Genomic DNA, 57671 nt, shown 5'->3' with positions numbered 1-57671 from the left:
TTTGCAACCGCTTTTGTCACTTGTATCAGTTGGAGGTTATCGGTCTTCCATCCTGCTGGAAGTTCCAAATCTTCTCTGACAATCAGGTGAAGGATTGTCCCTTCCGTTTTTAATGCCTCCTCAACGAGATGGAAGCCTTCAACGACAAACTCTTCCGATTTATCCCGGTCTTTCTTAGAAGTGACAAGCTTTTTCCAATGTTTTACGAGCGCATTTTGTGTTGATTCAATTCTTTTCATGTATTGTGCGACATCCTTTTTCTACAAGTGTACCAAATGTCCGTATAGTTGGCGATCAATGTGTCCAAAATGATGTCAGGAGGATGATATGATGGATTTCCAAATTCGTGACGCCATTACCGCTAATATGACGAATAACTCGGCGACCGATATTCGTAACGTCGTTGAGGACGCATTACAGCGAGGCGAAGAACATTTATTGCCAGGTCTAGGTGTCTTTTTTGAAAAGTTGTGGGTCAATGCCGATGAACAGGAAAAGTCCAAAATTAGCGGCGAACTAGCGCAAGCATTTTCTGCAGGTTAATAGTGAAACGTTAAAAGCCACCCTTTTAAGTGGCTTTTAACGTGGATGCGCATAAAAGATTACAGCAATGCAGCCAATACCGCCTTCTGTGCATGTAGCCGATTTTCCGCCTGTTGGAATACATACGAATTCGGTCCGTCAATGACGGAAGTGGCAACCTCTTCTTCGCGGTGGGCCGGCAAGCAATGCAGGAACATATAATCTTTCTTTGCATTCGCCACAAGCGCATCGTTGATTTGGAACCCTTTGAACGCTTCGAGACGTGCTGCAGTCTCTTCCTCCTGCCCCATGCTCGCCCAGACGTCCGTATAGACGATATCTGCATTTTCCACTGCTTCTACAGGATCGGATGTCTGCATGAGGGATCCGCCATTCTCCGCGGCAATTTTTTGGGCTTTTACAAAAAGATCCGGATTGAACTCGAACCCTTCAGGAGTTGCAACCGCAATATGCATACCCATGTGCGCAGCTCCGATGGCCAATGAATGGGCCACATTATTTCCGTCACCAACATATGCAAGTCTTTTGCCTTTAACTGCCCCTTTCACTTCGATGATCGTCAGTAAATCAGCAAGCGCCTGGCATGGATGGAACATATCTGTCAATCCATTGATGACAGGGATGGATGAATGCTTCGCCAGCTCTTCCACCATTTCATGTGAATTCGCACGGATCATGACTGCATCCAAGTACCCAGATAACACATTTCCAGTGTCATATATAGATTCCCCGCGTCCAATCTGCAAATCATTAGCGTTCATGTACATCGCATGACCACCAAGCTGGACCATTCCAACTTCGAAGGAAATTCTCGTACGCGTGGAATGCTTTTCAAAAATCATGCCCAACGTCTTTCCTTGCAGTATGGGGGGACATTTCCCTTCAATTGCATCCTTTTTCATCACCAACGCTTTTTGCAATAAATAATCGATTTCTTCGCTTGTATAGTCGAGTAACGTTAACAGATCGCGTCCTTTTAACTGACCTTCAATTTTTTTTGCTGTCTTTAATGTGGATATATGCATTTTCACCAAAATGATCATCTCCATCCTGAATATGGTTGTATAATTCATTATAATTACGCATATTTATAAAGTCAAATGAATTATTATAAGTAAATGAAAAATACTTAGTTAGTCAGGAGTATGCTTTTATTATAGTTTTTTATTCAATTTCCATGAAAACACCAATATGCATTTATACATAATTCATTGCATAAAAAAAAGACCGTACCTATACCAGGCACGATCCTTCCATTCATTATTCAAAAATGATTTTATCAACTGTTTCGCGATTTAGTTTTTTGATCACTTCTACAATCAGTTTCACTGCATTTTCGTAATCATCCCGGTGCAGCATTGCCGCATGGGAATGGATATAGCGAGTTGCAATACAAATTGCGAGGGACGGCACGCCGTTTCCACTTACATGGATGGAACCTGCGTCAGTTCCTCCGCCTGGAATCGCTTCGAATTGGTAAGGGATTCCATGTTCTTCCGCCGTATCGACGACTAGGTCACGCAATCCTTTATGGGAGACCATCGATGCGTCGTAGAGCAGGATTTGTGGCCCGTCGCCCATTTTGCTGGTCGATTCTTTTGAAGTTATGCCAGGTGTATCTCCTGCAATACCTACGTCAACAGCAAATCCGATATCCGGTTTCACTTTTGCGGCAGCCGTTTTCGCACCGCGCAGTCCGATTTCCTCTTGCACTGCACCGACGCCGAATACGATGTTCGGGTGCTTTTCATCTTTCAATGCTTTCATGACGTCGATTGCGATGGCGCAGCCGATACGGTTATCCCATGCTTTTGCAAGCAAATATTTGTCGTTGTTCATGACCGTGAATTCGAAATATGGAACGATCATATCTCCAGGGAGAACGCCCCATTCCATCGCTTCCTCCTTCGAAGTTGCACCGATATCGATGAACATGTCTTTAATATCCACCGGCTTTTTCCGCGCTTCAGGTGAAAGGATGTGCGGCGGCTTCGACCCGATGACCCCCGTCACGGTATCCCCTTTGCGCGTAACGATCGTCACACGCTGAGCGAGCATGACTTGAGACCACCATCCGCCAACCGGTTGGAAGGAAATGAACCCTTTGTCATCAATTTTCGTTACCATGAAGCCGACTTCATCCAGGTGGCCAGCTACCATTACTTTTGGTCCGTTTGCATCGCCGCTCTTTTTAGCAATCAATGATCCAAGTCCATCGTATTCGATTTCATCAGCGAACGGCTCAATATATTTCTTCATGACTTCCCGCGGCTCACGCTCATTTCCGGGAATTCCTTTCGCGTCTGTCAAATCCTTTAACATGGTCAATGTTTCATCCATCTTCGACATATATTTCGACCTCCTAAATAAATTTACTAGTTCAGTATAGATGAAAAATGGTAGCAATGGAAGTGCTTTCACACTCAGAGAATTTCTTTTCGAAGTTGCGCTGCACTTTTCGGGGAAAGCAGTCCCGGTGCGACGTCAAATACAGTCTTCGCGCCCATGTCCCCTTTTTTATTCAACCTGTGAGCTGCCCGCGCATAAGCGACGAGGACACTCGATGTGAATTCCGGATTGCTATCCAATTTCAACGAGAATTCCATTACTTGATTATTCGCTTCACCAGTTTTCCCGCTGCGGATGACAAAACCGCCATGAGGCATCGCACTATGCTCTTCTTTCAATTGCTCCTCGGTTATGAAATGAACTGTCGTATCATAATCTGTAAAGTAGTTCGGCATCGTTACGATAGCGCGTTCCACTTCAGCTTCGTCCGCACCTTCCTCAAGCAAGACAAAGCACTCTCGTGTATGTTTTTCACGTGTCGTCAGCTCAGGCTGAGATCCGTCGCGCACCTTTTCGACAGCCGACTCGACGGGGATTGTATATTGGACAGCGCCTTTTACTCCTTCAATTCTTCTAACGGCATCCGAATGGCCCTGACTTAACCCTTTCCCCCAGAACGTATACGTTGCCCCTTCCGGAAGGATTGACTCCCCGTAAAGCCGATTGATAGAAAACAGTCCTGGATCCCATCCAACGGAAATAATGGCCGTTTTTCCATTCGGTCGGGCCGATTCATCCACCGCTTCGAAGTATTCAGGAATCTTCGCATGCGTATCAAAGCTATCGACTGTATTGAACAGCTTCGAAAGTGCAGGTCCTTGTTCGGGAAGATCGTCTTTCGAGCCTCCACATAATATTAAAACATCGAAATCATCTACGTATTTTTCAATTTCATTCAAATGTAAAACAGGCGTATCGCTATTCACTCTCAACTCACTTGGCTTTCTCCTTGTGAAGACCCCTTTAAGTACAAGATCATCATTTTGAGCAATTGACGATTCGACCCCTTTGCCCAAATTGCCGTATCCTACGATACCAATTCTGATTTTTTCATCCATCATGACCAGCCCTCTCTATGAAAGTATTCTCCCATTTTATCGTTTCGCCACAATTTTGGCTATTTATTCTTTTGTTCACAAGCTGTCCTTTTGCCTATTTCTGCATCCATGGTAAAGTAGAATATGATTCAACTTAATTGAAATGAGGATTACACATGCGCGCTTTCGTTTATATCATTGTCTTTTTTTCCTTCTTTGACTTATTCTCACAACTGCCAATTATGAGCCCTTTTGCACTGTCTTTAGGCGCTTCTTCCTTCATGACAGGGTTGGCTGTCGGAATGTATTCATTTTCCAATACCATCGGGAATGTCATTTCCGGTTTCATGACGGATCGTAGAGGACCGTTCGTCATTTTACTTATCGGCCTGTTCGCATCAGGTATTTCACTTCTTTTCTATTCGTTTGCATCTGGACCGGCTTCCCTTCTCGGAATCCGTTTCATCCATGGGTTCATGGAAGGGCTTATCGTCCCTGCGGCATTTACATTCCTCGCAAACCGTGCCGAAGAGTCCAAAAGAGGCAGAAGCGTAGCCATTTCAGGAGCATTTGTAGGGATGGCTGCAATCATCGGACCTGCCTATAGTGGAATTGTCGCGGCAAAAACGGGAGCTCCGTTCATCATGACAGTGAATGGATTCATCATGTTCATCCTTGCCATTGCTGCATTTTTTGTATTGCGCTCTTTTTCATTCACGAAGAAGCAAAAGATACAAAGCGGGAAACATTTCAGGGTTCGGTATTTGTTCAAGCACCCCGGGATGATCCGTGCATTTGCAGGCGCCTTTTTCCTCATGTTTTCCCAAGGCGTATTGGCTTTGGTCCTGCCTTTAAAAGTTGAGGCGCTCGGATTTGATACGAAAGCGACGGGGATGTTACTCAGTACATTCGGCATCGTCGCCATCCTAATTTTCTTGCTTCCGATCAACCGTATTTTCGATAAAGTACGTCCGATGATTACATTGGCTTTCGGCATTTCGATGATGGGGGCAAGTATGCTGTTTCTTAGTCAAGTAACAGAGCTGCTATTCCTTTACTTCGCTATGGCACTGTACGGAATAGGTTTTGCTTTCCTTTTCCCTTCTATCAACTCGTTGCTCATCGACTCATCGTCTCCCGAATTTCGTGGGAAGGCATATGGCTATTTCTATGCATTCTTTTCAATCGGCGTCGTTGCCGGCTCCAGTCTGATCGGCTATTTGGATCTGACCTTCAAGGGCGGATTCATGCTCACAGGCATCATCCTATTATGCGTCGCCGTCTTTACGATATTCGGGATGAAGAAAAGTCTTGTGTTGACAGAAAAATAATGATAAGAATTTGAACAGATACTTTGGAGAAGGGGCTGTCCAGAAAGTCAGTGAAAACTGACTTTCTGTGATGGCCCCGTTTTCTGTCGAAGAATATATGGAAGTATCCTTGAAACGTTGCTTTCCGTTCCAGGCGCACGCTTTCCAGGGGGCGGGCGGTGAGCCTCCTCGTTCGCTTCGCTCCCTGCGGGGTCTCACCTGTCCCGCTTATCCCCAGGAGTCGGCGCCTTTCACTTCAAGCAACTAATAATCACAGGCTATAAATATCCAAAAAAATCGTCCAATCTAGTAAAATGGAAGTAACCAAACCCCCATCTCAGAAAGGACGATTCTTATGTGCAATCCGAAGATTACTATGAACAACAATTATACCACAGAACTACCTTTAGGAATAAAGGAAATTTCATATGGAACTCAACTCGTTTGAAAATGATTTGATTTCATCCATGAATGCTTCTCCGTACCTTTCCAACTTTGCCGCCCCCACACCATTCACTTCCAAAAAAGCGTCTTCCGTAACCGGCATTTTTGCTGCCATATCACGCAATGACTTATCCGAAAAGACGACGAATGGCGGGACGCCCGCTTCTTGGGCCAGCTTCATGCGCAGGGCCCGCAACTGGTTGAATAGCGGATCGTCTTTCGCGATCTGCTTCGTTTCGACGGTCCCTTTCCGATAAACCTGTATTTTACCGGTCAATACGTCCTTGCCTTGTTCGGTGACATAAATAATCGGGAATTGACCATTTTCCACCCCGAGGTAATTTTCGGAAATGATGAACTCGATGAAATCGGAAACGTCTTTTGCGTTCCGTTCTTTCATCAGGCCATATGTCGTCAATTTATCGAAACCGAATTCCAGCACTTTTTTATTCCGCGAGCCTGTGAGCACTTGTGCGATCATCGTTTTGCCAAAACGCTGCCCCATTCGTATGACGCAAGATAGAACCTTCTGCACGTCAACTGTAACCTCAAAGCTTTCACGGGTGTCTGTACAGTTCGCGCATCTTCCGCAATCCTGCACATCCGTCTCCCCAAAATACGAAATAATGAATTTTTGAAGACATGATTCGGTATGGCAATAGTCGATCATCGACTGCAGTTTCTCCAGTTCTGCGGGGATCCGGTTTTGATCCTGTGATTGATCAATGAGGAACCGCTGCGTGATCACGTCCTGCGAAGAAAATAAAAGGGTGCATTCACTATCAAGCCCGTCCCTTCCCGCACGGCCTGCCTCCTGATAATAACTCTCCATATTTTTCGGCATTTGATAATGGATGACATATCTAATATTGCTTTTATCGATCCCCATCCCAAACGCATTCGTCGCCACCATGACAGTCGCCTCATCCATAAGAAATCGTTCCTGTTCAGATTGACGGAAAACATCCGATAGGCCTGCATGGTATTTTGCAACCGCGACTCCGCTCCGCTCAAGCGTTGCATGGATCTGGTCGACCGCTTTACGTGTGGCAGCGTAGATAATACCCGCTTCCCCTTCATTCTTTTTGACATATTCTTTGACGAACTTATCCCTGTCCTGCCCTTTGATGACAGAAAAGGTGAGATTACTTCTTTCAAAGCCCGTCATGACTGTATTGTCATGTTCGATATGCAATTGGTCGCAAATATCTTCCCTCACCGCAGGCGTTGCGGTTGCTGTCAATGCCAAAACAACCGGTTTTCGTTCGAAGGAAGAAATAACTTTGTTCATCATACGGTAACTTGGTCTGAAATCATGTCCCCATTGCGAAATACAGTGCGCCTCATCAATTGCGATCATCGGAATATCCATTCTGCTGATTTGCTGAATGAACGAAGGAGATTCAAATCGTTCAGGAGCTACGTAGAGCAGACGATACATTCCCTCCAATGCGTTTTCAACCGTCCCAAAGTATTCTTCCGTCGACAATGTACTATTGATGTACGCTGCAGGTATGCCGATTTGATGAAGGGCATCCACTTGGTCCTTCATCAATGAAATCAACGGTGATACGACTAATACCGTGCCTTCCATGACCAGCGCCGGGACTTGATAGCAGATGGATTTACCGCCGCCAGTAGGCATGACGCAAAGCGTATCTTTTCCATCAAGCACATTACGGATAGCTTGGTCTTGGCCTGTACGGAAGGAAGAAAACCCGAAGTAGGAAGATAAGACAGAATTCATTTTTTCGATCGGAATCACCTCTTTCTATCAGTCAAAGAAAAAAGCACCTACGTTCGGCGCTTTTTCCACCTTTTTCACTCTAGCAATAACCGTTCTTCATCGCGGCTATGTATTTCATTAACAACTACTAATGCATAAAATTTCTGTAAAATAGTAGGGCTGAGTTTTTCCGTCTCGCGAAGTGTTTCAATATCTTCCACGATAATCCTGAGCAGATCATGATCTCTCGTCAATTGGGTAATTGCCTCGCCCAGTTCGGGGTTTTCTTTTTTGATTTCCAGATAGAGCCCTTCTTCTTCGGCGTCGGCATGGCTGATCACCCTTGACTTCCAATAATCAATCAGTTCATCAGCAGCGCGATCAGCCGATTTCATATCGCCTTCCTGCAGAAACTCAATTAGCAATTCCGTCTTGCTGACAGCTCCCGACAACCCGCCTTCGTGGATGGCACGGTGGGCTTGCAGTTGTTTCAACGCTGGACCTGACATATGACTCATCCTTTCAATTAAATGCTTTCTTCTAGAATAACAGACATTTGTACAAGTCACCAATTGAATGACATAAAAAAAGCCCTCCCTACGAAAATATCGCATGTGAGAGCTTTCGATCATAATGCAAACGGAGATGAGAGGATTTGAGCCCCCGCGGCGCGTGAACGCCCTAGCTGATTTCGAGTCAGCCCCCCTGCAGCCAATCGAACCACGAAGAGTTCGATTTGCCTTAATTTCTGTGTATTTTGCAGAAATTAAGGCATCCCTCGTGAACACTTTTAACATTATATTTTTGCGATACGGATGTTGCTTATCATAGCAATACCAAGAACAACCATGAGAATGACGAAAAACGGCGGTCCGATATAAGGACTCAAAAAGTATGATAATGTCAGCAGAACACCAGCTGCCGTAATCGGCACACCATAAAAGGAACCGTCAAACTCCTTAACATTGTAACGAGCAAGACGTATTGCTCCTGCGGCGATATAAAAGACAGTCGCTGCGATGCCGACCCATAGCATTGAGGATAAATCAGTCATGTAGATCAGAAGCGCAGGAGCTATTCCGAATGATACAATGTCACTTAGCGAGTCCAGCTCTTTGCCAAATAGCGACTCAGAATGAAAATACCGCGCAGCCATGCCGTCGAACCTGTCGAGAAGGGCTGCAAGAAAAATGAAAACAAGACTCATATGCGCAAGCTCCCGGGCGATAAGAATAATTGCGATGATGCCAAAACTCAAGTTTGTAATTGTGATTGTATTCGCCACTTGGCCTTTTATTTTCGTATAATCTAAGTATCTAGACGAGAACATGATGATACCTCCAGTATTATTATCTTGCATGCTAGGTAACTATTTAAGAGCATTGGAGATTTAGACATGAAAAAAAATTTATTTAACCGCTTTGTGGAACTGAGCGGACATCCCTTCTCTTCCGCCTTATTAAAAGCAGTTACAAGATCCCGCCTAAGCAGGAAGCTTATCAAGCCTTTTGCAAGGACGTACCGCATTAACGAAGAGGAAGCAGAATTCCCAATCGAACAGTATAACAGCCTTCAAGCTTATTTTACGCGTAATCTAAAAAAGGGTTCACGCACGATTAATATGGGTCCGAATACCTTGATTTCACCGGTTGACGGCGTTGTTACGGAGGCAGGTGAAATTAACAAAGATCAAACATTCATGATTAAGGACCATCTATATAGTATAAAGCAGATTTTGGGAGATGAAAAGATAGCAATTCCATTTAAAGGAGGTTACTTTTATATATTTTATCTCTCACCTAGCCATTATCACCATTTCCACTATCCATACGATGGAGAAATTGTATCAAGATATGCTTTGGGGACCATATCCTCCCCTGTAAACAATCTCGGCTTGCAACTCGGCAATCAGCCTTTCGCAACTAATTATCGAATCATATCTGAACTTTCAACAATTCATGGCAGAATGGCAATGATTAAAGTCGGGGCTCTGAACGTGAACAGCATCCATATTTTGGATTCCTCCACTACCTGCAAAAAAGGAGAAGAGTGCGGTTACTTCTCATTTGGGTCGACTGTCATTTTATTAGTTGAGAAGAACGAATCTTTCCAATCAACAATTGCTGTTAATTCGGAAGTGAAAATGGGACAGGCAGTTGGGGAATGGGTGGCCCACTCACAATAAACCTTCAATAATCGGCCACCTCCTAGAATTTCAGATACTTCCCCCTCTTCAGTTAAATATAATCAAAATTATGCAATATGAATTATCTCTCAATAATCATTATAATTTACTGTGGATTTTACGGAATGCATGTGCTATATTGAAAAGGAAGCATAGCAGACTATTAATTCAAGGGGGCATTATCAATGACAAACAATGATAATCATTCTCAAAGGAAACTGACAACCGCAGCGGGCGCTCCTGTAGTGGACAACCAAAACTCGATGACTGCGGGTCCAAGGGGTCCAGTCCTTTTACAGGATGTCTGGTTGATTGAAAAGCTGGCACATTTCGACCGCGAAGTCATCCCTGAACGCCGGATGCATGCGAAAGGATCAGGTGCTTACGGAACATTCACGGTAACGAATGATATTACCCAATATACGAGAGCGAAACTTTTCTCCGAGGTCGGAAAGAAGACGGATATGTTCGCCCGCTTTTCAACAGTTGCAGGAGAACGTGGTGCAGCTGATGCTGAACGCGACATTCGTGGATTTGCACTTAAATTTTATACAGAAGAAGGTAACTGGGACCTTGTCGGAAACAACACACCCGTCTTCTTTTTCAGGGATCCTCTCCAATTCCCTGACTTGAACCATGCTGTCAAAAGAGATCCGCGCACGAATATGAGGAGCGCGACAAACAACTGGGATTTTTGGACTTCCCTACCTGAAGCATTGCACCAAGTGACCATTGTCATGAGTGAACGCGGCATTCCGAAGACATATCGTCATATGCACGGCTTCGGCAGCCACACGTATAGCATGATCAATGCAAACAATGAACGCGTTTGGGTCAAATTCCATTTCCGTTCCCAACAAGGGATTGAGAATTTGACGGACGAGCAGGCGACTGAATTGATCGGCACGGACCGCGAAACACACCAACGGGATCTATTGGAAAGCATCGATAACGGAAACTTCCCTAAATGGAAGATGTATATCCAAGTAATGACGGAAGAACAGGCACTGAACATGCCTTACAACCCGTTCGATTTGACGAAAGTCTGGTATAAAGGCGACTTCCCACTTATCGAAGTTGGAGAATTCGAATTGAACCGTAACCCGGATAACTATTTTGCCGAAGTAGAGCAAGCCGCTTTCACTCCTGCGGCGATCGTTCCCGGGATCGGCTTCTCCCCAGATAAGATGTTGCAGGCAAGACTATTCTCTTATGGCGATGCACAGCGCTACCGTCTTGGCGTCAACCATCACCAAATTCCGGTCAATGCACCGAAATGTCCGTTCCATAGTTTCCATCGCGATGGCGCGATGAGGGTGGATGGCAACCATGGAAGCAGAACTTCCTATGAACCGAACAGCTTCGGTGAATGGAAAGAACAGCCTGATTTCAAAGAGCCGCCACTTAAAATCTATGACGATGCAGCGCACTGGGATTTCCGTGAAGATGATGATGATTATTTCACACAGCCAGGCAAACTGTTCAATTTGATGAATGACGAGCAAAAAGCATTATTATTCGGAAATACCGCCCGCAATCTTGGCGATGCCCCGAATGAAATCAAATACCGTCATATCCGCCATTGCTACCAAGCGGATCCTGCCTATGGCGAAGGTGTTGCTGCGGCACTTGGCTTCTCGATGGATGACGTATTGGTTAAACAGGAAGTTACTAGTAAATAAGAATGAAAAAATGCCACCGAAAGAAATTTTCTTTCGGTGGCATTTTTCTTGCCGAAAAACAATATTCATCTATGACGGGAAATCTTCTGACATCGCATTGAATAAATTATCCGTCCCCTCCATATCCTAGTGTTACTTATCTTAGGAGTGATATATATGGAGACGGCCAATGCCCTGCCAATTTCCAAAGACCATTTATTGAATACATGCTTTCTATTATTTTGCCTATGCATGCTCGATGCAATCTTCACGGATCTCGGCATCCGCTACGGTCATATCGAAGAAGCGAATCCATTCGTTCGTTCCCTATATGATATGAATGTCATTGCATTCTATTTGTTGAAGGCAAGTCTTCCAATTCTGTTATTCATGCTTATGCATTACATGAAACCATCACTTTTAATAAGAAATCTACTTGTAGTTGCACTAATTGTCTATACATTCATCATCTTCATCCACGTATCATGGATTATCATCGTCATCGCATTCATTTAGCGGATGGGTCCGCCGTATTAAACATATTTGCAACAATCAAACCCGTGATAAGGGCAATGACGCTCATCACAAATGGCGTCCCGCTTTCCGGGATACCCGGATAAATGACGAATACTGAACCGAGGATCAAGCCGATAATGATGGCGAACATGGCATGAGTGAACTTATCCAATAAAAAATGGATTGCCCTGCTGCTAACAATGAATCCGACAATTACCCCTGCCCCGATGACAATGATGATTGGGATGTTCAATGTTGATAGTGCATTAATCGCCGTTGTATAAACGCCCAATAAAAGTAAAACAAACGAGCCGCTCACGCCCGGCAACAACATTGCCATGCTTCCTGCCCACCCTGCCAAAAACAAGCCTATCGTATTTTGCATGGTTAACGATGTAATGACGCCAGTTTCTGCGGGTTTAATGAATGCTGTAGAGGCCAACGCAGCGCCGACTGCAAGCAAAAGGATGAAATGCCAGATTTTGAAGTTCTTTCTGACGCCCGCCTGCCTTGATATGAATGGTACGACACCAATAATCAACCCTAAAAAGAAAAATTGTGTCGGTTGCGGGTAGTCCTTCAATAAGAAGTCAATGACCCTGCTGAAAAGCAACAATGTCAAGCCGATCCCTACGCCTAACGGCAATAAAAAGCCGATATGTTTTTTCCATTCACGGCTGAAAAAGCCGCTGATTGCAAGTAATAATCGATCATATATGCCAAGAATGAACGCGATTGTTCCCCCGCTCACTCCCGGAATTAAGTCGCTGATCCCCATCAGGAATCCACGATAAATATTCTTCCATTCCATACTGTAGTTCCTCCAATATCTCTTCAATGATAGTAGTATACCATTTAGCCAATGATGACAACCATTTTAAATGCAATAGGACTATTTTTATTTTTCTTACATATGTATAGTTGACTTTACAATTTGTATAGTATACCATACACATAAGTAAGAAGTGATCTGTGCAAGGAGGAGTCGGTTTGATTAAAAACCGCGTCAAAGAACTGCGTGCACGTTTTGATTACACACAAGGTGAGCTGGCTGACATAGTAGGTGTCACAAGGCAGACAATCGTTGCGTTAGAAAAAGGGAGCTACACCCCTTCCCTGCTTTTAGCTATGAACCTTGCTGAAGTTTTCAAACTGCCGATCGAGGAAATATTTACGAAGGAGGAAAGTTAAAAATTGAAAATGAATATCGCTGTTTTTTTAAGGATTATGTTGTTCATTTCACTATCTGTAATGGTTTACGATTATTTAAAGTTAGAGCAAAGTTTCATTCAAATGGAACGAGGGTTTATTGATGGATTCAGCATGTACATCTCTCCGTGGCCTGGAAATTTTTTCTTAATAACCACTTTACTTTTCCTATTAGCTAACATTGTCATAATGATTAACGTTTGGAGAAATAAAAATGCCGATAAACGTTCATTTCTCACCTTCGAATATGATGTCTCTGACGAAAGGGCCGTCGGAAATACTAGAAAAGCAGTTAGCCATGCGTTTTCCATTCTACTTATCTATTCACTATTAATGATTGGATCATATATGTACATCCCAAATTATTTCGTCGATCATATTTGGTATCCGCTTTTTACAACTGCATCAATCCCTATTGTCGGATTGATTTCGTATTTTATTGTTTATAAAGTGCTGCAATACAAGTAAAAGGAGAGGATTCTATGAAAGACTTAACTATTGCCATTGCGTTGCGAATCATGTTAACGGCCATATCATTCCCGAGTTCAATCCGCAAGACGAAAGAGAACATCAAATTAGCGGAGAAGCATATAAAATCGCATTTTCTACTATTCTAGTTATCTCTTTTATCGTCATTTGGGTTGCAGCCTTCATTCAAATATTTGACAGCACATTGCAGCCACTCTTCATCTCTCTAAGTATCGGATTCATTCCGATATCCGGCTTGCTTGCCTATTTCTTTTCCTACCGCTATCAATACAAAAAATAAAAACGCCAGCGTAGTTCATTGCTACGCTGACGCTTTTTATCAGTTTGCTACTTTTTCCTCGCTGCTGCGCTTTTCGATTTCTTCCAAACGCGCATCGAATTCTTCTACTGTCATTTTATTTTCCACAAAATAACGGTTGCGTGGATGTGTACGACACTCGTCTGAACAACTACGCATATAAAGCCGCTCATTTTCTTCAGAGCAAAGGATTTTCTTGTTGCATTCAGGGTTTGCACAGTTTACGTAGCGTTCGCAAGGCGTCCCGTCAAAATGATCACGACCGACGATAACATGCTCAACCTGATTCACAGGAACAGCAATCCTTTCATCGAATACATAACATTGGCCGTCCCATAGTTGGCCTTTCGCTACCGGGTCTTTACCGTACGTTACGATTCCGCCTTCCAAGTGTGCAACGTCTTCAAAACCTTCACGCTTCATCCAGCCTGTGAACTTCTCACATCTGATTCCGCCAGTGCAATACGCAAGAACTTTTTTGCCTTCAAATAGTTCTTTATTTTCACGGACCCATTCAGGAAGATCGCGGAAATTCTCAATATCCGGACGAATCGCCCCTCTGAAGTGTCCAAGATCATATTCATAGTCATTTCTTGTATCAAACACAACTGTGTTTTCATCTTGCATAGCTTTTAAGAATTCTTCCGGTTTCAAATATTGGCCAGTCAATTCCAATGGATTAATATCCTCTTCAAGGCTCAAGTTTACAATTTCCTGCCGGTGCCGCACGTGCATTTTTTTGAATGCATGTCCATCTGCCTCGTCGATTTTAAACCAAAGATCTTTGAAACGCTCATCACTGTGCATCATGTCCATGTATGCTTCCGTTTGTTCAACAGTTCCGGAACATGTACCGTTGATGCCTTCCTTGCCGACCAAAATACGGCCTTTCAATCCAAGTTCCTTACAAGAAGCCAAATGTTCGGCAGCAAATGTTTCAGGGTCTTCGATGTGTACGTATTTATAGTACAACAGTACCCGATATGCTCCAGTTTCCATTTCTTCGACCACCTTCTGTTTGTTTTCTTTGCAGTAGAAATAACAGCCTGATCGGTTTAACAATATTTGATTGTAAACACTCAATAGCTCACCCGTATTTGCAAGATCCGGGCATCAGACAGTATATCATAAAAATGTCCTATGAAAAAGCAATTTCCCCTCATTCTTTTTATACTATCTTCATTTCAATTGACCTTATTTATCCACCCCCAATTTGGGTATAAGTGTTGTATACTCATAGTATGAAAGAATCGACATTTTTCCCGATTATCCGAAACTATCTGCGGAGTCGCTCCGTCTAACTTTACAAGTAGATCAATCAGGAAGCTTGATAGAGTTCTGCTACAAAAAATCATAAAGGAGCCGCGCATCATGAAAAGAAAGCGTCATAAAGCACGATCTGTATGGATCGACATCACTTTTTCCATCGCTATTGTCCTATTGACAGTCAGTGCCATAATTCTCGTTTTTAAGACAGAAAATGGCCACACCGCTTTACAGTCTGACGAGAAGGAGATGATTTCTTCCGCTCCCGTCGAATCGGAGCAAATAGATTCGAACTATCCAGGAATCAAAATCATTACAAAAACATCAAACGATAAAAATGCTCCTTATGCCATCCAGTATCCGCAAAGCATACATAACAATTTCAATACGGAAGTCAAAAACTATATCGAAAAAGTCCAATCAAAATACTTCGAAACGATAATCGAGAAAAAACGGCTAAACGAAAAAACTTCAGGGGAATTGAATGTCTCTTATGAAACGTTGCCCCATGCTTCAGGAAACTATTCCTTTGTCTTTCTCAACAGCAGCAGTTTCAGTGATTTGGAATCTGGGAAAATGGAAATCCGTTCGTTCCATTTAAATCCGGAGACAGGCGAAAGCTTTTCTATACGGGACTTATTTGCAGGAGATTCCAACCGTCTACAGACACTTGCTTCGTTAGTACGTGGAGCGATTCAAAAAGACGATTTGCTACAGGAACACCTTATCGAAAATGAAGTGGAAAGGTATACAGAGCCTAGGTGGATGAACTACAGGAATTTTGCCATCTCAGACGACGCACTCATTATCTACTTCGATGAAAACACAATAGCAGACAGCTTGGTTGGACCTCCTATCGTCTCTATACCCATCGAAGCGATAGAAGAATTATTGGCGTCGACGTTCAAGCCGAAAGCTAAAGAAGATGGAGTTGAAGTCTCCGATGAGGATTCCGAGAATGCATCCACCGAAGAAAATAACGATGGAAATTCCAACGAATCTACTGAATCGGATGTAAAGTCCGATGAAGAATCCGCAACTTCTTCTTCTGGTGAATCCGTCCGAAAAAAAGTCGCTTTGACATTTGACGATGGACCTGATCCGAAAGTGACGAGACAAATATTAGAAACTCTACAAAAGCATGAAGCCAAAGCAACCTTTTTCATGCTCGGCAGCCGTGTCGAATATTATCCGGATATTGTCAATGAAATAAAGGACGCCGGCCATGAATTAGGAAACCATACGTGGACGCACGCTGATTTAACGAAATTAGGAACTGAACGCATCGCTAAAGAAATTGAAAAGACTTCCGCAGTCATCGAGGAAGTGACCGGACAAAAAGTCGAAGCGTTCCGTCCTCCCTACGGAGCATTCAATGACACCGTCAATAATACGACCGGTTTGCCGATCATTTTATGGGATGTGGATACGCTCGATTGGAAGTATCGTGACCCTGCGAAGCTTCTTCAAATGGTGAAAGAACATGTGAGGGATAGAAGCATCATTTTAATGCATGACATTCACCAATCGACTGCCGATGGGCTAGATGCTGTTCTAACATACTTGAAAAATGAAGGCTATGATTTTGTCACTGTTAAAGAATTGGAAGAGACATCCCCCTGAACATAATTGTTCAGGGTTTTTTCTATGATAAGTGTATATTTTAATACCGATCACTGTTATAATAGTATTAGAACAGAATGGAGGGTATGAGATGTTCATTCAAATCGAACCGACTTCAGAAATACCGATATATACTCAATTGGCGAATCAATTGATTGAATTGATTGCTACAGGTACATTGAAAGCTTCCGATGCATTGCCTTCCGTCCGCTCTCTCGCAGCCGATCTTGGAGTCAATATGCATACAGTGAACAAAGCGTATCATGAGTTGGAGAAGAAAAAAATAATTGAAATCATCCCGAAGTCAGGCGCCATCATCAATCCGATATCCTCAAACGGACCAAGCGATATGCAAATGGACCTAATCAAGCTTCATCTAAAGCCGCTCATTGCAGAATCGATTGTTTACGGCTTGGACAAGGAACAGATTCTTTCAATCACCTCATCAATCATTTCGGAAATTACGGAGGGATGAACAATGGTACTTACATTATTTTTGGCGATCATCTTATTTTTAACCATTATGCAAGCAGTTATTCCGTACCTTTTGAAGAAAACAATCGTTTTCGGCGTGACGATACCTGAAGGGCATACCGATGACAAGACGCTTGCTGTATATAAGAAAACCTATTCGGCAACTATCTTCTTCATGGGTTCGATCGGTCTGCTCATTTATGTATTTTGGGCTCTCAGTAATCATTTGCAAGAAGAGAAAATCGTCTTCGCCGGATTGATTCTTCAATTTGGAATCCTACTGATCAGCATGGCTCTTTACTTATACTTTCATATTCGGACGACAAAAAGGAAACGGGAGCATAAATGGGGAGATAACTTAAAAAGAGTGCGGGTAGCAGATTTGACGAGCCGTTCCAATGATGAAATGCTCCCTTCTCTCATGTTTGCATTGCCTATCCCTATTACATTCGGTTTGATCGGCTATACAGCGATTCAGTACGGCGCCATGCCGGATCTGATACCTACCCATTGGGGACCCAATGGACAACCGGATGCATTTACCGAGAAAAACCGTTTTTCCGTCATTGCTCTCTTGCTCATTCTCCTCGTCATGCAAGGGATGATGCTCGCAATCAATACTTTTACTAAGAAATCCGGTGTGAAACTGAATGCATCGAAAAGGAACTCTTCCCGCATTCAACAATTAACATTCAGGAAGTACACAAGCTGGTTGCTGTTTTTAGTGTCAATTTCAATGACGGTGCTTTTAGGCTTTCTACAGCTGACGACAATCCATGGAGATTTAGGAGGTCCCTTCCTCATGATGGCGATGCCTTTGGGATTCCTTTTCGTCATATTGCTTGCGACCGCAGTGTACGCTTTCAAAGTCGGCCAAGGAGGCTCCCGTGTTCAGCTTGAAATAGACGAAGAGCCTATCGCCGGTGTAACGGACCCCGACGATGACGCCTTTTGGAAAGCAGGCGTGTTTTATGTCAATAAAAATGACCCTTCCATTTTTGTTGAAAAGAGGTTCGGGGTCGGTTGGACCATGAATTTTGGAAATCCGATGGGCTATTTGATCATCTTCGTACCATTGCTCATCATATCGATAATCTCATTTTTATTGTAATAAAAAAACCGGCATCCGCCGGTTTTTTTAGTTGAATACACTTGTACTATGCAATGGCTGCAGTCTTGCTTTCGGATCAACGAATGCTTTTGCATGGTTCACGGCTGTTGGAGCTTCCCCTAAACCGACTGCAATCAGCTTCACTTTCCCGTCATATGTCGTGACGTCCCCTGCTGCATAAATGCCTGCTATATTCGTTTCCATTCTGGAATTGACGACGATCGAGTTGCGGTCCATATCAAGGCCCCACTCTTTTATCGCTCCTAAAGATGAAATATTGCCATAGTTAACGATGACATGGTCTACATTCAACACTTCTTCGGAACCGTCCTTTTGAGCAATGACGACTTCGTTGACGATACCATCTTCCCCGACAATTGACTTGATCGAGCGGGAAGTGAGTACATTCACTTTCGATGCCATCAATTGGTTCACGCTTGTTTCATGAGCCGTAAATCGTTCACGTCTGTGTACAAGTGATACATTTGATGCGATGTCTTCAAGCATCATTGCCCAGTCTACTGCAGAATCTCCGCCGCCGCATACAAGCACATTTTTTCCTTTGAACATGGAAAGATCTTTAATTCCGTAATGCAATGTTTTCCCTTCAAAATCAACCTCTTCAGCCAATCCGATTTTCCGTGGCTGGAATGCACCGATGCCTGCAGTCAATAGGATTGTACGTGTCAAATGGACGCCCTTATCTGTCTGAAGAATAAAGTGATCGCCATCGCGCGTCACGGAAAGAGCAGTTTCCCCTAGATGGATTTCGGGTTTGGAATAGTGCGCTTGTGTAACTAGGTTTGCGACAAGATCCTTCGCAAGGATCTTTGGAAAGCCGCCAACGTCATAAATGAATTTGTCTGGATACAGCTCAATCAGCTGCCCGCCGAGTTGCGGCAAGCTGTCAATGATTTTAACAGACATCTCCCGCATTCCCGCGTAGAAAGATGCAAATAGTCCTGTGGGTCCTCCACCTATGATCGTAATATCGACAATCTCATTGCTCATCTATTAACACTCCAATGTTCTTGTAATTTGGATGGATGTAAGAAAAAACCAATTCATTAGTATCCCCTACATATCTACTCTACACATTATCTACTATTTTTCAATAAAAAACACATAATTTGACTTGATATGAACAGATTTTTTTAATAAATAATTTCCCTTTCCTTAAACGCCTAATATTTTTAATTTTGTATATAGTATTATTTTCTTAAATAAGTATAATAGTATGTATGTACTGTAAAGAGAGATTTTTTAGGGGGACTAATTTCATGAGTTTATCAGTATCAAAGAAGATTTGGGTGGGATTTTCTGTTCTTCTTGCTATTATGCTCGTCATGGGGGGCGCATCCTTTTTTGCAACGAAGACGATGAATGACGAGTTTGACAAACTGATTGATGACCGTGCTCATAAAGTGAATTTATCCGATGAACTGATCAGTGCGCAAAAAGAGAGGTATATAGCTATTAGTAGTTATGTGCTATTCAAAACATCGGAATTCGTAGCACAGAGGGATGAATCAACAGCGAATGCAACCGAATTGATCAACGAAATGGGCGAAGCTTTCAGTTATACGAATGGTAGTGTGATCGTAGAGGAAATCAAACAATTACATATGCAATTCAGCCAAATGGTCGATGAAATCAGTTATAGCTTAATGAGAGCCAATGATACGCAGAACCGGAATCTATTGCGCGAAGCGAATGATGTCAACTTGCAGATTATGGAGAAAGCAAGCGAATTGAAAGAGAGCCAGCAGCAGGAAATGCAAAAGTCCCGTGAAGATTTATTGCAAATGACGAACTTCATCCATTTGCTTACGTTCCTGTTCATCGGTCTTGCTGTAGTGATTTCATTGATTATCGCCTCATTCATTAGCCGCAGCATCGGAAATCCTGTCAGAAGGATGACAGCAGCAATTGAACGGATTGCGACTGGCGATTTATCGGTGGAGCACGTCAATATTAAGAATAAAGACGAAATCGGAATGATGGCGAAAGCCTTTAACAAAATGACTGATGATTTGAAAAACCTGATGGAACAGATCCGTTTTTCCTCTCATCAGCTTGCTGCGCAGGCTGAACAGTTGTCGGCAAGTTCTGAGGAAAGCCTCGCATCATCCGAAATGGTTGCTTCTGCATCCGAGAAGAATATGAGGGATAGTGAAAATCAATCCGACTTGGTGAATGAGACTGTCGAGTCTGTCAGTCAATTGACTGATGATGTCAATCAGATTTCGGACAGCAACTCGACAATGCTCGAAGCGATGACAACTGTGATATCTCATGTGGAAGCCGGTTCATCGACGATTGAAAGCCTATCAGGTCAAATGTCGGATACCGATGTGATTATTCAAGAAGCAGCCTCGATTATCCAATCGATGGCGAAGCAGTCTGCAGAAATCGAGCAAGTTACATCGTTAATCACAGCCATTTCGGAGCAAACGAATCTATTGGCATTGAACGCTGCAATCGAAGCTGCTCGTGCAGGCGAGCATGGAAAAGGATTTGCGGTCGTCGCTGAGGAAGTGCGGAATCTTGCTGAGCAATCCAAATCATCTGCAGCCGATATCGGCAATATGATCCATTCCATTCAAGATGCAACTCAGAAGGCAGTGAATGCCATCAATTCAGGTAGCAATAGTGTAAAGGAAGGTTTGACCGCCACGAACCATTCGTTACAAACATTTACTGAAATCGAGCATTCCGTCAATGCAGTGAATAAGAATGTATCGATTGTGTCGGAAGCAATACGACAAATTCGTTCCATGACTGACACGATCGCCAATTCATCGAGTGAAGTGAAGAAACTGGCGGAATCCACGGCCTTTACAGCACAAGAAACAAGTGCTGCTACAGAAGAGCAATTGGCTGTCAACGAAGAGATATCCACAAGCTCGCAAACTCTTGCCGGACTTGCTGAAAACCTTCAAAGAGAAGTGAACCGTTTTACGTTTTAATTATAAAAATCGTTGAAACAGCAACCCCGATCGGATGGTAGCCGTTTCAACGATTTTGTTTTTACAAACATTACTATTTCTTCGCTTACTCTTCTTCTAATTGTTCCTCACAGAAAACGGCCAGTTGGGCGACTTCTTCATCATCGAGTTCAAAATCAAGGATTTCGTCAGTTGCCCGTTCAAATAGATGATAAGAAGCCACTTTTCCTTCGTCGCCATCGACTGCATAAACGACCCGTATGCCAGTCCCCTTCTCGTTATGGAGTTCATCTTCCTCATCGAATTTTACATAAATGCGAAATTCGTATCGATGCCCTGACAAGATACCTGTCGGATCGATGAGTTCAATCATGCTATATTCAATAATTTCCACTTGGTCTCATCCTCACATAATGTTTTCCTTCTCATCTTACAGCAAACTAGACGAAATGGTCACGTTTTCACTTCCTTCGAAATATCTATTTGATCCTGCAAACTTTCTTTTGCATTTTCGCAATGATTAGTTAACAATGAAGATAGTGAATACTATTCACACTAATAGATTACGGGGGAATGAAAATGCTTACGTTTGAAGAATTCAAGTATAATAGACCTGACATGGACAGCCTTAAACAAGAGTTCAATGAACTGTTGGATCAATTCCGTTCTGCAAAATCCTTTGAAGAACAGAATAGCATCATTGAACAGCTGAACGCTATCGGAAGCAATTATTCGACACAATCCAGCTTAATGTACATCCGTTCATCCATCGATACGAATGATGAGTTCTATCAGAAGGAACGGGACTATTTCGATGAAATCGGGCCAGAATTCCAAGAGCTTGGGACCGCCTTCTACAAAGAATTAGTGAAGACACCTTATCGAAAAGAACTGGAAGAGAAATGGGGTTCCCAACTTTTCGCCCTTGCGGATAATGCAATCAAGTCCTTTTCTCCTGAAGTTCTTCCGCTGCTTCAACAAGAGAATAAGCTCACTTCCGAGTATGCCAAGCTAGTCGCTTCGGCTCAAATTGAGTTCGATGGGAAGACATTGACACTAGCACAACTCGGACCGTACGCGGAGTCTACTGACAGAGATGTCAGGAAGTCAGCAATGGAAGCCGGCTATTCTTTCTATGCAGAGAATGGAGATGCTTTCGACCGTATCTACGATGATCTTGTCAAGGTAAGACATGAAATCGCAACGAAACTAGGTTTTAAAAACTTTGTGGAGCTTGGGTACGCCAGGATGAACCGGATCGGCTACGATGCGGATATGGTGAAAAATTTCCGCGACCAAGTGCGGGACTATATCGTTCCGCTTGCGACGAAGTTATACGAGCGCCAAGCAGAGCGTATCGGTGTTGATGAATTGAAGTTCTACGACCAATCCCTAAACTTCCTAAGCGGGAATGCGACACCGAAAGGATCGCCTGAATGGATCATTGAAAACGGAAAAAAGATGTATGCTGAACTTTCCTCTGAAACGGATGAGTTCTTCAAGTACATGACGGAAAAGCATCTTCTGGACTTGGAAGCAAAGAAAGGAAAAGAGACCGGCGGCTATTGCACGTTCATCGATGATTATGACTCTCCTTTCATCTTTTCGAACTTCAATGGTACATCTGGTGATATCGATGTACTGACGCACGAAGCAGGCCATGCCTTCCAAGTATACTCGAGCAGAAATATCGGCATTCCTGAATACGTCTGGCCAACTCACGAAGGCGCCGAAATCCATTCCATGAGTATGGAGTTCTTCACATGGCCTTGGATGGAGCTGTTCTTTGAAGACGATACGGAAAAATACAAATTTGCACACTTGAGCAGCGGTCTGCTATTTTTACCGTATGGTGTAGCCGTAGATGAATTCCAACATGCTGTTTATGAAAATCCGGAAATGACGCCAGCTGAACGTAAGGCGGAGTGGAAGCGGATTGAGAAGACATATTTGCCGATGCGTGATTATGATGGCAATCCTTATTTGGAAGCGGGATCGATTTGGCAACGCCAGTCACATATTTATGAAGCACCTTTTTACTATATTGATTATACGTTAGCACAAATTTGTGCGTTCCAATTTTGGAAACGTTCGTTTGAAGATCGCGATACCGCTTGGAAAGATTATTTGCATCTATGTAAGCTTGGTGGGTCAAAACCCTTTACAGAGTTAGTGAAAGAGGCTAATTTGCTTTCCCCGTTCGAAGACGGATGTGTCGAATCAGTTGTCGGCACGATTGAAACATGGTTGAATTCAGTCGACGATAAAGCTTTATAAATTGAAACTCCGTGCAGTGGGACTCTTACTGCCCAATTAACACGAGATAACATTGAAAGGGGCTGCCGGCATAGGCAGCCCCTTCATGATTTAAAATACTGATTCAAAAAGGTTATATTGGTTTTTGCCGTTTTCCTTGGATTGATAAAGTGCCTGATCCGCCTTTTCATATAACGATTCAAAATCATCATTTTCAGTTGCAATTGCGACCCCAATGCTGATGGAGGTATGGATACTTTCATCGTTCAAGTGATTTTCCATGTTTTCATTGATTTGAACCAACATGTCTTCCGAAAGGGATTTTACATCTGGATTCTCATTCAAATCAATTAGGACGAGAAACTCATCTCCGCCTACTCTTGCTGCAAAATTGCCCGCACCGACCACTTCCTGAATCGTAGTTGCTGCGACTTTCAGAATCCTATCGCCTTCACCATGTCCCAAGTAATCATTGATGGATTTGAAATTATCCAAATCGATCATCATTAAACCTATTCTGCTATTTTTCCGTTCTAGCCTTTTCGAAATTTCATCTTCAAAAGCCGCTCGGTTCTTCAAGCCCGTCAAGCTGTCGTGAAAAGCAAGATGGATCGGCATCGCAACAAGGCGGGCGATAACGAAGGACATCATTACTGAGCCAAAAAGAGTGATCAGCAATTGCAGAAGGAATTGATTCTTATATTCAGCAAGCAAACCCGCCATTTCATTATTGTTGTATGTAATTTCGACAACACGCTCAGTCGAATAACCCTTTTTTTCATCTGCTGAGTAAGGGATATATCTATATGTAACTTTATTTCCGTCTTCTACTAAAACTAGTTCATCAGGTATTCCACTTCTCCGCACTTTTTCAAACACTTCTTGGTATGGCTGTTGAATAAACTCCTGTTTAAAATTCTCAGTTTTCACTCCTAAAGGATTCCCTCCGGCATTGAATACCGTTATAGAAGTAATGCCATCATATTCTTCAACAAGTTCATCGATCGAATCAAGAAAATTGAATTGCTTAAAAATTTCATGGTCTTCCAGTAAAAACCCTAATTCAATCAAATACTTATGATCTGACGTAGGCATATAACTGAATTTTTTCACCTCTCCAGTTTTGGACTGAATGTCCATTCCATCCGCGGTAAACGATTCACCTTCTCGTCTTTTATCCAGTAGGCTTGAAAATCCGGGACAACATTCTTGGAAGTTCATTCCAATATCTTCAGAAAAACTACTGTAGAGAACAGTATTCTTATCATTTAGAATAAATATATCCATTTTGTATTTATCTTTTAACGATAGAAAATCCCACTTTCGAAAATCCGGTTCCTCTTCGTATTTTTGGAGAAGTTCCATAGAATACGATTCCATCATTTCAGCGGTTTGCTTATCAAATAAATCGTATACTTTATCAATTGTAGCTAAGTTATTAATGATTTTATCCTCTGCCATGGAAATTTTAGTTTCTTGGGCTACCAATACCGTTTTCCGCAATTTCGAGTAATCAAATATGGCGATGAGTAATGATAATATGAGTGAAAAGACAATCAGGACAATCGTCAATTTCCATCTGAAATTTGTGAACAACTCCAATCGTCCCCTTTCCACTTTCAATCCTTTTGAATCATTATAGCCCATACTCTTCCAAATTGCTATGTCGTTTCTCCCATTGCACAAGTAAAAAAAGCCGCCACCTTTTAAAAAGTGACAGCTCCTTTTCATTACATTGTAGATTACATCAATCCAATCGCATTCCCTTTTTCATCAATATCCATTTGAAGGGCAGCTGGTTTTTTCGGCAACCCCGGCATGGTCATAATATCTCCTGTCAGACAGACAAGGAATCCCGCACCAAGCTTCGGTATTATTTCACGGATGGTAATAGTAAAATCTATAGGTCTCCCGAGCTTCTTTGGATCATCAGAGAATGAGTATTGCGTTTTCGCCATACAGACTGGAAGGATATCCCAACCATTCTGTTCAATCTGCAATAAATCCTTCCTCGCTTTATCAGTCAGGATGATTCCCTTTCCACCATATACCTTTTGGACAATCGCCGTAATTTTATCTATGACGGGTTGCTCCACGTCGTACAGCGGTGCGAAATCATTTGGCTCCTCCAGCAATTCAAGCACCTGTTTTGCCAGCTCCTGACCGCCTGCACCACCTTGTCCCCAAACATCTGTCATTGCCGCACGGACACCTTTCGCCGCACACCAGCTCAGAACGAAGTCAAGTTCAGCTGCAGAATCAGTAATGAACCGGTTCAATGCGACAACAGGCTGTACTCCAAAAGAACGAACTGTTTCAACATGTTTTTCCAGATTAACAATACCTTCCATTAGAGCTTGGACATTTTCCTTTCCAAGATCCGTCTTCATGACTCCCCCATGCATTTTCAAAGCACGGATAGTCGTCACAAGAACGACTGCATCTGGTGCAAATCCGCCTTTTCTCGCTTTGATATCCATGAATTTCTCAGCACCAAGATCAGATCCGAAGCCTGCCTCCGTCACAACGATATCAGCCAATTGTCTAGCCGTATTCGTCGCCATCAACGAGTTGCAGCCATGTGCGATGTTTGCGAATGGACCGCCATGAATCAAAGCAGGCGTCCCTTCAATCGTCTGAACTAGATTCGGCTTGAATGCTTCTTTCAGTAATAGTGTCAAAGCACCTTCTACACCTAAATCCCTTACAGTAACGGCTTCCTTTTCGTACGTATACCCGATTACCATTTGAGATAGACGCTCTTTCAAGTCGGATAAACTCGTCGCCAAACAGAATACTGCCATAATTTCAGAAGCTACCGTAATATCAAAACCATCTTCCCGAGGAACTCCTTGTCCAGGACCTCCAAGACCGATTGTAATATGCCGTAATGCCCGATCATTCATATCCATGGCGCGCTTCCAAGTGATCCGCCGCGGATCGATTTGCAGTGCGTTTCCTTGATGTAAATGATTATCGATCATCGCACTTAGTGCATTGTTCGCAGTTGTAATTGCATGGATATCCCCGTTGAAATGCAAATTGATTTCTTCCATCGGCAATACTTGTGCATACCCGCCACCCGCGGCACCGCCCTTTACTCCCATGACTGGCCCGAGAGAAGGCTCTCGTAAAGCAATCATCGATTTTTCACCTAATCTGGAGAGTGCATCAGCAAGACCAACCGTCACCGTCGATTTCCCTTCTCCCGCAGGTGTTGGACTTGTCGCAGTCACTAGAACAACCTTTCCGAAAGCTTTCGCAACAGGCAATTTGGAGACGTCAATTTTCGCTTTGAATCGCCCATATTGTTCAACTGCCTCTTCAGGAATTCCCGCATTTTTTGCGATATCCGTTATTGGCTGCATCACTGCAGAAGCCGCAATCGCTAAATCCGTTAATGGTTTTGCTTTTTCCGTCAAAATAGCCACACCCTTCTCTATGCCTTTAATTAAATAGTGATTTATAATAACAAAATCATTTTTCTTGTTTGTTCATGCGCAATACAAGCTTTCCAAACTGTTCACTGTTCTCCAGGTCTCGGAAAGCTTCCAATCCATCTTCAAGGCTGTACACTTTGTCGATGACCGGTTTTGCCCCATGTTCTTCAACATGTTTCAACATCGCCCGCAGCTCTTCCCTACTGCCCATTGTGGAGCCAAGCAGTTGGTATTGTCCATAGAAGAATTTCCGCAGATCCAGCTCGATGACGTCTTCTGTCGTCGCACCAAATACAACGATTCTTCCTCCCGGCTTCAATATTTCCAACGAACGGTTGAATGTCGCTCTCCCAACACTTTCGATGACGAGGTCGACTGATTCATTTGCTAGCGCTTTCTTCCAATCACCGTTCGTATCAATTGCCAAATCGGCACCTAACTCCAATGCCTTCTGCCGTTTCTCTTCCACACGTGAACTGACGATGACACGGGCTCCTGTATTTTTCGCAAACTGGATCATATATGTCGCGACCCCACCCCCAGCTCCCGGGATGAATACTGTATCGCCTTTCTTCAATCCGCCTTGCGTAAATAATGCCCGATAACCAGTCAACGCGGCTAATGCCAATACGGATGCCTCATCCATTGACAGATTGGCAGGTTTCTTCTCGATCTGTTCAGCAGAAATGGCGATTTTTTCAGCAAACGTTCCGTGATCAGGCATGCCTAAAATGTCGAACTCTTCAGGAGGGGCAACGCTTTGTTCAAACCAGCCAAGCGACGGGTTGATGATCACTTCATCACCGATAGCCCAATCTTCCACTCCTTCGCCGATGGATTCGATGACTCCGGCACCATCGGATCCAAGAATAAGGGGTTCCGTCGCCTCCCCGCGGCGTTCAGGTATTTTAATGTCTCTCCGATTCATCCCTGCGGCATACAGTGCAACGACGACTTCTCCATTGTTAGCAATCGGATCTTCCATCTCATCAATTTTCAATTGACCATTTACATGAATGACCGCCTTCACGCAATAACCCCCGTTTACAATATTCTATGAATTGTATACCATTCTATCATACAACATTCACCAATTGTTTTCATATTGATAATAAAAAAACGCAAAGAGGAATTTCCTTTGCGTTTTACAGTTTGCTATTCAGTTGATCAAAGTAACGACAATCACTTCAGGGCGATTGAACACCCGTAGCGGAACGATACTATTTCCTAAACCGCGACTTACAACCATAGAAGTCTTATCCAATTCATGGACACCGGACGTGTATTTGGGAAACCATCCTTGGCCGGGAGCGACTAAGCCCCCGATACCCGGTATCCGGATCTGGCCTCCATGGGCATGCCCGCTGAAAACAAGATCAATTTGTCTGTCCACATATACCTCGAACTTTTCGGGCCGGTGCGATAATAGAACTTTGTATATGTCATTAGGTACATCTTTGAATGTATTGTCTAGAACTTGTTCGACATACTCCTTCTCGTCCAGATTGCTTGACAATGGATCCTCAATTCCGCCCACTGCAATCTGTTCGCCTTGCTCGTTATCTATCATTATTGCCTCATTCGTCAAAATATGCACACCTAGTTCTACCAATTCTTTCTTAATACGCTCCACGTCGTTCGTTGAAATTTCATGATTGCCGGTAACGAAATAGAATGGCGCCACCCCCTGCAACTGCTTGACGATTTCCAAGCTCTGCTCCAAATCGTATCTGTTCCGGTCAATGAAATCCCCTGTTATAAAAATAGCATCCGGTGACAAGATTTTCACTTTATTCACTAATTCCAAATGGTTATCGCCAAACTCCGAATCGTGAACGTCGGAAAGTTGGACAATCCGAAAGTGATTAAAGCTTTCCGGAAGACCGGCTGCCTTTACCTCCACGAAGGTCACCCCGATTGTCGTATTCTCTTTATAAAGATAAAGTCCAAACAGCAATGCTAGAATGAATAAAAATAGAATACCTTTACGTTTCCTTCGCTTGCGTAAGTGCATTTACTTTATAGCCAACGTTTCTTTATTTTTGCAAGCTCCAATAATTCAAGTACGTCTTTTTTCGGTAATTCTGTCAATATGGATAGAAGTTCACGCTCTGCCAGCCTTCTTCCCCGACCGCTTCGATAACGCTCCTTATTTTCCGTATCAATAGAATTATAAAGTCCAGTCAATTTTTCGTCTTGCTCAGCCTCTTCTTTTGCGATGATCAAATTTTCACGCAGCCGCTCATAAAGCATATCCACATTGGATGCACTATTTGCAGTGAATGCACGTGAAGTTTTAGGATCACCTAAAATCAATTCGTCTGTTGAAACATTGAATCTCTCTGATATTTTAGCAATCCAGGCAGCGGAAGGGGCATTCTTACCTTTCTCCCAATCTTTGATTCTACTAGCGGATGTACCGATTGCTGCTCCAAACGCCATCATTGAAAGTCCTCTTTGCTCTCTCAAGGCCTTTAGTCTTACGCCAAAATCTTCTTTACTCCAATCGTTCACGGTGATGCCTCCTCCTATTTACTTATCTCTATATTATTTTTCTTAGTTCCTTCTGTCAATCTTAATTTATTTTTCTATCAAATCATCAGTAACCTGTTCTCTGACGTTTATAATTCTCTTCATTTTTTTCTACATAGGCTTCCATTATTTCAGTATAGGAAACCTCCAGCCTTTTTGCTATTGCGCCATAGTGAATCCACGCGTTTTTATAGCTTGCCATATCTTTTTTTGAAATAAATTCATAGATGGAGTTGACCGTTTGAAGGAACACTTCCGTCAGATTTCCGTCAATTTCTCCCACCGGCCATTCTTCCAACGTATCCAAACCTTTTTCAATTCCTAGTGATAAAAGAAAATGAATGGAATCAACATATTCTTCCAAAATAATATTTTGCTCCGAAGGTCCCTTTGTACTCCAAAATTTAAAACATCTTGTCTCGTTGGCCAATTCTGCAAGTTCAACGAGAAGGGCCAATCCTTTTTCTTCAAAAACGTCCTCGGTTACTGATTGATTGTTTTGAATGTAAGCATCCAGTTCCTGTTGCATCTTGAATAATATCGTCAAATTCATGAAAAAACCTCCAAAATCATAAGTATCTTGAAACCAAACCGAATCTCATCCGTATAAGTAAAAGACTATATCTATTTTTGTGAGGGGATGCTGTTATGGGATTGTTGATCCGCTTTGTCATCATTGCGTTCATTGTCTATTTGTTTTATCGCGGTATCCGTTATTTATTGGATCCGAAACGGAAATTGGACGAGGCGTATGAACAAGAACAATTTTACTTTTATGATGATGTTAAAAATGTAAGGAAGAACTTTTTTATCACATATAAAGGCGCCCTCTTTGAAGGTGAAAAGTATTTAGGGACTACGGAAGATTCCTTTGATGTTGTGTCCATTTTCGTTTGGGTGAAAGATGAAACGAAGCTTCAAGGGTTTTCAAAAGAAGATTTTCTTTTCTTGTCTTCTGAAATCAATTCCAATTATCCAAAAGCTGAAATCAGTTGGAAAAACCCCATTGAAGCATTGATGAAAGCCCGTTAATATAGCGGGCTTATTTTTTTATTACACCCTATCCATGCTGAATGGAACGATACCCAACAGATAGATGATGATCCCTATGTAAATCAATGCAAGAAGTAGAAATCCGACCCGGAATTCTGTGTGGCGTGTTTTATGGCTGAATGCCATCATTCCCAAATATGAACCAATACCGCCGCCCACAATGGCAAATAGCCATAATGTTTTCTCCGGCACTCTGCGTCCCCGCTTCTTCGATTGTTTCTTATCATATCCCATCATTATGAATGACCAAATTGATATAAATATGATCCATGTGATTAACAGTGCATTCATATAGTCAACTCCCTATCTCCTATTCTACACTTTATTGAATGGACTTAGGAAGAAGAACTATAGTAAGTTCATTATTTTTCTTTACTATTTGTTAAATTAACACAAACAGCCCCGCTGCCGGATGACGGCGCGGGGCTGTTTGTTGATCAATCACTTATTTCGCAACTGATTTTTTTGCTGTTTCTGCAAGTTGCGCAAATGCTTGTGCATCTGTCACTGCAAGATCAGCAAGCATTTTGCGGTTCACTTCGATGCCAGCCACTTTAAGACCGTGCATCAATGTGCTGTATGAAAGACCATTCATACGTGCTGCCGCGTTGATACGTGTAATCCATAGTTTACGGAAATCACGTTTTTTCTGACGGCGGTCACGGTATGCATAGTTGAATGATTTCATGACCTGTTGGTTTGCTACTTTATAAAGTCTATGTTTTGATCCAAAATAGCCTTTAGCTAATTTCAATACTCGATTACGGCGCTTGCGCGTCACTGTTCCACCTTTTACGCGTGGCATAGTTCATTACCTCCTGCTATTCCTAAAGAATGTTGTAATAGTTCAAAGATTATTTCATGTATGTGATCATTTCACGGATACGTTTGTAGTCGCCTGAAGAAACAAGTGAAGCTTTACGCAAGTGGCGTTTCGCTTTTGTAGACTTGTTGGCAAAAAGGTGACTTGTGTACGCACGGCCGCGTTTCACTTTACCAGTTGCAGTTTTCTTGAAACGTTTTGCGGATCCGCGGTGAGTTTTCATTTTTGGCATGATCTGTTCCTCCTAAATCGTTCGTGTTACTTTTTTTCGATGGTCGGGGCAAGTATTAGGAACATGCTCCGGCCTTCCATTTTCGGTTTAACTTCAACCGTTGAGAATTCCTTGCATTCTTCCGCGAAGCGGTCCAAAACGCGTTGTCCAATTTCCTTGTGCGTAATTGCACGTCCGCGGAAACGTATAGACGCTTTCACTTTGTCCCCTGCTTGCAGGAATTTAATACCGTTGCGAAGCTTTGTTTGAAAATCATGTTCGTCAATTGTAGGGCTTAAGCGCACTTCTTTGAGGTTGATGACCTTCTGGTTCTTTCTCGCTTCACGTTCTTTCTTTTGTTGCTCAAACTTGAATTTACCGTAGTCCATTACGCGGGCTACCGGTGGCTTTGCGGTTGGAGCGACAAGGACAAGATCCAAATTCGCGCGTGCTGCAATTTCAAGTGCCTCATTGCGTGATTTGATTCCAAGCTGATCGCCGTTATGGTCAATGAGGCGAAGCTCGCGGGCACGGATGCCCTCATTTACGTACATGTCTTTGCTAATAGTAATCCACCTCCGAATGTTGTCTCGCGAATACACGGTTTGGGTACACCGTCCAGCATTCCGACGGTCCCATTGTTCATTCGTTTAATAAGAGCCGGACAATAAAAAAAGTAGACAAAAGTAACTTTTGTCTACCCGCTTATGTGTACGTGCAAATAGATGCACGGCACGTTCACTCATGTGCTGACCTGTCAACAACGGTGTGCGTCGATCAGGTGAGAAGCGGGCAGCTCCTTCTTATACCACAAACTGTATTCATTAACCTTACTTAGTCTATCATCTTGAACTTTCGTTGTCAACAGGTAAATTTGCAACGGTTGATTTCCGCTGCAGGCGGGCGCTTTCCGCGGGCATGGCTTCAGCCTCCTCACTTCGCTACGCTTCGTTCCGGGGTCTTCAGCTCATGCTATTCCCGCCGGAGTCGCCGCCTTACGCTTCAATCAACGGAAAGTATTGTTAGTAAGTATCTCGTTTGCAAAAATCACTCAAAAACGCATAAATCGGTTGAAAAGCTTATAAATCATCGGAAACAAGCATAAGTTCAACCAAATACGCATATAGCGGTTCAATTACTCATAAATGTCCGCACTGGCGCATAAACGCTACTTTGAAGGGCTTTTTATTTGTTCAAGGGCATTTGGCGTGATTTTGAGTGTTGAATTTACTTATTTATTGCCCGCGACTTCAGTTATCAGTTCTCGTGTGATACGTCGGCTTTAATCATTTTCAAGAAATCATCGAATGGCATGCTTTCGGATTTTTGTTCGCCGTATTTCCTGACGTTCACTTCGCCGGATTCGACTTCTTTGTCTCCGAGGACGAGCATGTAAGGGATTTTTTGGACTTGTGCTTCACGGATCTTGTAGCCGATTTTTTCGTCGCGGCTGTCTAAGTCGATTCGGAATCCTTCTGCGACGAGTTTTTCACGCACTTCATTTGCGTAGTCGAAATGTGCTTCAGGTGAAACAGGGATCACTTCTACTTGAACTGGTGCAAGCCATGTCGGGAATGCTCCTTTGTATTCTTCGATCAGGAAGGCAACGAATCTTTCCATTGTGGAAACAACGCCGCGGTGGATAACGACCGGACGGTGATGCTTGCCGTCTTCCCCAACGTATGTGAGATCGAATCGTTCAGGCAGGAGGAAGTCCAGTTGGACAGTTGAAAGCGTCTCTTCCATGCCGATAGCCGTTTTCACTTGTACGTCAAGCTTCGGACCGTAGAACGCTGCTTCGCCGTCCGCTTCTACGTAAGGAAGGCCCATTTCATCCATCGTCTCTTTCAACATGCTTTGTGCACGTTCCCACATTTCGTCATCGTCAAAGTATTTTTCAGTATCTTCCGGATCCCGATACGATAGACGGAACGAGTAATCCTCAATATTGAAGTCTTTGTACACATCGATGACGAGCTGTACGACCCGTTTGAATTCTTCCTTGATTTGATCTGGACGAACGAAAATATGAGCATCATTCAAAGTCATTCCGCGCACACGTTGCAGACCGGATAACGCACCTGACATTTCATAGCGGTGCATAGTGCCCAGCTCGGCAATGCGGATCGGCAAGTTTCTATAAGAGTGTATGCCATTTTTGTAGATCATCATATGGTGTGGGCAGTTCATTGGACGGAGAACAAGGTCCTCATTATCCATGCTCATGACAGGGAACATGCCGTCCTGATAGTGTCCCCAGTGACCGGATGTCTTGTATAGCTCAACGCTTCCGAGTACCGGTGTATAGACATGGTCATATCCAAGCTTCACTTCTTTATCGACGATATAGCGTTCGATGATGCGGCGAATTGTAGCGCCTTTTGGCAACCAGAGCGGAAGACCTTGGCCGACTTTTTGGGAGTTCGTGAATAAATTCAATTCCTTCCCGATTTTACGGTGATCGCGTTCCTTCGCTTCTTCGAGCATACGCAGGTGTTCTTGGAGCTCGTCCTTTTTAAAGAATGCTGTCCCGTAGATCCGTTGAAGCATTTTATTTTTCGAATCTCCGCGCCAATATGCACCGGCGATGCTCAATAATTTGAATTCTTTCAGTTTACCTGTTGAAGGGACATGAATGCCGCGGCACAGGTCAAAAAATTCGCCTTGCTCATAGATGGACACTTGCTCGCCCTCTGGAATTGCTTCCAATAGTTCAAGCTTGTATGGATCGTCAATTTCTTTGAAGCGCTTTTCTGCTTCTTCACGGGATACATCGATTCGTGTGATCGGAAGGTTTTCACCGATGATCCTTTTCATTTCTTTTTCAAGTTCAGGAAGGTCTTCAGCTGTAATCGGCGTCGGTGAGTCGATATCATAGTAAAAACCGTTATCGATGACCGGGCCGATGCCTAGTTTTGCATCCGGGAATTTTCTTTTCACTGCTTGAGCCAATAGATGGGCAGTACTGTGACGCAGGATTTCGAGCGCTTCTGGTGATTGCGGTGTAATGATTGCAATCTCGCCGTCTTTTTCAATTGGCGTCTTCAAGTCGATGAGCTGGTCGCCGATTTTGCCTGCTAGTGCGCTTTTTCGTAATCCTGGGCTGATGGAGCCAGCTACTTCTTCTGTTGTTGTGCCGTTCGGAAACTCTTTTATCGCGCCATCCGGAAATTTCAGTTGAATATTCTCTGCCATGTTAAACACTCCTCACTTATTTTTAAGAACAAAAAAAGCCCCATCCCAATAAAGGGACGAAGCTGTTGCTCGCGGTTCCACCCTTCTTCCTTCCATCCGGACATATGACAATATAACCGGAAAGATGAAGCTCGAAACGGCTAACGGGCCGGGTCCGTCATCGGTTACTAAAAGGGTTCGCCGATGCTGCTCCAAGGTGGTAAATCGGTCCTCTGCACTTCAGGGCTTCCAGCCAAATGACCCTGATCTCTGTAAGTAGATGAATCGATTCATATCCTCTTCAATGCATTTTCAAAAATAACAGTAGATATAATAATCATTAGTATAAGGAAAGACTCAGACAATTGCAAGTGGATAATTTCTCCTCACACATTTCTTCGGTTTTTCCCTTTCAATTGGACAGGCTTTGCAATCGTCTTGATCCGCTCCATAATCCGTGCAGCTTTGACCTCTTCCTTCTCGCCGCGCTGCGTGTACGTCAAATGGTGCTGCAGCTCATCAAAATTGAAATTCGATGTGAAGAACGTCGGAAGCTTTTCCGCCATTCGATATTGTAAAATCGTTCCGATCACTTCGTCACGGGCCCAAGCGGACATGGACTCCGCTCCAAAATCGTCGAGCATGAGCACGTTCGCTCTTTTCACGAAGTCGATTTTTTCATTCAACGTCTGATCTTGGATCGATTGCTTCATCTCTCTTAGGAATTCAGGGATATATACGACGACTGTCCGGATGCGAAGATTGGCAAGCTCATTCGCGAGCGCGCCAAGGATAAAGGACTTCCCTGTCCCGAAAGGCCCGTAAATGTAAAGACCCCGTTCCGGAAGTTCGCCTGTTTCCTTAACTTCACTTATGAATTGTGCAGCGGCTCCAACGACAATGATCCTGCTATCATCATGCCCTACATCCACATCAGGCAATCGGGCTTCCATGACGTCCTTCGGCATATACATGCTATCGAGCATATTGGATACATTCCGGCGTTCGTCATCGACAAGCTTATTCGGACATTTGACATAATCAAGATCAATGAATCCTTGACTAAGCACCAACTTCGGCTCAAATCCCTTCATCACATTGACACACCCTTCTACATTCGGGCATTTCTCACAATGATGGGAAGCTGTTGCATATTCATATAATTTCCCCAAACTTTTGTCGACGACCGCCTTATCGATTTCATCTGAATGATCGGTGATGAACTGTTGGACGCCGGAGGACTCCATCACTTCATTCCTCAATTGCTCATATCTTGCTGTCAGTTCTGAAGCGTTGAATACTCGCTTCATTGTATTTCCGATTCGCTCCAAGTTATTTCACCCCATTTCTCATGGCATCCAGTTTTTCCATCAGCTGACGTCGCTGCTCGTCTATGGCTGGGTCTGCCTCTTTTGCAGGCTTCTTCTGCTCTGTGTCATCTTTTTTATAGAACCACTCAGGCACCTTTTCTTCCCTTATCGGCTTGCGGCCTGCAGGTTTCTTCTTTCCTTCATTGAGCCATTTCATGTATTGATCGTGCTCGGTCCGGGATAATTCCATTGCCACTTTGGCAGTCGACACCTTTTTATTGGACCAATGCGAGGCGATCCGTTCTGCAAAATTATTTGTGATTTTTCCGTCATTCCGCAAAATCATATATTGTAATAGAACATTGACGACTCCAACGGACAACCCATGTGTGTTGATCAGCCTTTCCGCCAGTTGAAGATCGACTGGAAACGGCTCTTTCCCATTCAAATGCCGGAGCATTTCACGTGGTGATGTATTTTCCAAATAAAATAAGAGCTCATCTTCCCGTGATTTCAGCTCCTTTGGTATTTCCGGTTCTGCCTTTTTAAATATCTTTTCAACGGTTGGTACGTTTTGAGAAATATTTATCTTATAATAATCGACCGCCGCTTTGCGCAATCGATCCTCCGGAATCTGCATGTTGTTTCCATCAAGCGCCATCATGACGACTTTTTGCATATCAAGCGGAGATAAGGAATAGAGAAATGCCAATTTCTCGATCAATTCCTGCGAAACTGAAGCGAGGGATGATTTGGGCACCATCTGTTCGGAAAGCCCCGCACGGAAAAGATTGAAATCAAAATCGGAATTAGCAAACGGGATGCCGGTCGGTTCATTGCGCCCCGCCATTTGTCCTCCCTCTTCCAGACCTTCCGATGCGCCATACCGGATAGGCTTATACACATCCAAAAATGTACGTGATATTTCCTTATATTGCTCATCCATCAGATTGTCGATCAGAAAGCGGGCTCTTAGACTCCGGTACGCCTGCTCGCCGATCTTGCTGAAAAGAAATGTAGATAATAATGGATCATCGAAAAACGACTTCGCATCCATCGGCGGCAATAGTTCATAACAGAAAGAGCGATCCTGATCCACCTGTTTGCAATATGTACGCAGCAAGCCGATCGCCTCAAGGGAGATTCTAGCCTCAAACACTTTACCTAAAGGCATTGTTAGTAAATTCATTAAATGATAATGGTTGAATTCACCCTCTATTTCCCGTTCCGCATCTGCCCAAAGTGACATGAATAGACTCATGGCGTCCGGGCCGATCAATGGCTGGTAGAACAATGTGAGGAGTTGCCGGTCATAATCCGAAAACGGGTGTGACAACTTGATTGTAAACGTATCGACTGGTTGCAATTCCTGGTAAAGCATTTAGTCGGAACCCCTCTTTCCATCCTTTATTCAAAATCAATTTTCATCATTTTTCTTCTGCAAGCTCTGTAGTTCATCGATAAAAACTGTTATATCCTTATATTGTCTGTACACAGAAGCAAACCGGACATATGCGACTTCATCGATATCGGCCAATTTCTCCATGACCATCTCACCGACATCTTTGGAATCGATTTCGACAGTCCCAGAGCTCCTTAATTCTTTTTCTATCAAATAAACAATGTTTTTTACCGCCTCAAGATCAACCGGACGCTTTTCACATGCCCGAATTAATCCTCTCAATAATTTTTCACCGCTGAATTCTTCCCGTGTACCATCCTTTTTCACGACGATGAGCGGCATCTCTTCCACTTTCTCGAATGTTGTGAACCGGAAAGCGCATTTTTCGCATTCACGGCGTCGTCGGATGGATCGATTCTCTTCGGCAGGTCTGGAATCGATGACCCGGGTGCCATTATAATGACAAGCTGGACATATCATTTTTGCTTCCTCCGCAATTCCGTATAGTATATTGATTATAGCAGAAATTCATCAAAAAAATCGAAAGGGATCCTTTAATATTGAATCAAGTTGTTACGGGCTTTTAAAAAGTAGAACCTGGGAAGTGTTGATTTCCACTCCAGGCGCACGCTTTCCGTGGGGCGGGCGGTGAGCCAATCGAACAGCGAAGGGTTCGATTTGCCGTATTTCTGCGCATTTTGCGGAAATTAAGGCATCCTTTTTGCAATCCAGCTCCCTTAGGGTCGCAAAAAACATTGCTCGCAACGCTTTGCTTATGCTCGCAAACGCCGTTCTTCGTAACGGCGTTTGCTAATCCCACAGGAGTCGGCGCCTTCCACTTCAATCAACAGAGAGAATTTCTAAATTAGAAATTTAAATAAGTTAAAATTCGTAGAACAACATCGTAGAGAGTTGTTTATAACCAATTAATGAAACTTATAACTCGCTTGGAACGTATCAATATTAAGAATGTTGTTCAACTAACGTGGCAGTTTAGTTCAAGAGAGGTTTTAACTTGTATTCAACAATCGGGGCATCTGGTTGAAGAGGAAAAGTGAGGGAGAACTTGTATGATCTATGTAAATGTTAGAGCAATAATTGAAAGAAATGGACCAAATGGAACTGAAATCGTTATACAAAAAAGGGTTAAATCTAATGAGAATAAAACACCTTATGAGCTACCTGGAGGAAGGTTAGAGGAATTCGAGTCATTTATGGAAGGACTTAAAAGAGAAGTGCACGAAGAAACAGGACTTCATATAACAAAGATTTTTGGGGAAGAAACTAGAATTGAAACTAATGATGTGGACTCAAATGTTGAAGCTATGAAGCCTTTTGCTGTTTATCAAACGACAAATGGTCCAGTAGATTCATTAGGCGCTTATTTTCGATGTCAAGCCTCTGGTAATTTAGTTAAAGAAGGCGACGGTACTATGGATATAAAGTGGATTCCAGTAGATGAGCTACACCATTCACTAGAGAAGGATCTAATAGATTTTAGCTGGGTCGATAAGTCTGGAATAATGTATTATTTAAAATGGTATTACGCAGAAAAACAACAAATTGATTAGTATGATACCTATTTTATTCTGGAAAAGCATTCATTAAATTTCCGATAATAACTTTACGGGACCTTTGTATAATATTGGAGTGGTTATATTGAAAAAATTGATTGTGAAATGGATTGTGAAAGAAAGTACTTAAAGTAACGGGTGCGTTAGAATAACGATAATCAACTAAAAAGGACCCTATATAGGTCCTTTTTCTATATTAATCAACAACAATAAGAATTACCTTTTCATGTCTTTACAGTTACCATGCAGCTTTGAATTTTAAGTAGACTCCAATTGATTGGAGTGGAGATCGGCGACTCCAGCGAATGCCGTCACAAAGAACGGCGTTTGCGAGCAAAGTTTTTTGCGACCCTAAGGGGGCAGGATTTTACAGGCTGAAGCCGTGCCCGATGAAAGCGTCCGATCGGAACGGAAATCAATGGTATTTGTAGCAAGCTAGAATTATTAAAATCAACTACCAAACATTTTATTCATACATCAAGAAAAAGAAACAAAAACGTCCAGGCCGAATGATCGACTGGACGTTTTTCATTTCACAATTACGATTGCACTTTTGAACTCAATGCATTTCCAACTTTTATAGCCAATTCGACAACACGTGCCGAGTAGCCCCATTCATTGTCATACCAAGCGAGCACTTTCACTTTGCGGTCGCCCATGACAATTGTCGACAACCCATCAATTGTTGCCGATTCGGTCGTTGTGTTGAAGTCGATCGATACAAGCGGTTCAGTCGTGAAACGAAGGATACCTGAAAGCGGGCCTTCTGCAGCTTTCATGAATGCTTCATTCACTTCTTCCGCTGTTACATCTTTCTTCACGTCAACAACGAGGTCTACCAATGACACGTTCGGCGTTGGCACCCGAAGTGCCATGCCGTGGATTTTCCCTTCAAGCTCAGGCAGTACAAGCGATAACGCTTTTGCTGCCCCCGTAGAAGTCGGGATGATCGATTGTGCACATGCACGCGCGCGACGAAGATCCTTATGTGGATTATCCAAGTTTTTCTGGTCATTTGTATAAGCATGAACAGTTGTCATCAATCCGTTTTCAATGCCGAATGTATCATTCAACACTTTTGCAACAGGTGCAAGACAGTTTGTCGTGCAGCTTGCGTTTGAAATGACGTCATGTTTTTCAATATCAAGCTTTTCATCATTCACACCAAGAACGATCGTAACGTCTTCATTTTTACCTGGAGCCGTCAAAATGACTTTCTTCGCCCCTGCTTCCAAATGAAGGGCAGCTTTACTACGCTCATTGAATACTCCTGTCGCTTCAATGACGGTATCGACACCAAGCTCTTTCCAAGGCAACTTGGATGGGTCGCGCTCCGCTAGTAATTGGACACGCTTTCCGTTGACTACAAGAGCATTTTCCTCCACAACGACTTCTCCATCAAAAACTCCGTGATTTGTGTCATACTTAATCAAATGGGCTAGAGTTTCCGCCGGATATGATGCATTTACCGCTACTACATCAACGTCATCCTTCGTGATAATTTGGCGGAAAACCATGCGGCCGATCCGCCCGAAACCGTTTATCGCTATCGAAGTAGTCATGAAAAAGTCCTCCTGCATAATGTTATATACTTTTTATCGTTTATCCGTTAATTAGTATAGCACATTTTAACCAGGTGCAAAGAGTTTGTGAATGAAATAACAATGTTCCACTTTTCAGAGAATAACGTTATATTTTTGCATTCCATTTCAACAAAATTTCATCCAACTGTTTTTCTGTCTTATCCAATGTTCCGTTATTATCGATGACTGCATCTGCACCCTTTTCCTTCTCTGCAATCGGAAGCTGCGAGTTGATACGGGCATCGGCTTCATCTGCCGAGTATCCGTTTCTAGCCATCAAGCGTTCCTTTTGAACGGCAGGGTTTGCCGAAACGACGATTATTTTATCTACATAAGATTGGAGTTTACTTTCAAAAAGGAGCGGAATATCCATGATGACCGTATTCGCTCCTTTTTCCAACCATTCTTCCTTTTGTCGTAGCATTTCCTTTCGGACAGCGGGGTGGATAATCCCGTTCAACTTTGTCCGCATTACTTCGTCATTGAAAATGAGGCTGCCGAGCATTTCCCTGTTCAACGTCCCGTTCGCCAGAAGGAGATCGGGCCCGAACACTTCCGCAATATGATCAAGAACAGGGCTTCCTGGCTCTACGACCAGCCTTGAAATTTCATCCGCATCGACAATTGGATACCCTTTTTGTTTCAGCATTCGCGATACGGCGCTTTTCCCGGTCGCAATGCTTCCTGTCAAACCTATGATCATCGAAGTCATCCTTTCCTTACCTTTGGCATTGTGGACAATAAACAGAGGTCCTTCCAGCGATTTTCATGCTTTTCGTATCTGTGCCACACTTTCCACACAGTTTCTTTCCATACATTTTCAGACGTGTTTGCATCGTCCCCGCTTCCCCGTTAATATTCCGATAATCCGAAATGGAGCTGCCACCAGCAACAATGCTTTCTTGCAGAACATCAACGATTTCACGGAACAACTCCCGCTTCCTTTTTTCACTGACCCGTTCTGTCGCTCTGCCCGGATGGATTTTCCTCCGAAAAAGTGCTTCCGTCGCATAAATGTTTCCGCAGCCCGAAATGACATGGCCATCCATAATCACTTCTTTGATCGGTTTCCGCCCATATTTCGGCAAAGCGGCCATATCGATGAAATGTTCTTCAGCATCAGTGTCAAACGGTTCAGGCGCCATTCTTAGCAATGGCAAATAGTCCTCTTCCCTCTGCAACAACCGCAGTTCACCGAAACGGCGGATGTCTGAATAGATGAGCAATCCCCCATCTTCCATTTTGAGTACGACATGGATATGCTTCCTGAATTTCTGTTCAACAACATCTTCCAATTCATCCACGACAAACCACGCGCCAGACATCCCGAGATGGCTGACTAGCAAATATGGCTGTCCTTCCTTTTCCAGATGAAAATAAATATATTTACTTCTTCTCGTGATGTCCACTATCTTCATTGTTGCAAGTTCGTCAATGAACTCCTCAAGAGTCTTGCCTTTGACGATCGCTTCCTTGCCCAATCCTTTGGATCTCCTTATTACATCGGAAACTTGTACTTCAGAGATCGTACGACCGATGGAGACAGGTGATAATTCGCGGACGACACCTTCGACTTCAGGCAGTTCAGGCATTTCTATTCCTCACTTCGTTTCGTACCAGGAGAGGCCATGCGCCCACTCGGCCTTTAAAGGAACATCAAGTGTCAAGGCGGATTCCATCACTTCCGGTACGATTTTCTTCAGTTTTTCGATTTCTTCCTCAGGCGCTTCAAAGATCAATTCATCATGCACTTGAAGGAGCATTCGCGTTTGCATATTTTCCTCCTTCAATCTTGCATCCATATCGATCATCGCTTTCTTGATGATATCAGCTGCCGTCCCTTGAATCGGCGTATTCATTGCCGTTCTTTCCGCAAAGCTCCGCAAGTTGAAATTCGAACTCGTAATATCAGGCAAGTATCTTCTTCTGTTCATCATCGTGACAACATAGCCTTTCATCTTCGCCTCAGAGACGATGTCTTCCATGTATTGCTTCACGCCAGGAAATGTTTCGAGGTACGTATCGATGAATTTCCCGGCTTCTTTACGGGTGATATTCAAACTTTGGGACAGGCCATAATCACTGATCCCGTAGACAATTCCGAAGTTGACAGCCTTGGCAGTCCGCCTCATATCTGACGAAACGCCATCCTTATCCACACCGAACACGTCCATTGCCGTTTTCGTATGGATGTCTTCCCCTTCCCGGAATGCCGAAATCATTTTTTCATCCTGGGACATATGGGCGAGGACACGCAGTTCGATCTGTGAATAGTCGGCAGCGAACATGAACCAGCCCGGCTCAGACGGAACGAATGCCGCACGGATTTTCCGCCCTTCCTCAAGGCGGATCGGGATGTTTTGCAAGTTCGGATTGATGGAGCTTAATCGGCCCGTTTGCGTCAACGCCTGCTGGAATCGTGTATGGATTTTTCCATCCTCGTGGATTTCCTTCGATAACCCTTCAATATAAGTCGAGTTCAGTTTTCCAAGCTGACGGTACGTCAAAATGAAACTGATGATTTCATGCTCGCTTTCGAGCTTCTCCAACACATCTGCTGCAGTTGAATAGCCCGTCTTCGTTTTTTTGATAGGTGTCAATCCGATCTTTTCGAACAGGATTTCCCCTAACTGCTTAGGGGAATTGATGTTGAATGGTTGTCCCGCCATCTCATAAATGATCGATTCAAGTTCGGTCAATCTCGTGGATAGCTGTAGGCCGATTTGTTGAAGGATGCCTAAGTCCGTCTTCACGCCAGTCGATTCCATCTTGCCAAGAATGTTTGCGAGTGGCATTTCGAGTTCGTGATACAATTCGAACTGTTCATTTTCACGCAATTTCTCTTCAAGTACCGGCCGCAGTTTCCAGACGGCCTGGGCTTTCCTGCCAGCATGGTCTGCTAGCACTTTTTCTTCCGGCAATGCTTTTTTCGCGCCTTTTCCATAAACCATTTCATCCGGCTGCACATCTACATAGTTGAATTCCTTTGCAACAGATGCTACATCCGTGTAAGTGGAAGATGGGTTTGCGATATATGTGGCTAATAATAAATCGAATTCAAAGCCGTTCACTTCTATGCCATAGCGTAATAGTGATGCATAAGCCGCTTTTGAATCAGTCGCATATTTTGTTTTCTTTTCATCGCGAAGCCATTCTTTTACAGACTGTGATTGTTGCAAGACTTTGGTTGGTATGAATATCGTCTGATAGCCATCCGTCATGCTGACGCCAGTAACTTCCGTAGCCAAATAGTTTTCATCCATCATTTCAACATGGATAGCCATTTCATCGGCAAGTTCAATCATTTCAGAATCCGTGATGATTTGAACATCGATTTCTTTTACAGGTTCCATTTCCGTTTGAGGAGCCATTTTTTCAAGCAGCGTCTTGAACTTTAATTCTTCGTAAATCGTTTTAACGTTTTCCTCATCCGGCCCAGCATATGCTAAATCATTTATCGAAATTGTGAGAGGTGCATTCACTTCGATTGTCGCGAGCTTTTTGCTCATGAATGCCTGCTCTTCATTCTCCGTAAGGTTTTCCTTCAATTTCTTCCCTGAAACGGCATCCAAGGACTCATATACTTTTTCGACAGTGCCATATTCCTTCAGCAATTTGAGTGCTGTTTTCTCGCCGACGCCCGGAACACCCGGAATATTGTCGGAAGCATCTCCCATGAGGCCTTTCATGTCAATGATTTGCTGTGGCGTGATGCCGTACTTCTCCATGACATGCTCCGGTGTGTACTTTTCAAGGTCCGTAATTCCTTTCCGCGTAATACACACCGTTGTATGCTCACTAGCAAGCTGCGTCAAGTCTTTGTCACCTGAAATAATGACGACCTCGATGCCTTCTTCGTCGCTTGATTTGCTCAACGTCCCGATAATATCATCAGCTTCATACTGATCGAGTTCGTATTGCGGGATTTGATACGCATTCAGCAATTTCCGCAAGTAAGGGAACTGCTCTGATAGTTCGGGAGGCGTCTTTTGCCGGCCGCCTTTATACTCGCTGAATGTCGAATGTCTGAATGTCGTTTTCCCTGCATCCCAGGCGACAAGCATATGAGTCGGCTTTTCCTCCGCCAGAATGTTTTGCAGCATCATCGTGAATCCGTACACTGCATTAGTATGGATGCCTGTGTCATTCGTCAATAAAGGCAAGGCGAAAAACGCTCGATACGCCAAGCTATTTCCATCTAACAGCACTATTTTCTTTTTCGTCAAATGAATCCACTCCCTTATTCGTTCAATAATCAATTACGCCTTGGCGTAATTGCGTCCAGATTTTTATCGAGCTTGAGGCCTACAGGAGGTAGGTCATGCAGTCGTTGCGACAGGATGTCGCGTCCTTAGACTGCCTTCCTAACTTCCTTAAAGATTCGTGACATACGCCGGAGGATTTAACTTAATCCTGTAGGGACTGCTGGATGAAGTTAAAACGTCATCTCCATTTATCTTACCATGTCGGCAAGTGTGACTACCAATAACGCTATCTAAATTAATAATTATCACTTTCGAATTTTTCGTAAGGAGCCGATTTTTCATTTAGGAAAACTAAAATAGCGTTGATTCGTAGCTGAATTGACAGTAGAAAATGCAAGAAAAAAGCCCAGGCTTTTACACCTGAGCATTTTCTCTGTTCCACGAACGCGCTCTTATACCGTTAAAGCGCCCAATCCTTCGGAGTAAAATCGTGGTACCGGGGAGGATTTATTTACTTGTTTCTAAAAATAACGTCAATTATTGGGATGATCGCTTTAATGTGTATTTTGATAATCTTTGCTTACAATATCCTACGAAACAAAAAGAATCCTATCTTGTAATTCTTTGCGATACTTGTCTTCTTTTAAATAATAGCTGGCTGTTTGGCAAGGTATGCCTTTTTAAAATTGGATCTTTTCACTTACGTATCGGAAGCCATTTCCAATACGTACCGCATCGCCAAAGCCATTCTAACGGACCATATTGAAAATATCTAAGCCAATATGAAGAAGCTATGATTTGCGCTATCACCACAAGTAAACACGTAATAGTTGCAGTCATGTATGGAACTACCGTTTCATTAACTGGAATAAACATCGCTATGATAACCAAGATAACGGATTGACCAATGTAATTTGTAAATGCCATGCGCCCGAATGCATGTAATGGTGATAACACTTTCCCCATTAAGGGTTCAAACAGGACAAGAAAACTGATATAAAAAACAGAGAAAAACGGAGCCAATGCTAAGGACAAGTCTGCGAAGTCGTAAAAAGCGCGATTAGATACCATTTGTGCTTCGGTTAGTTCAATACCCTCCATATAGGTTACTAATCCATCGTCAGGTGCTTTTTGCCAGAGAAAAGCGACTGTAATACTAGTTGCAACAAATGAAAGAACAGCAACCAACATCCATTTTTTTCGGTTTTTCACGTAAGATTGAAATACACGATATTGTCCAAACGCTAAACCCAGCATCATTAAAGGAAAAGTTAGCAACAATTTTGCTCCGAAGATACTCCCTATTATCACCCCTGCTATTCCGATTATAAGATTGACCTGTTTTGGAACCTTGTTAAGGAAAAGAATAGGTATTCCTAGAAGTGCATAAACCAACAATGCTTCCCCAGGGTTTATTAACTGATGTAATATTCCCACTGCAAATAAAATCAACATACGCCGAACATAAAGGGCAGATGGACGGTCATTTTTTTCTTTAGCCCGTGATAAGAAAATCCAAAGTCCTAATCCAAACAGAAAAGAGAATATCGCATAAAAACGTCCTTCGACAAAAATATATAAAAATCGTTGAATCCAAATATCTCCTTGCGTTCCTGATAAATTAATATTTGAGCTCCAAAGAGCAAGCACATTTACGAAAGGAAGCCCAATCAGGGCAAACCCTCTAATTAAATCAATGACATTAATTCGATTCTTATATGTTGTTGGTTCCATCATATTTTCCTCTCTCTTATAATCTCCATACGCTATTCTATTGAGTAGTATTCCTATCCACAATACTATTCTTTCACAATAAAAAGCTACGTATAACAAGGTTTAATTATAAAAATTAAATCTTAAGAAAGAGTGAGGAAAACGATGAAGAAATTATTAAGGTTTGAGTGAAGTATTATACCGCAATCTGGCACGTTTGTTAAAAGGACACAAATTCTTTTACCAGAATTGCGCCCGATTCTCGAAAGTTCTTATTAAGTTAAACTTAATTCATAGTGATAAAACTGTGAATCCCTTTCATATCCGTTTTTCTCATACAGTCTTTGAGCAGAAAAATTGTCTGGTGCTGTACTTAGACTTATGCTTTTGGCACCTGTTTTAATGGCATAATCTTTCGCCTTATGTAAAAGCATTTCTCCTATTCCTTTTTTTCTGTATTCTGGATCGATAAACAAATCATTTAGTATCCAAGCATTTTTCATCGAGATTGATGAAAAGGTGGGATAAAGTTGTGTGAATCCTATATACTTTTGATTGTTCTTAACAATAAATATTACGGAGTCTTCATTTTCTAAACGCTTTTGTATATAACCTTTTGCACCCTCTACATCAGATGTTTGTTCATAAAACATACGGTATGCATTAAATAAATTTGATACTCCTTCTAAGTCTTCAATCGTAGCTTGATAAATTTCCATTTAAGTTCTCTCCCTGTCAGTTTTTATTACACATTTTCCCCTACAATTCAATAGGCCTTACTTTATTAAAATGCCCTTATCTGGCATAATTGGTGCGATCCTTTATACTGCAAATGCGGCCGATTGCTGATTACACAAATGCGGCTCGTATATAAATTGCCAAGTAATATATGACAGGTAGGAGTGTTATAACAACCCCTAAAAGCCTAGATCGCTTCTTGAACTGCAATACAAATCCAATTACCCACAAAATAAACAGCAACATGAAGTACCATCTGTACGTCGGTGTATCTGTCTCACCAATACCTGGACCACTCATCCATAGCGATAATAACAAAACAAATATCCCTGAAATAGCATTCCAAATATGTCTTACTATATCTTTGCCCATTTCTCCACTCCTTGTCAGCTAATCACGTTATTTAATAAATCTCATTCAAGAAAATGGCCCGTTTGTTGAATAAGCAGACTTCTTATTAATCTAATTTAACCCAAAACCCCTTGTCTCCTTTTCAATGTTTGATGTATTCGAATTTTTTATGAAAATCATAAACTTATGTGCCGTTGTAAATTCGTCTACCAGTTGTATTGTCGATAATTGATTTAAACTTTGAAATAACAACAAAATAGGGACGCCAATTCGAGTGTGAATTGTGTCCCTATTTGCTATGCGCCCGCGGAAAGCGTCCGCTTGGAGTGAGAATCAACTGACACTCCCTTTTCCACTCTCTCTTATTCCAAGTATCCTGTCAGTATTTTCGCGTATGGCGAGTCTGCCGGCATGATGATTACCGTGTCTTCTCCTATTGTTTTCGCATAGGACTGAAGCGTACGATACAGATTGTAGAACTCAGGGTCTTTTGAGAATGCGTTATTATAGATTTTAGCAGCTTCCGCTTCCCCTTCAGCATGGATGATCGCTGCTTCTTTTTTTGCGGTCGCAAGCATTTCTTGCACTTCACGATCCGTTTCGGCCTCGATTATCTTCTTTTCCGCATCTCCCTCTGAAAGATATCTTTGGGCAGTCGATTCACGCTCGGAAATCATCCGTGTGTAAATGGAATGTTCGTTTTCCTCCGGAAGATCAATCCGTTTCATGCGCACGTCAATCACTTCTATGCCGAAATTACCTTCATCAAGAAATTCGTTCACTTTCTGAGTGACAAGGTCGTTCAAGTTGCCACGTTTAGAATTTTCTTCATTGACGACATCTACATAATCCAACTTACCCATCTCGTTTCGAATGACGGAATAGATGAATTCCTCCATCCGTGCTTCCGCATTGATAATGTTTCGCGCATTGGAAATCATCTTCCTAGCATCCGTAATTTTCCACACGGCGTAATTATCAATGATAATTCGCTTTTTATCTTTTGTGCTAATTTCTGCTTCTGAAACATTATATGTCATTTGATTTTTCGGCAAGCTTGTCACTGATTGGATAAACGGGATTTTCATGTTCAATCCTGGGTCCTGTATAATTCTTGTTATTTCACCAAATTGGCGTACAACTTTATACTCACCCTCTTTTACAACAAAGACATTGGCAAGTAAGATGACCGCTATTGCAAAAACAACCGTAAATGTAATAGCTGTCTTTACAAACTTTCTCGTGTTAAATGGCTTTTTGGGTGTAATGACCTTTTCTGAACCAGCCGTTTTTTTATTTTGTCCACGCTGCATTTCTTTGAATTTATCTTCAATGCTTTTGAATGGATTGTTGTCGTTCGTCATCAGTTGCCGCCCCCTTCCGTTTTCTGATCAGCCGGTGGTGGTGTTTGGTTTTCCAATTGTTGCAACGGCAAGTATTTCAACGTTTCGCCATTATCATTCATAATATAGATTTTCGCTTGAGGCAATACTTGCTCCAACGTTTCGATGATCAGGCGCTGGCGGGTAATCGCCACGTTTTTTTTGTATTCTGCGTGCAGATCATTGAATAAGGCGACATCTCCACGCGCTTGCTCGATACGTGCGGTTTTTTGTCCGAGCGCGCGGGATTTAATTGCATCACGTTCCCCGATTGCTTCACTTTCCCGCTGATTCTTGTATTTTTCGGCTTCGTTAATTTTGGTGCTTTTTGTTTCACGGGCATCTGTAACAGCAGTGAATGCAGCACGGACGTCCGCATTCGGGAGCTCAACATCCTGCAATTTGACACCTTGAATCGAAATACCGATGTCATAATTCGTCATAAGCGTTGTCAATAATTCACGTGTCTTCGCTTCAATTTCCGCTTTCCCATCTGTCAGTGCAGCATCGATCGTCGAACTTCCGATAACCGATCTGATAGAAGAAGATGTTGCATCATGAAGGATTTCCTGTGGGTCTTGCGAGTTGAATAAATACTTTTCTGGATCTGTAATCTTCCATTGGACAACTAAATCTGCAAGGACAATATATTCATCCCCCGTAATCATTTTCGTTTCCTTATCATAGGATACAAGCTCCCCATCGGTATCTTGTTTGTACCCGAACTGAAGACTAAATGTCTCTTTGGATAGTTTTTCAACATTTTGGATCGGCCATGGCAGTTTGAAGTGCAAGCCGGAATCCGTCACTGGATTACCTGCTTTTCCGAACGTGATCACAATGGCCTGCTCCGATTCGTCCACTGTATACCATGTTGTAAATGCAATGATAAGCAATAACACTCCAACGATTACAAGACTTGCTGCCACCGATGCACGGCGTGTGCTCATTTGAACTCCCCCTTTATGTATGTATCTACAGTACATACGGTTGAAGAACGAATTTGGTTTCAAAAAAAATCCGCGTTATGCGGATTTTTTTGGTAAAAATATAGTAAATTTTGTTCCCACCCCTACTTCACTTTCAACAGTTACCTTTCCTCGATGTGCTTCTATTAAGTGTTTAACGATAGCGAGCCCAAGGCCAGTACCGCCGGAATCCCTGCTGCGGGCACGATCTACTCTATAAAAACGTTCAAACAGTCTTGGCAGCTCTACTCGATCGATTCCTATCCCTTCATCCATCACTTCGATAATTGCTTCATCGGCATTTTCAAATGCATTGACTGTAATTGTTGTATTCTCTTTTGAATAATTGATGGCGTTTGTCAATAAGTTGACCATCACTTGGATTAGTCTGGCTGAATCCGCTTCGACTGTGATACTCGTTTCAATGTTTAGAATAGTTTTCATATTTTTTCTTTCCAGCAGTCCAAAAACAATTTTCGTCGCGCTCTCAACGACATCAGAGACGAGGACTTCCTGAAATTGCAGTTGGAAGCCATCCCGTTCTATTCCTGACAGTTCCAAAAGGTCATTAATCAATACATGCAAACGATCGCTTTCCTTTTGAATGATTCCAAGAAATTCCTTCGAGGTGGAATGATCGTTCATGGCACCATCCAATAATGTCTCTGTAAAGCCTTTGATGGAAGTGATAGGAGTGCGAAGCTCATGGGAAACATTTGCAACGAAATCTTTTCGGATTTCCTCCAATCTTACAAGTTTCGTAATATCATGTGTCACAACAATGATGCCAAGCCAATTGCCGTGACGCCCAATAACTGGCGCCCCATAAACATTGAAATGAGATTGACCGTTCCGGATTTGCCTTTCATGCACTTGTTCCGTCAAAAATACATCTTCGATCAGATTTTCAATGCCTTGAGGCAATCCGATTTCCATGAATGTTTTTCCTTTCAATTTATCACTGTCAAATCCGAATGTCTTTTCAAATACGCCATTCACTAAATTGACAGAGCCTTCCCTTCCGAACATCAGCAGTCCATTACCCATGCTTTCAACCAATGTTTTCAGTCGTTCCTTCTCCATTGCCCGCAATATAGATGTTTCCTGTAAATTTCTAGCAACCTGATTCACCGCGATGCCAAGCTCATTATCACTCCCTAAATCGTCAATCGGAGTTCTGGCCAAATAATCACCACGCGCAATTTTCTCTGCAGTTTTTGTTACTAAATCGATTGGTTTTGCATATTGCCTGATGACACGGGCGCTCAGGATAAGGGAAAGAAAGTAAGCAATCGATAAAATGACGAGTAAAAAAATCCAATATTTCCGCTGGACCTGCAATGTTATTCCATGATCAATCATATGAAAAAACTGGCCAAGGACAACGCCAAGACCAGTCAACAGAATCAAAAATATGATAGCAAAAGCGATGAAAAGTCTGGAATAGAGATCCTTCATTTCACTTTTTGCTCCTCGAATTTATATCCGATCCCTCTAACCGTCTTAATGAAAATAGGTTTTCTCGTATTTTCCTCGATCTTTTCGCGTAAATGGCTGACGTGCACATCAACGATTCGAGTATCTCCGGCAAAATCATAATTCCAAACTGCACTCAATAACTGATCTCGAGTGAGCACACGGTTTTTATTTTGCATGAAATAGACGAGCAGTTCAAATTCTTTCGGCGTGAACTCTAATGCTTCCTCATTCAGATAAGCTTCATACTGTTCAGGATGAACCGTGAGGGAAGCAGAGCGGAGGATCTGCCCATCATCCTCGTCAATTCCAGTTCGCTCTCCACTGCGGCGCAGAACCGCCTTTACTCTTGCAATCACTTCACGTGGACTGAATGGTTTCGTCATATAATCGTCCGCCCCGATTTCCAATCCTAAGACTTTATCGGTCTCTTCGCCTTTTGCTGTCAGCATGATGATCGGCGTATTGATATTCCTCTGCCTCAGAATCTTACATACTTCAATACCATCCATTTTCGGCAGCATGAGATCAAGCAAGATCAAATCAGGGTTTTCATTTTCAACTTTCAATACCGCTTCTTCACCATCAGCCGCCATGATTGTTTTGAAATTGGATTGTTTAAGATTATAATCCAATAATGTTCGGATCGGCTGCTCATCGTCCACGATTAAAATTTTCTGCACGGTTTTCCAAGTCCCCCTTAGACGCCAATGTCTTATTCTATGTTGTTAAATCAGAAGTTTTCCATTGCATCCGATGTCAGATTTTCACGAACAGATGGAGGAATGACCGTTATTGTACCAGAAATCACAGTTTTCCCCTCTTCATTCGTCGCCTCTACCAGAATCACTATGGACCGTTTCTCCTTCTCCACACGGATCACTTCAAATAGAAAATTGATTGTTTCATAATGATACACATGATTCGGGAAAGACAGATGCTGTTCGGTAATATGCGAGCCCGGACCAGGCAAGTATTTTGAAATAGCGGAAGTGATAATTCCATTCAACATAATAGTCGGTACAATCGGTTTGTCAAATTCGGTTTGGGATGCATAATCATGCTGGATGTACAGCGGATTTGAATCATTCGTCAATCCTAGGTAGAGTAGTAAATCCTTATCCTCGATTTTTTCGGTAAGCTTCAGCTTTTCCCCTTCATCAATTTTATCAATTTCCCTTCCTATCCGCCTTTTTTTACCTAATATCAACTTTCTTCCCCCTTCAATTTCCTGCATGAAATTAGTGTTATAGAAAGTGTATCAATTTTCACTCGGAAAGAGCAAGTAAACGCCGTTACATAGAACAGCGTTTACTTGCGAGCATAAGCAAAGCGTTGCGAGCAAGTTGGCGAGCAAGAATGGGCCCTTGTGCGATCTCCAAACATTTAAAAAACCGGAAAGCAACAAAGCTTCCCGGTTTTAACGTCAAGTTATAGGTTTTTAATCAATTCGTCAGCAAACTCGGAAGTTTTCACTTCTGTAGCACCGTCCATCAAACGAGCGAAGTCATACGTGACAACTTTCGAAGCGATCGTTTTCTCGATAGATGCAGTGATCATGTTTGCAGCTTCGTTCCATCCCATATGCTCAAGCATCATAACGCCTGAAAGAAGCACTGAAGATGGGTTAACTTTGTCAAGGCCTGCATATTTCGGAGCTGTACCGTGTGTCGCTTCGAAAATAGCATGTCCTGTCACATAGTTGATGTTAGCGCCTGGCGCGATACCGATTCCGCCAACTTGCGCTGCGAGTGCGTCAGAAATATAGTCACCGTTCAAGTTCATTGTTGCAACAACATCGAACTCTTTCGGACGAGTCAAGATTTGTTGTAGGAAGATATCGGCAATCGCATCCTTTACGATGATTTTGCCTGCCGCTTCTGCGTTAGCTTGTGCTTTGTTCGCAGCCTCTGTACCTTCTGCTTCTTTGATTTGATCGTATTGGTTCCAAGTGAATACTTTATCGCCGAATTCTTGTTCAGCAACTTCGTAACCCCAGTTTTTGAAAGCACCTTCAGTGAATTTCATGATGTTTCCTTTGTGTACAAGTGTTAAAGATTTACGCCCCTCTTTAAGTGCATAGTTGAGTGCACCGCGAACAAGGCGTTTTGTGCCTTCTTCGGAAACAGGCTTGATGCCGATACCTGAAGTTTCAGGGAAACGAATTTTATTTACGCCCATTTCATCTTGAAGGAATGAAATCAATTTTTTAACTTCATCAGAACCTTCTTTGTACTCGATACCTGCATAAATATCTTCAGTATTTTCACGGAAGATGACCATATCGCAGTCTTCCGGCCGTTTAACAGGAGAAGGAACTCCTTCGAAATAACGAACAGGACGCAAGCAAGTATAGAGATCCAATTCTTGGCGAAGCGCAACGTTCAAAGAGCGGAATCCGCCACCGATCGGAGTCGTCAAAGGACCTTTGATAGCGATTAGGTATTCATCGATTGTGTCAAGAGTTTCTTGTGGCAGCCATTCTCCCGTTTCATTGAATGCTTTTTCACCTGCAAGAACTTCTTTCCATTCGATTTTCTTTTGCCCGTCGTATGCTTTTTCGACTGCCGCTTCCATTACCCGTGAAGCTGCATGCCAAATATCAGGACCTGTACCGTCACCAATAATGAATGGGATTGTTGCATGATCCGGAACGTTAAGTACTCCGTCAGTTACTGTGATTTTCGCCATTTTCTATTCCTCCATTTCGAAATGAGGGGGCCGATAGTGATCCTACCGCCCCGATGTATTCCTTGTGAATCCAGCTGATAGCAACCGGCTACAAGTTATCTTTCGTTGATAGGCACGTATTTTTGCATGTCTGGTCCGATGTATTCTGCACGCGGACGGATCAGCCTATTGTTGGAGTATTGCTCCAAAATATGCGCCGTCCAGCCCGAGAACCGGGAAACCGCAAAAATAGGTGTGAATAAATCGTGATCGATCCCAAGTGAATGATATACCGAAGCAGAATAGAAATCAACGTTCGGTGGCAAATTCTTCTCACCAGTTACGATGGATTCAATTTTAAGGGACATATTATACCATTTCTCTTCTCCACGAAGTGATGTCAACTTTTTGGACATTTCACGGAGATGTTTTGCGCGTGGGTCGCCTTTACGGTACACACGGTGGCCGAAGCCCATGATTTTCTCTTTATTATCAAGTTTTTCTCTGATATAGGATTCTACTTTATCTTCGTCGCCGATTTCCATGAGCATCTTCATGACTTGCTCATTCGCACCGCCGTGAAGCGGGCCTTTAAGAGCTCCGATTGCAGCCGTTACGCCGGAATACATATCGGAAAGCGTTGCCACACAAACGCGTGCAGTGAAAGTGGAAGCGTTCAATTCATGGTCAGCATGAAGCACTAATGCTTTATTGAATGCTTCAATTGCGATATCTTTAGGCTCTTCACCAGTTAACATATATAAGAAGTTTGCTGCATAGCCAAGTTCCCGTTTTGGAGCTACCGGCTCTTGACCTTTACGGATGCGAGAGAAAGCAGTAACGATCGTTGCCACTTTCGCTTGAAGCTTAATTGCTTTTTCATAATTGGCTTCATCAGACATATCTTCAGCGTTTTCATCGTATAATCCGAGTAGGGAGATTGCAGTGCGCAATGCTGCCATCGGGTGAACTTCGCCAATCGGATATGTCTTAAAATGATCGAGTACAGGCTGTGGAACCGACATATTATCCGCAAGTTGCTGTTTCAATTCTGCAAGCTCGTCCGCTTTCGGCAGACGCTGATGCCATAAAAGATAAACAACTTCCTCAAAGCTTGCATTTACTGCAAGATCATCGATATCGTAACCGACGTATGTAAGGGTGTCATCAATAATAGAACTGATGGCGGATTGTGTCGCTACGATTCCTTCCAAACCTTTTGATGCTGTCATTTAAATCGCTCCTTCAGTCTTTTGCCGTATATCTACAAATTCTTGCAAATCCCGGCAACTCTACTTTTTATTTAGTACTGTCTGAAACGCTTACAATCCTCATTATAAGCAAATATTACAGTTTTGTGAATGGAAACGCTTGTTTTATTTGTAGAATAACAGAAAAAAGGATGAAATCTTGCTAAAAAACATACAACAGCATACATTCAAATCGCTGGCCCATCAATGGATACCTGCTATACTTGCGGGGATTTTCATCTTTGTTGTTCCCCCCGTCGGAATTGCAATCATTGTTGCCTATTTTACCGCTCCTATTTTACTAGCAGTCCGAACGATGACAAAACTACCTTTGACGATTGCCACTTTTTTTGTCATGTTTTCAATTCTATTCATTTTCAGCTCATTTAGTTTCATCGCCTTGCATGGACTGATGGACACGGTGCCTCTTTTGGAAAAACATCTGTCCACTATTACCGGCAAGACAGATTTGACAGGGAAAATCCTTTCATTCCTTGAGGAAAAGATTATTGAATATGGACATGCATTACTCGAATACGCCGTTGCGTTCACTGCAACCTTTTTTCAACGAATTTTCAGCATGTTCATCTTTCTTGTTGCTTATTTCTTTGCATTGCGTGAATCAGGAAAAAACAAATTTTGGTTTCTCGTCTATTTCCCTGTCAGCATGCGCGCTGCAGCTAAACGCACCTTCACAAAATCCGGCGAGTTATTCGGCACTTTCGCATTTGTTGAAGCACGGCTGTTTCTGTTGACTTTCATCATCCTCATCATCGGATTCTCGCTTCTTGGATTTGAATCGCCGATCGGCAGTGCATTTCTTGTTTCCATCGCCGATAGTCTGCCGTTATTGGGCATCGGTTTATTTCTCATCCCGATGTCGGCATTCTTCCTTTATTCCAACCAATTGTTCACCGGTATATCGCTCGCCTTGCTCTATATTTTTATCGTTACAACAAGGCAATTGGCAGAATCATATATGTGGGCTTCCGCATTTCGCCTAAAGCCGATCCATGCTTTTTTCATCACCGTTTGCTCATTCTATCTTTTCGGGTTACCTGGCATTCTGTTAACCCCATTCTTACTATTTGCAGCACTGAAATTGAAGAAGCATCCATACTTCACCGGATGACAATTCTTCCCTGTTTCATTTTTTTATATATCCAACTGATGATAAAGGGCCTGATGATATTTCTTGGCCATTTAAATAAAAGTAAAAGACCCGCAATATCCGTGATGAACCCAGGCATGATCAATAGAATAGCGCCAAAGAAAATACAGACGCCATCGATCATTGCGTTTCCGGGGGCTTCCATCGTTCCCATCCTATTTTTCAGATCGGTCAAAGCTTTAAATCCTTGTCTTTTTGCTAGATAAGCTCCCCCGATTCCGCTGATGAGAATAAGTAGAAGTGTCGGCATGACTCCGATTGCGTTCCCTGAATAGAGCAGGAGCATGATCTCCGCGGCTGGTACGAGAATAAATAATGGCAGCAGCCATTTCATTTCACAACAACTCCAATCCTAAAAAGGCCGCTTCCGAAACAAGTCGGAAGACAGCCTTTTTTTCATTATTTATACTTTGTCAAAGAACCCGTGCATGTCCATTATAAATGACTCCGGATTCCGCATCCATCGTTATGTCTTTGCCATCGATAATCGTTTCAGTCGCTTTCTCAACACCGACGATGACAGGGATGCCTAAACTAAGGCCGACAACAGCCGCATGACTTGTCAATCCGCCCTCTTCTGTTATTAAACCTGCGCATTCTTCAATGGCAGGCATCATATCACGGTCAGAGGAATAGGTGACAAGAATCTTCCCCTTCATGTTATGTGCCAATGCTTCCTGAGCATTATGAGCGACAACCGCTTGTCCGAACGCGACAGACTTTCCGATTCCCTGTCCTTTGGCCAGCATATCGCCGATAACATGGATTTTCATCAGGTTCGTCGTTCCCGCTTCGCCGACCGGGACGCCTGCCGTGATAATGACAACATCACCGTGGGTGACATATTGATGTTTCACACTTTCTTCGACAGATTCTTGCAAAATTGCATCGATGGAATTTACTCTTTCGCCGAAAATCGGATAGATTCCCCATACAAGCGACAATTTCCTTGAGCATTCATCCGAAGCGGTAATCGCGATAATCGGGCAGCCCGGTCGATATTTGGCGATCATTTTGGCAGTATGCCCGCTTTCTGTAGGGGCAAGTACTGCTTTCACCTTTAAATTGATAGCCGTATAAGCTGCCGCCTGACCGATTGCTTCTGTCATATTGCCATGTTTTTCACGACGGCGTGTGGAAACGACTGAACGGTAATCGACTGCATCTTCGGCTGTTTTTGCAATCCGGTCCATCGTACGG

The 57671-nt window shown here is 42.9% G+C and carries 56 protein-coding genes (1 of these 56 only partly in view); 16 read left to right on the top strand and 40 right to left on the bottom strand.

Going from position 1 to position 57671, the window contains the following annotated elements; genetic code table 11:
* Positions 1-239 carry the 5' end (the start) of a TrmH family RNA methyltransferase gene (locus tag AWV70_RS17890; RefSeq protein ID WP_060209898.1) on the bottom strand. 526 nt of this gene lie to the left of the window's left edge, so only the first 239 of its 765 coding nucleotides appear in the window; its start codon is at positions 237-239; its stop codon lies off the left edge, out of view.
* 91 nt (positions 240-330) lie between these two features.
* On the opposite strand from AWV70_RS17890, the gene sspI reads away from it, so the two are divergent.
* Complete coding sequence (gene sspI / locus AWV70_RS17885; RefSeq protein ID WP_060209897.1) at positions 331-543, top strand: small acid-soluble spore protein SspI; 213 nt, start codon at positions 331-333, stop codon at positions 541-543.
* 59 nt (positions 544-602) lie between these two features.
* Here sspI and argF read toward each other — a convergent pair whose 3' ends face one another.
* The 3 genes from argF to AWV70_RS17870 all read right to left on the bottom strand — a co-directional run bounded on the left by argF (position 603) and on the right by AWV70_RS17870 (position 3950).
* Complete coding sequence (gene argF / locus AWV70_RS17880) at positions 603-1568, bottom strand: ornithine carbamoyltransferase (RefSeq protein WP_060209903.1); 966 nt, start codon at positions 1566-1568, stop codon at positions 603-605.
* Positions 1569-1803: 235 nt separating this feature from the next.
* Entirely contained in the window at positions 1804-2892 is a 1089-nt protein-coding gene (locus AWV70_RS17875) for a M42 family metallopeptidase (protein WP_060209896.1), read from the bottom strand.
* Positions 2893-2966: 74 nt separating this feature from the next.
* On the bottom strand, positions 2967-3950 hold the full coding sequence (locus AWV70_RS17870) for a diaminopimelate dehydrogenase (RefSeq protein ID WP_060209902.1): 984 nt from the start codon (positions 3948-3950) through the stop codon (positions 2967-2969).
* A 155-nt stretch (positions 3951-4105) separates the two neighbouring features.
* On the opposite strand from AWV70_RS17870, the gene AWV70_RS17865 reads away from it, so the two are divergent.
* Complete coding sequence (locus AWV70_RS17865) at positions 4106-5260, top strand: MFS transporter (RefSeq protein WP_060209895.1); 1155 nt, start codon at positions 4106-4108, stop codon at positions 5258-5260.
* A gap of 403 nt (positions 5261-5663) precedes the next feature.
* Here the strand turns inward: AWV70_RS17865 and recQ are convergent, their stop codons facing one another.
* The 3 genes from recQ to pssA form a co-directional block, all read right to left on the bottom strand.
* The gene (gene recQ, locus AWV70_RS17860; RefSeq protein WP_060209894.1) at positions 5664-7430 is read right to left on the bottom strand and encodes a DNA helicase RecQ; all 1767 of its coding nucleotides are present in this window, start codon (positions 7428-7430) and stop codon (positions 5664-5666) included.
* Between the two features lie 74 nt (positions 7431-7504).
* Positions 7505-7918, bottom strand: coding sequence for a hemerythrin domain-containing protein (locus AWV70_RS17855; protein ID WP_060209893.1), 414 nt, complete (start codon positions 7916-7918; stop codon positions 7505-7507).
* A gap of 287 nt (positions 7919-8205) precedes the next feature.
* Positions 8206-8739, bottom strand: coding sequence for a CDP-diacylglycerol--serine O-phosphatidyltransferase (gene pssA, locus AWV70_RS17850; RefSeq protein ID WP_060209892.1), 534 nt, complete (start codon positions 8737-8739; stop codon positions 8206-8208).
* Between the two features lie 66 nt (positions 8740-8805).
* Here pssA and AWV70_RS17845 point away from each other — a divergent pair, with 66 nt between their 5' ends.
* The 3 genes from AWV70_RS17845 to AWV70_RS17835 all read left to right on the top strand — a co-directional run bounded on the left by AWV70_RS17845 (position 8806) and on the right by AWV70_RS17835 (position 11771).
* On the top strand, positions 8806-9594 hold the full coding sequence (locus tag AWV70_RS17845) for a phosphatidylserine decarboxylase (RefSeq protein ID WP_060209891.1): 789 nt from the start codon (positions 8806-8808) through the stop codon (positions 9592-9594).
* Between the two features lie 185 nt (positions 9595-9779).
* Positions 9780-11276 (top strand): catalase, encoded by a 1497-nt coding sequence (locus AWV70_RS17840; protein WP_060209890.1) that lies wholly within the window; start codon positions 9780-9782, stop codon positions 11274-11276.
* A gap of 156 nt (positions 11277-11432) precedes the next feature.
* A complete protein-coding gene (locus AWV70_RS17835; RefSeq protein WP_060209889.1) occupies positions 11433-11771 on the top strand; it encodes a DUF5658 family protein in 339 nt (112 codons plus the stop codon).
* Here the strand turns inward: AWV70_RS17835 and AWV70_RS17830 are convergent.
* Positions 11764-12582 carry a DUF368 domain-containing protein gene (locus tag AWV70_RS17830; protein ID WP_060209888.1) on the bottom strand — a complete coding sequence of 273 codons (819 nt, stop codon included), beginning with the start codon at positions 12580-12582 and terminating at the stop codon, positions 11764-11766. The genes AWV70_RS17835 and AWV70_RS17830 overlap by 8 nt on opposite strands.
* A gap of 179 nt (positions 12583-12761) precedes the next feature.
* On the opposite strand from AWV70_RS17830, the gene AWV70_RS17825 reads away from it, so the two are divergent.
* From AWV70_RS17825 to AWV70_RS25125, 3 genes are read left to right on the top strand one after another with little or no spacing between them, the layout of a single operon-like run.
* The gene (locus AWV70_RS17825; protein ID WP_060209887.1) at positions 12762-12962 is read left to right on the top strand and encodes a helix-turn-helix transcriptional regulator; all 201 of its coding nucleotides are present in this window, start codon (positions 12762-12764) and stop codon (positions 12960-12962) included.
* Positions 12963-12965: 3 nt separating this feature from the next.
* The gene (locus tag AWV70_RS17820) at positions 12966-13448 is read left to right on the top strand and encodes a hypothetical protein (protein WP_060209886.1); all 483 of its coding nucleotides are present in this window, start codon (positions 12966-12968) and stop codon (positions 13446-13448) included.
* Positions 13449-13462: 14 nt separating this feature from the next.
* Positions 13463-13597 (top strand): hypothetical protein, encoded by a 135-nt coding sequence (locus tag AWV70_RS25125; RefSeq protein WP_268777885.1) that lies wholly within the window; start codon positions 13463-13465, stop codon positions 13595-13597.
* A 191-nt stretch (positions 13598-13788) separates the two neighbouring features.
* Here AWV70_RS25125 and AWV70_RS17815 read toward each other — a convergent pair whose 3' ends face one another.
* The gene (locus tag AWV70_RS17815) at positions 13789-14766 is read right to left on the bottom strand and encodes a rhodanese-related sulfurtransferase (RefSeq protein ID WP_060209885.1); all 978 of its coding nucleotides are present in this window, start codon (positions 14764-14766) and stop codon (positions 13789-13791) included.
* A gap of 372 nt (positions 14767-15138) precedes the next feature.
* Between AWV70_RS17815 and AWV70_RS17810 the strand changes: the two genes are divergently transcribed.
* The 3 genes from AWV70_RS17810 (at position 15139) to AWV70_RS17800 (ending at position 18241) form a co-directional block, all read left to right on the top strand.
* Positions 15139-16656, top strand: a complete 1518-nt coding sequence (locus AWV70_RS17810) for a polysaccharide deacetylase family protein (RefSeq protein WP_060209884.1) — start codon at positions 15139-15141, stop codon at positions 16654-16656.
* A 91-nt stretch (positions 16657-16747) separates the two neighbouring features.
* The gene (locus AWV70_RS17805; protein ID WP_060209883.1) at positions 16748-17131 is read left to right on the top strand and encodes a GntR family transcriptional regulator; all 384 of its coding nucleotides are present in this window, start codon (positions 16748-16750) and stop codon (positions 17129-17131) included.
* Between the two features lie 3 nt (positions 17132-17134).
* Positions 17135-18241 carry a DUF1648 domain-containing protein gene (locus AWV70_RS17800; RefSeq protein ID WP_060209882.1) on the top strand — a complete coding sequence of 369 codons (1107 nt, stop codon included), beginning with the start codon at positions 17135-17137 and terminating at the stop codon, positions 18239-18241.
* Positions 18242-18268: 27 nt separating this feature from the next.
* Here the strand turns inward: AWV70_RS17800 and AWV70_RS17795 are convergent, their stop codons facing one another.
* A complete protein-coding gene (locus tag AWV70_RS17795) occupies positions 18269-19252 on the bottom strand; it encodes an NAD(P)/FAD-dependent oxidoreductase (protein ID WP_060209881.1) in 984 nt (327 codons plus the stop codon).
* A gap of 269 nt (positions 19253-19521) precedes the next feature.
* On the opposite strand from AWV70_RS17795, the gene AWV70_RS17790 reads away from it, so the two are divergent.
* Complete coding sequence (locus tag AWV70_RS17790) at positions 19522-21210, top strand: methyl-accepting chemotaxis protein (protein ID WP_060209880.1); 1689 nt, start codon at positions 19522-19524, stop codon at positions 21208-21210.
* A gap of 85 nt (positions 21211-21295) precedes the next feature.
* On the opposite strand, the gene AWV70_RS17785 is transcribed toward AWV70_RS17790, so the two are convergent.
* Positions 21296-21583, bottom strand: coding sequence for a DUF6509 family protein (locus AWV70_RS17785; protein WP_060209879.1), 288 nt, complete (start codon positions 21581-21583; stop codon positions 21296-21298).
* Between the two features lie 185 nt (positions 21584-21768).
* On the opposite strand from AWV70_RS17785, the gene AWV70_RS17780 reads away from it, so the two are divergent.
* Positions 21769-23466 carry a M3 family oligoendopeptidase gene (locus tag AWV70_RS17780; protein ID WP_060209878.1) on the top strand — a complete coding sequence of 566 codons (1698 nt, stop codon included), beginning with the start codon at positions 21769-21771 and terminating at the stop codon, positions 23464-23466.
* A 90-nt stretch (positions 23467-23556) separates the two neighbouring features.
* Here AWV70_RS17780 and AWV70_RS17775 read toward each other — a convergent pair whose 3' ends face one another.
* From AWV70_RS17775 to AWV70_RS17750, 6 genes are all read right to left on the bottom strand, one after another.
* Positions 23557-25092, bottom strand: coding sequence for a GGDEF domain-containing protein (locus tag AWV70_RS17775; RefSeq protein WP_060209877.1), 1536 nt, complete (start codon positions 25090-25092; stop codon positions 23557-23559).
* A 95-nt stretch (positions 25093-25187) separates the two neighbouring features.
* A complete protein-coding gene (locus tag AWV70_RS17770; RefSeq protein WP_082713691.1) occupies positions 25188-26867 on the bottom strand; it encodes a formate--tetrahydrofolate ligase in 1680 nt (559 codons plus the stop codon).
* Between the two features lie 55 nt (positions 26868-26922).
* Positions 26923-27915, bottom strand: a complete 993-nt coding sequence (locus AWV70_RS17765; RefSeq protein WP_060209876.1) for a zinc-binding dehydrogenase — start codon at positions 27913-27915, stop codon at positions 26923-26925.
* A 129-nt stretch (positions 27916-28044) separates the two neighbouring features.
* On the bottom strand, positions 28045-28899 hold the full coding sequence (locus AWV70_RS17760) for a metallophosphoesterase (RefSeq protein ID WP_082713690.1): 855 nt from the start codon (positions 28897-28899) through the stop codon (positions 28045-28047).
* A gap of 5 nt (positions 28900-28904) precedes the next feature.
* Complete coding sequence (locus AWV70_RS17755) at positions 28905-29399, bottom strand: helix-turn-helix domain-containing protein (protein WP_060209875.1); 495 nt, start codon at positions 29397-29399, stop codon at positions 28905-28907.
* Positions 29400-29484: 85 nt separating this feature from the next.
* Positions 29485-29970: a dUTP diphosphatase gene (locus AWV70_RS17750; protein ID WP_060209874.1), complete on the bottom strand. Its 486-nt coding sequence runs from the start codon at positions 29968-29970 to the stop codon at positions 29485-29487.
* Between the two features lie 95 nt (positions 29971-30065).
* Between AWV70_RS17750 and AWV70_RS17745 the strand changes: the two genes are divergently transcribed.
* Positions 30066-30449: a hypothetical protein gene (locus AWV70_RS17745; RefSeq protein WP_060209873.1), complete on the top strand. Its 384-nt coding sequence runs from the start codon at positions 30066-30068 to the stop codon at positions 30447-30449.
* A gap of 21 nt (positions 30450-30470) precedes the next feature.
* Here the strand turns inward: AWV70_RS17745 and AWV70_RS17740 are convergent, their stop codons facing one another.
* The 8 genes from AWV70_RS17740 to nrdR all read right to left on the bottom strand — a co-directional run bounded on the left by AWV70_RS17740 (position 30471) and on the right by nrdR (position 37870).
* Complete coding sequence (locus AWV70_RS17740; protein ID WP_060209872.1) at positions 30471-30761, bottom strand: DUF1294 domain-containing protein; 291 nt, start codon at positions 30759-30761, stop codon at positions 30471-30473.
* A gap of 154 nt (positions 30762-30915) precedes the next feature.
* Positions 30916-31275 carry a 50S ribosomal protein L20 gene (gene rplT / locus AWV70_RS17735; RefSeq protein WP_060209871.1) on the bottom strand — a complete coding sequence of 120 codons (360 nt, stop codon included), beginning with the start codon at positions 31273-31275 and terminating at the stop codon, positions 30916-30918.
* A 49-nt stretch (positions 31276-31324) separates the two neighbouring features.
* Entirely contained in the window at positions 31325-31525 is a 201-nt protein-coding gene (gene rpmI / locus AWV70_RS17730; protein WP_041075504.1) for a 50S ribosomal protein L35, read from the bottom strand.
* A gap of 26 nt (positions 31526-31551) precedes the next feature.
* Entirely contained in the window at positions 31552-32058 is a 507-nt protein-coding gene (gene infC / locus AWV70_RS17725) for a translation initiation factor IF-3 (protein WP_060209870.1), read from the bottom strand.
* A gap of 703 nt (positions 32059-32761) precedes the next feature.
* Positions 32762-34699 (bottom strand): threonine--tRNA ligase, encoded by a 1938-nt coding sequence (gene thrS / locus AWV70_RS17720; protein WP_060209869.1) that lies wholly within the window; start codon positions 34697-34699, stop codon positions 32762-32764.
* Between the two features lie 365 nt (positions 34700-35064).
* Positions 35065-36009: a primosomal protein DnaI gene (gene dnaI / locus AWV70_RS17715; RefSeq protein WP_060209868.1), complete on the bottom strand. Its 945-nt coding sequence runs from the start codon at positions 36007-36009 to the stop codon at positions 35065-35067.
* A gap of 1 nt (position 36010) precedes the next feature.
* Positions 36011-37369 carry a replication initiation and membrane attachment family protein gene (locus AWV70_RS17710; protein ID WP_060209867.1) on the bottom strand — a complete coding sequence of 453 codons (1359 nt, stop codon included), beginning with the start codon at positions 37367-37369 and terminating at the stop codon, positions 36011-36013.
* Positions 37370-37405: 36 nt separating this feature from the next.
* Entirely contained in the window at positions 37406-37870 is a 465-nt protein-coding gene (gene nrdR, locus AWV70_RS17705) for a transcriptional regulator NrdR (protein ID WP_060209866.1), read from the bottom strand.
* Positions 37871-38460: 590 nt separating this feature from the next.
* On the opposite strand from nrdR, the gene AWV70_RS17700 reads away from it, so the two are divergent.
* Complete coding sequence (locus AWV70_RS17700; RefSeq protein WP_038185063.1) at positions 38461-38961, top strand: NUDIX hydrolase; 501 nt, start codon at positions 38461-38463, stop codon at positions 38959-38961.
* 542 nt (positions 38962-39503) lie between these two features.
* On the opposite strand, the gene AWV70_RS17695 is transcribed toward AWV70_RS17700, so the two are convergent.
* From AWV70_RS17695 to citZ, 13 genes are all read right to left on the bottom strand, one after another.
* Positions 39504-40526, bottom strand: a complete 1023-nt coding sequence (locus AWV70_RS17695) for a glyceraldehyde-3-phosphate dehydrogenase (protein ID WP_060209865.1) — start codon at positions 40524-40526, stop codon at positions 39504-39506.
* Between the two features lie 127 nt (positions 40527-40653).
* Positions 40654-41250: a dephospho-CoA kinase gene (gene coaE / locus AWV70_RS17690; RefSeq protein ID WP_060209864.1), complete on the bottom strand. Its 597-nt coding sequence runs from the start codon at positions 41248-41250 to the stop codon at positions 40654-40656.
* Between the two features lie 16 nt (positions 41251-41266).
* Positions 41267-42139 (bottom strand): DNA-formamidopyrimidine glycosylase, encoded by an 873-nt coding sequence (gene mutM / locus AWV70_RS17685; RefSeq protein ID WP_060209863.1) that lies wholly within the window; start codon positions 42137-42139, stop codon positions 41267-41269.
* 9 nt (positions 42140-42148) lie between these two features.
* Complete coding sequence (polA, locus tag AWV70_RS17680; protein ID WP_060209862.1) at positions 42149-44773, bottom strand: DNA polymerase I; 2625 nt, start codon at positions 44771-44773, stop codon at positions 42149-42151.
* 675 nt (positions 44774-45448) lie between these two features.
* A complete protein-coding gene (locus tag AWV70_RS17675; protein WP_060209861.1) occupies positions 45449-46486 on the bottom strand; it encodes a DUF418 domain-containing protein in 1038 nt (345 codons plus the stop codon).
* A 254-nt stretch (positions 46487-46740) separates the two neighbouring features.
* Complete coding sequence (locus AWV70_RS17670; RefSeq protein WP_060209860.1) at positions 46741-47184, bottom strand: GNAT family N-acetyltransferase; 444 nt, start codon at positions 47182-47184, stop codon at positions 46741-46743.
* Between the two features lie 732 nt (positions 47185-47916).
* Positions 47917-48918, bottom strand: a complete 1002-nt coding sequence (gene hflC / locus AWV70_RS17660) for a protease modulator HflC (protein ID WP_060209858.1) — start codon at positions 48916-48918, stop codon at positions 47917-47919.
* Positions 48918-49886, bottom strand: a complete 969-nt coding sequence (gene hflK, locus AWV70_RS17655; protein ID WP_060209857.1) for an FtsH protease activity modulator HflK — start codon at positions 49884-49886, stop codon at positions 48918-48920. The genes hflC and hflK overlap by 1 nt, the downstream gene beginning before the upstream one ends.
* A 75-nt stretch (positions 49887-49961) precedes the next feature.
* Positions 49962-51362 (bottom strand): two-component system histidine kinase PnpS, encoded by a 1401-nt coding sequence (pnpS, locus tag AWV70_RS17650; protein ID WP_060209856.1) that lies wholly within the window; start codon positions 51360-51362, stop codon positions 49962-49964.
* Positions 51359-52063 (bottom strand): response regulator transcription factor, encoded by a 705-nt coding sequence (locus AWV70_RS17645; protein ID WP_060209855.1) that lies wholly within the window; start codon positions 52061-52063, stop codon positions 51359-51361. The genes pnpS and AWV70_RS17645 overlap by 4 nt, the downstream gene beginning before the upstream one ends.
* Before the next feature lie 50 nt (positions 52064-52113).
* Positions 52114-52587 carry a MaoC/PaaZ C-terminal domain-containing protein gene (locus tag AWV70_RS17640; RefSeq protein ID WP_201024396.1) on the bottom strand — a complete coding sequence of 158 codons (474 nt, stop codon included), beginning with the start codon at positions 52585-52587 and terminating at the stop codon, positions 52114-52116.
* A 224-nt stretch (positions 52588-52811) separates the two neighbouring features.
* Entirely contained in the window at positions 52812-54071 is a 1260-nt protein-coding gene (icd, locus tag AWV70_RS17635) for an NADP-dependent isocitrate dehydrogenase (RefSeq protein WP_060209853.1), read from the bottom strand.
* Positions 54072-54166: 95 nt separating this feature from the next.
* Positions 54167-55282 (bottom strand): citrate synthase, encoded by a 1116-nt coding sequence (citZ, locus tag AWV70_RS17630; RefSeq protein WP_060209852.1) that lies wholly within the window; start codon positions 55280-55282, stop codon positions 54167-54169.
* Positions 55283-55460: 178 nt separating this feature from the next.
* Between citZ and AWV70_RS17625 the strand changes: the two genes are divergently transcribed.
* Positions 55461-56432 (top strand): AI-2E family transporter, encoded by a 972-nt coding sequence (locus AWV70_RS17625; RefSeq protein ID WP_060209851.1) that lies wholly within the window; start codon positions 55461-55463, stop codon positions 56430-56432.
* Here the strand turns inward: AWV70_RS17625 and AWV70_RS17620 are convergent.
* Complete coding sequence (locus tag AWV70_RS17620; RefSeq protein WP_060209850.1) at positions 56422-56805, bottom strand: FxsA family protein; 384 nt, start codon at positions 56803-56805, stop codon at positions 56422-56424. The genes AWV70_RS17625 and AWV70_RS17620 overlap by 11 nt on opposite strands.
* 79 nt (positions 56806-56884) lie before the next feature.
* Positions 56885-57671 (bottom strand): pyruvate kinase alpha/beta domain-containing protein (locus AWV70_RS24825; protein WP_268777883.1); only part of this gene is annotated, 787 nt, incomplete at its 5' end.

The sequence above is a fragment of the Sporosarcina koreensis genome, from assembly GCF_001531445.1.
Lineage (GTDB): Bacteria > Bacillota > Bacilli > Bacillales_A > Planococcaceae > Sporosarcina > Sporosarcina koreensis_C.
Note: the sequence above shows the minus strand (reverse complement) of the source record. Positions and strands in the feature narration are given on the sequence as shown.

What these genes read in the sequence shown, in the direction of transcription:
- sspI (WP_060209897.1), top strand. Translation starts at nt 331, where the DNA reads ATGGATTTCCAAATTCGTGACGCCATTACCGCTAATATGACGAATAAC.
- argF (WP_060209903.1), bottom strand. Translation starts at nt 1,568, where the DNA reads ATGCATATATCCACATTAAAGACAGCAAAAAAAATTGAAGGTCAGTTA.
- AWV70_RS17875 (WP_060209896.1), bottom strand. Translation starts at nt 2,892, where the DNA reads ATGTCGAAGATGGATGAAACATTGACCATGTTAAAGGATTTGACAGAC.
- AWV70_RS17870 (WP_060209902.1), bottom strand. Translation starts at nt 3,950, where the DNA reads ATGGATGAAAAAATCAGAATTGGTATCGTAGGATACGGCAATTTGGGC.
- AWV70_RS17865 (WP_060209895.1), top strand. Translation starts at nt 4,106, where the DNA reads ATGCGCGCTTTCGTTTATATCATTGTCTTTTTTTCCTTCTTTGACTTA.
- recQ (WP_060209894.1), bottom strand. Translation starts at nt 7,430, where the DNA reads ATGAATTCTGTCTTATCTTCCTACTTCGGGTTTTCTTCCTTCCGTACA.
- AWV70_RS17855 (WP_060209893.1), bottom strand. Translation starts at nt 7,918, where the DNA reads ATGTCAGGTCCAGCGTTGAAACAACTGCAAGCCCACCGTGCCATCCAC.
- pssA (WP_060209892.1), bottom strand. Translation starts at nt 8,739, where the DNA reads ATGTTCTCGTCTAGATACTTAGATTATACGAAAATAAAAGGCCAAGTG.
- AWV70_RS17845 (WP_060209891.1), top strand. Translation starts at nt 8,806, where the DNA reads ATGAAAAAAAATTTATTTAACCGCTTTGTGGAACTGAGCGGACATCCC.
- AWV70_RS17840 (WP_060209890.1), top strand. Translation starts at nt 9,780, where the DNA reads ATGACAAACAATGATAATCATTCTCAAAGGAAACTGACAACCGCAGCG.
- AWV70_RS17835 (WP_060209889.1), top strand. Translation starts at nt 11,433, where the DNA reads ATGGAGACGGCCAATGCCCTGCCAATTTCCAAAGACCATTTATTGAAT.
- AWV70_RS17830 (WP_060209888.1), bottom strand. Translation starts at nt 12,582, where the DNA reads ATGGAATGGAAGAATATTTATCGTGGATTCCTGATGGGGATCAGCGAC.
- AWV70_RS25125 (WP_268777885.1), top strand. Translation starts at nt 13,463, where the DNA reads ATGAAAGACTTAACTATTGCCATTGCGTTGCGAATCATGTTAACGGCC.
- AWV70_RS17815 (WP_060209885.1), bottom strand. Translation starts at nt 14,766, where the DNA reads ATGGAAACTGGAGCATATCGGGTACTGTTGTACTATAAATACGTACAC.
- AWV70_RS17810 (WP_060209884.1), top strand. Translation starts at nt 15,139, where the DNA reads ATGAAAAGAAAGCGTCATAAAGCACGATCTGTATGGATCGACATCACT.
- AWV70_RS17805 (WP_060209883.1), top strand. Translation starts at nt 16,748, where the DNA reads ATGTTCATTCAAATCGAACCGACTTCAGAAATACCGATATATACTCAA.
- AWV70_RS17800 (WP_060209882.1), top strand. Translation starts at nt 17,135, where the DNA reads ATGGTACTTACATTATTTTTGGCGATCATCTTATTTTTAACCATTATG.
- AWV70_RS17795 (WP_060209881.1), bottom strand. Translation starts at nt 19,252, where the DNA reads ATGAGCAATGAGATTGTCGATATTACGATCATAGGTGGAGGACCCACA.
- AWV70_RS17790 (WP_060209880.1), top strand. Translation starts at nt 19,522, where the DNA reads ATGAGTTTATCAGTATCAAAGAAGATTTGGGTGGGATTTTCTGTTCTT.
- AWV70_RS17780 (WP_060209878.1), top strand. Translation starts at nt 21,769, where the DNA reads ATGCTTACGTTTGAAGAATTCAAGTATAATAGACCTGACATGGACAGC.
- AWV70_RS17775 (WP_060209877.1), bottom strand. Translation starts at nt 25,092, where the DNA reads ATGGGCTATAATGATTCAAAAGGATTGAAAGTGGAAAGGGGACGATTG.
- AWV70_RS17760 (WP_082713690.1), bottom strand. Translation starts at nt 28,899, where the DNA reads ATGCACTTACGCAAGCGAAGGAAACGTAAAGGTATTCTATTTTTATTC.
- AWV70_RS17750 (WP_060209874.1), bottom strand. Translation starts at nt 29,970, where the DNA reads ATGAATTTGACGATATTATTCAAGATGCAACAGGAACTGGATGCTTAC.
- AWV70_RS17745 (WP_060209873.1), top strand. Translation starts at nt 30,066, where the DNA reads ATGGGATTGTTGATCCGCTTTGTCATCATTGCGTTCATTGTCTATTTG.
- AWV70_RS17740 (WP_060209872.1), bottom strand. Translation starts at nt 30,761, where the DNA reads ATGAATGCACTGTTAATCACATGGATCATATTTATATCAATTTGGTCA.
- rplT (WP_060209871.1), bottom strand. Translation starts at nt 31,275, where the DNA reads ATGCCACGCGTAAAAGGTGGAACAGTGACGCGCAAGCGCCGTAATCGA.
- rpmI (WP_041075504.1), bottom strand. Translation starts at nt 31,525, where the DNA reads ATGCCAAAAATGAAAACTCACCGCGGATCCGCAAAACGTTTCAAGAAA.
- infC (WP_060209870.1), bottom strand. Translation starts at nt 32,058, where the DNA reads ATGTACGTAAATGAGGGCATCCGTGCCCGCGAGCTTCGCCTCATTGAC.
- thrS (WP_060209869.1), bottom strand. Translation starts at nt 34,699, where the DNA reads ATGGCAGAGAATATTCAACTGAAATTTCCGGATGGCGCGATAAAAGAG.
- AWV70_RS17710 (WP_060209867.1), bottom strand. Translation starts at nt 37,369, where the DNA reads ATGCTTTACCAGGAATTGCAACCAGTCGATACGTTTACAATCAAGTTG.
- nrdR (WP_060209866.1), bottom strand. Translation starts at nt 37,870, where the DNA reads ATGATATGTCCAGCTTGTCATTATAATGGCACCCGGGTCATCGATTCC.
- AWV70_RS17700 (WP_038185063.1), top strand. Translation starts at nt 38,461, where the DNA reads ATGATCTATGTAAATGTTAGAGCAATAATTGAAAGAAATGGACCAAAT.
- AWV70_RS17695 (WP_060209865.1), bottom strand. Translation starts at nt 40,526, where the DNA reads ATGACTACTTCGATAGCGATAAACGGTTTCGGGCGGATCGGCCGCATG.
- coaE (WP_060209864.1), bottom strand. Translation starts at nt 41,250, where the DNA reads ATGATCATAGGTTTGACAGGAAGCATTGCGACCGGGAAAAGCGCCGTA.
- mutM (WP_060209863.1), bottom strand. Translation starts at nt 42,139, where the DNA reads ATGCCTGAACTGCCTGAAGTCGAAGGTGTCGTCCGCGAATTATCACCT.
- AWV70_RS17675 (WP_060209861.1), bottom strand. Translation starts at nt 46,486, where the DNA reads ATGGAACCAACAACATATAAGAATCGAATTAATGTCATTGATTTAATT.
- AWV70_RS17670 (WP_060209860.1), bottom strand. Translation starts at nt 47,184, where the DNA reads ATGGAAATTTATCAAGCTACGATTGAAGACTTAGAAGGAGTATCAAAT.
- hflC (WP_060209858.1), bottom strand. Translation starts at nt 48,918, where the DNA reads ATGACGAACGACAACAATCCATTCAAAAGCATTGAAGATAAATTCAAA.
- hflK (WP_060209857.1), bottom strand. Translation starts at nt 49,886, where the DNA reads ATGAGCACACGCCGTGCATCGGTGGCAGCAAGTCTTGTAATCGTTGGA.
- pnpS (WP_060209856.1), bottom strand. Translation starts at nt 51,362, where the DNA reads ATGAAGGATCTCTATTCCAGACTTTTCATCGCTTTTGCTATCATATTT.
- icd (WP_060209853.1), bottom strand. Translation starts at nt 54,071, where the DNA reads ATGGCGAAAATCACAGTAACTGACGGAGTACTTAACGTTCCGGATCAT.
- citZ (WP_060209852.1), bottom strand. Translation starts at nt 55,282, where the DNA reads ATGACAGCATCAAAAGGTTTGGAAGGAATCGTAGCGACACAATCCGCC.
- AWV70_RS17620 (WP_060209850.1), bottom strand. Translation starts at nt 56,805, where the DNA reads ATGAAATGGCTGCTGCCATTATTTATTCTCGTACCAGCCGCGGAGATC.